The organism is Pseudomonas paraversuta (genome assembly GCF_904063065.1).
GTDB classification, from domain to species: Bacteria; Pseudomonadota; Gammaproteobacteria; order Pseudomonadales; family Pseudomonadaceae; genus Aquipseudomonas; species Aquipseudomonas paraversuta.
This window is the reverse complement of the sequence record NZ_CAJFCL010000001.1, coordinates 518,499-574,674: the sequence shown is the minus strand read 5'-3', so window position 1 is coordinate 574,674 and position 56,176 is coordinate 518,499. Positions and strand designations below refer to the sequence as shown.

53 protein-coding genes (2 of these 53 only partly in view) are annotated in these 56,176 nt (G+C 59.5%); 25 read left to right on the top strand and 28 right to left on the bottom strand.

The annotated features are described in order from the left end of the window. Positions 1–189, bottom strand: the 5' portion of a protein-coding gene (locus tag JQ845_RS02625; RefSeq protein ID WP_003439988.1) for a YebG family protein. 69 nt of this gene lie to the left of the window's left edge; 189 of the gene's 258 nt are visible here — the first part of the coding sequence; its start codon is at positions 187–189; its stop codon lies beyond the left edge, outside the window. Positions 190–444: 255 nt separating this feature from the next. On the opposite strand from JQ845_RS02625, the gene JQ845_RS02620 reads away from it, so the two are divergent. Next, positions 445–945, top strand: coding sequence for a phosphate-starvation-inducible protein PsiE (locus JQ845_RS02620; protein WP_003439989.1), 501 nt, complete (start codon positions 445–447; stop codon positions 943–945). 115 nt (positions 946–1,060) lie between these two features. Here the strand turns inward: JQ845_RS02620 and JQ845_RS02615 are convergent, their stop codons facing one another. Then, entirely contained in the window at positions 1,061–1,489 is a 429-nt protein-coding gene (locus tag JQ845_RS02615) for an HPF/RaiA family ribosome-associated protein (protein WP_003439990.1), read from the bottom strand. 438 nt (positions 1,490–1,927) lie between these two features. Here JQ845_RS02615 and JQ845_RS02610 point away from each other — a divergent pair, with 438 nt between their 5' ends. The 3 genes from JQ845_RS02610 to JQ845_RS02600 all read left to right on the top strand — a co-directional run bounded on the left by JQ845_RS02610 (position 1,928) and on the right by JQ845_RS02600 (position 6,054). After that, positions 1,928–2,482: an RNA polymerase sigma factor gene (locus JQ845_RS02610; RefSeq protein ID WP_203008114.1), complete on the top strand. Its 555-nt coding sequence runs from the start codon at positions 1,928–1,930 to the stop codon at positions 2,480–2,482. Further along, a complete protein-coding gene (locus JQ845_RS02605) occupies positions 2,479–3,471 on the top strand; it encodes a FecR family protein (RefSeq protein ID WP_003439992.1) in 993 nt (330 codons plus the stop codon). The genes JQ845_RS02610 and JQ845_RS02605 overlap by 4 nt, the downstream gene beginning before the upstream one ends. A 156-nt stretch (positions 3,472–3,627) precedes the next feature. Further along, entirely contained in the window at positions 3,628–6,054 is a 2,427-nt protein-coding gene (locus JQ845_RS02600) for a TonB-dependent siderophore receptor (protein ID WP_203008111.1), read from the top strand. A gap of 122 nt (positions 6,055–6,176) precedes the next feature. On the opposite strand, the gene JQ845_RS02595 is transcribed toward JQ845_RS02600, so the two are convergent. Next, positions 6,177–7,052: a helix-turn-helix domain-containing protein gene (locus JQ845_RS02595; protein ID WP_003440011.1), complete on the bottom strand. Its 876-nt coding sequence runs from the start codon at positions 7,050–7,052 to the stop codon at positions 6,177–6,179. Between the two features lie 134 nt (positions 7,053–7,186). Between JQ845_RS02595 and JQ845_RS02590 the strand changes: the two genes are divergently transcribed. Next, the gene (locus JQ845_RS02590; protein ID WP_160628378.1) at positions 7,187–8,083 is read left to right on the top strand and encodes a DMT family transporter; all 897 of its coding nucleotides are present in this window, start codon (positions 7,187–7,189) and stop codon (positions 8,081–8,083) included. Positions 8,084–8,215: 132 nt separating this feature from the next. Here the strand turns inward: JQ845_RS02590 and JQ845_RS02585 are convergent, their stop codons facing one another. Next, the gene (locus JQ845_RS02585; RefSeq protein WP_003440015.1) at positions 8,216–9,205 is read right to left on the bottom strand and encodes a 2-hydroxyacid dehydrogenase; all 990 of its coding nucleotides are present in this window, start codon (positions 9,203–9,205) and stop codon (positions 8,216–8,218) included. Positions 9,206–9,289: 84 nt separating this feature from the next. Continuing rightward, positions 9,290–10,222 carry a LysR family transcriptional regulator gene (locus tag JQ845_RS02580; RefSeq protein WP_003440018.1) on the bottom strand — a complete coding sequence of 311 codons (933 nt, stop codon included), beginning with the start codon at positions 10,220–10,222 and terminating at the stop codon, positions 9,290–9,292. A 213-nt stretch (positions 10,223–10,435) separates the two neighbouring features. Here JQ845_RS02580 and JQ845_RS02575 point away from each other — a divergent pair, with 213 nt between their 5' ends. From JQ845_RS02575 to JQ845_RS02560, 4 genes are read left to right on the top strand one after another with little or no spacing between them, the layout of a single operon-like run. Beyond that, the gene (locus JQ845_RS02575) at positions 10,436–11,947 is read left to right on the top strand and encodes an efflux transporter outer membrane subunit (RefSeq protein ID WP_003440021.1); all 1,512 of its coding nucleotides are present in this window, start codon (positions 10,436–10,438) and stop codon (positions 11,945–11,947) included. Positions 11,948–11,970: 23 nt separating this feature from the next. Continuing rightward, the gene (locus tag JQ845_RS02570) at positions 11,971–14,157 is read left to right on the top strand and encodes an FUSC family protein (RefSeq protein ID WP_202210999.1); all 2,187 of its coding nucleotides are present in this window, start codon (positions 11,971–11,973) and stop codon (positions 14,155–14,157) included. Continuing rightward, positions 14,147–14,347, top strand: coding sequence for a DUF1656 domain-containing protein (locus JQ845_RS02565; protein WP_003440024.1), 201 nt, complete (start codon positions 14,147–14,149; stop codon positions 14,345–14,347). Before JQ845_RS02570 ends, JQ845_RS02565 begins: the two co-directional genes overlap by 11 nt. A 10-nt stretch (positions 14,348–14,357) precedes the next feature. Further along, complete coding sequence (locus JQ845_RS02560) at positions 14,358–15,224, top strand: efflux RND transporter periplasmic adaptor subunit (RefSeq protein WP_003440026.1); 867 nt, start codon at positions 14,358–14,360, stop codon at positions 15,222–15,224. Positions 15,225–15,276: 52 nt separating this feature from the next. Here the strand turns inward: JQ845_RS02560 and JQ845_RS02555 are convergent, their stop codons facing one another. Further along, positions 15,277–15,672 (bottom strand): DUF4440 domain-containing protein, encoded by a 396-nt coding sequence (locus tag JQ845_RS02555; protein ID WP_160628376.1) that lies wholly within the window; start codon positions 15,670–15,672, stop codon positions 15,277–15,279. 14 nt (positions 15,673–15,686) lie between these two features. Next, positions 15,687–16,910, bottom strand: a complete 1,224-nt coding sequence (locus JQ845_RS02550; protein WP_203008109.1) for an MFS transporter — start codon at positions 16,908–16,910, stop codon at positions 15,687–15,689. Positions 16,911–17,019: 109 nt separating this feature from the next. Between JQ845_RS02550 and JQ845_RS02545 the strand changes: the two genes are divergently transcribed. Continuing rightward, positions 17,020–17,904 (top strand): LysR family transcriptional regulator, encoded by an 885-nt coding sequence (locus JQ845_RS02545; RefSeq protein ID WP_003440032.1) that lies wholly within the window; start codon positions 17,020–17,022, stop codon positions 17,902–17,904. A 50-nt stretch (positions 17,905–17,954) separates the two neighbouring features. On the opposite strand, the gene JQ845_RS02540 is transcribed toward JQ845_RS02545, so the two are convergent. The 15 genes from JQ845_RS02540 to yaaA all read right to left on the bottom strand — a co-directional run bounded on the left by JQ845_RS02540 (position 17,955) and on the right by yaaA (position 37,228). Next, the gene (locus tag JQ845_RS02540; protein ID WP_003440057.1) at positions 17,955–18,773 is read right to left on the bottom strand and encodes an SDR family oxidoreductase; all 819 of its coding nucleotides are present in this window, start codon (positions 18,771–18,773) and stop codon (positions 17,955–17,957) included. A 10-nt stretch (positions 18,774–18,783) separates the two neighbouring features. Beyond that, complete coding sequence (locus JQ845_RS02535; protein WP_003440059.1) at positions 18,784–19,248, bottom strand: hypothetical protein; 465 nt, start codon at positions 19,246–19,248, stop codon at positions 18,784–18,786. 153 nt (positions 19,249–19,401) lie between these two features. Further along, entirely contained in the window at positions 19,402–20,853 is a 1,452-nt protein-coding gene (locus JQ845_RS02530; RefSeq protein ID WP_203008106.1) for a mannose-1-phosphate guanylyltransferase/mannose-6-phosphate isomerase, read from the bottom strand. A gap of 124 nt (positions 20,854–20,977) precedes the next feature. Then, positions 20,978–21,634 carry an alginate O-acetyltransferase AlgF gene (locus JQ845_RS02525; RefSeq protein ID WP_037001371.1) on the bottom strand — a complete coding sequence of 219 codons (657 nt, stop codon included), beginning with the start codon at positions 21,632–21,634 and terminating at the stop codon, positions 20,978–20,980. Between the two features lie 31 nt (positions 21,635–21,665). Further along, entirely contained in the window at positions 21,666–22,844 is a 1,179-nt protein-coding gene (locus JQ845_RS02520; protein WP_203008103.1) for an alginate O-acetyltransferase, read from the bottom strand. A gap of 12 nt (positions 22,845–22,856) precedes the next feature. Continuing rightward, positions 22,857–24,407, bottom strand: coding sequence for an MBOAT family O-acyltransferase (locus tag JQ845_RS02515; RefSeq protein ID WP_003440066.1), 1,551 nt, complete (start codon positions 24,405–24,407; stop codon positions 22,857–22,859). A 199-nt stretch (positions 24,408–24,606) separates the two neighbouring features. Further along, positions 24,607–25,728, bottom strand: a complete 1,122-nt coding sequence (locus tag JQ845_RS02510; protein WP_202210995.1) for a mannuronate-specific alginate lyase — start codon at positions 25,726–25,728, stop codon at positions 24,607–24,609. A gap of 8 nt (positions 25,729–25,736) precedes the next feature. After that, a complete protein-coding gene (locus JQ845_RS02505) occupies positions 25,737–27,170 on the bottom strand; it encodes an alginate O-acetyltransferase (protein WP_160628366.1) in 1,434 nt (477 codons plus the stop codon). A gap of 11 nt (positions 27,171–27,181) precedes the next feature. Next, on the bottom strand, positions 27,182–28,753 hold the full coding sequence (gene algG / locus JQ845_RS02500; protein ID WP_202210994.1) for a mannuronan 5-epimerase AlgG: 1,572 nt from the start codon (positions 28,751–28,753) through the stop codon (positions 27,182–27,184). A gap of 26 nt (positions 28,754–28,779) precedes the next feature. Continuing rightward, the gene (locus JQ845_RS02495; RefSeq protein ID WP_010656006.1) at positions 28,780–30,255 is read right to left on the bottom strand and encodes an alginate export family protein; all 1,476 of its coding nucleotides are present in this window, start codon (positions 30,253–30,255) and stop codon (positions 28,780–28,782) included. Continuing rightward, positions 30,252–31,733, bottom strand: a complete 1,482-nt coding sequence (gene algK, locus JQ845_RS02490; protein ID WP_003440091.1) for an alginate biosynthesis TPR repeat lipoprotein AlgK — start codon at positions 31,731–31,733, stop codon at positions 30,252–30,254. Before algK ends, JQ845_RS02495 begins: the two co-directional genes overlap by 4 nt. 2 nt (positions 31,734–31,735) lie before the next feature. Beyond that, complete coding sequence (locus JQ845_RS02485) at positions 31,736–32,905, bottom strand: alginate biosynthesis protein Alg44 (protein ID WP_161717964.1); 1,170 nt, start codon at positions 32,903–32,905, stop codon at positions 31,736–31,738. A gap of 35 nt (positions 32,906–32,940) precedes the next feature. Then, positions 32,941–34,422: a mannuronan synthase gene (gene alg8, locus JQ845_RS02480; protein ID WP_413242954.1), complete on the bottom strand. Its 1,482-nt coding sequence runs from the start codon at positions 34,420–34,422 to the stop codon at positions 32,941–32,943. A gap of 75 nt (positions 34,423–34,497) precedes the next feature. Beyond that, complete coding sequence (locus tag JQ845_RS02475; RefSeq protein ID WP_010656001.1) at positions 34,498–35,814, bottom strand: nucleotide sugar dehydrogenase; 1,317 nt, start codon at positions 35,812–35,814, stop codon at positions 34,498–34,500. A 634-nt stretch (positions 35,815–36,448) separates the two neighbouring features. Beyond that, positions 36,449–37,228 (bottom strand): peroxide stress protein YaaA, encoded by a 780-nt coding sequence (gene yaaA / locus JQ845_RS02470; protein WP_003440096.1) that lies wholly within the window; start codon positions 37,226–37,228, stop codon positions 36,449–36,451. A gap of 210 nt (positions 37,229–37,438) precedes the next feature. Here yaaA and JQ845_RS02465 point away from each other — a divergent pair, with 210 nt between their 5' ends. From JQ845_RS02465 to JQ845_RS02455, 3 genes are all read left to right on the top strand, one after another. Further along, positions 37,439–38,560 carry a polysaccharide deacetylase family protein gene (locus JQ845_RS02465; protein WP_010656000.1) on the top strand — a complete coding sequence of 374 codons (1,122 nt, stop codon included), beginning with the start codon at positions 37,439–37,441 and terminating at the stop codon, positions 38,558–38,560. A gap of 329 nt (positions 38,561–38,889) precedes the next feature. Next, a complete protein-coding gene (locus JQ845_RS02460) occupies positions 38,890–40,284 on the top strand; it encodes a PhoH family protein (RefSeq protein WP_003440099.1) in 1,395 nt (464 codons plus the stop codon). A gap of 182 nt (positions 40,285–40,466) precedes the next feature. Continuing rightward, the gene (locus tag JQ845_RS02455; protein ID WP_203008100.1) at positions 40,467–41,366 is read left to right on the top strand and encodes a LysR family transcriptional regulator; all 900 of its coding nucleotides are present in this window, start codon (positions 40,467–40,469) and stop codon (positions 41,364–41,366) included. A 195-nt stretch (positions 41,367–41,561) separates the two neighbouring features. On the opposite strand, the gene JQ845_RS02450 is transcribed toward JQ845_RS02455, so the two are convergent. Then, positions 41,562–42,008, bottom strand: coding sequence for a DMT family transporter (locus JQ845_RS02450; RefSeq protein ID WP_003440103.1), 447 nt, complete (start codon positions 42,006–42,008; stop codon positions 41,562–41,564). 147 nt (positions 42,009–42,155) lie between these two features. Here JQ845_RS02450 and moaC point away from each other — a divergent pair, with 147 nt between their 5' ends. The 3 genes from moaC to moaE are packed head-to-tail and all read left to right on the top strand — an operon-like array spanning position 42,156 to position 43,326. Next, positions 42,156–42,629, top strand: coding sequence for a cyclic pyranopterin monophosphate synthase MoaC (gene moaC / locus JQ845_RS02445; protein ID WP_010655998.1), 474 nt, complete (start codon positions 42,156–42,158; stop codon positions 42,627–42,629). Beyond that, positions 42,626–42,871 (top strand): MoaD/ThiS family protein, encoded by a 246-nt coding sequence (locus JQ845_RS02440; RefSeq protein WP_003440108.1) that lies wholly within the window; start codon positions 42,626–42,628, stop codon positions 42,869–42,871. The genes moaC and JQ845_RS02440 overlap by 4 nt, the downstream gene beginning before the upstream one ends. A gap of 2 nt (positions 42,872–42,873) precedes the next feature. Beyond that, entirely contained in the window at positions 42,874–43,326 is a 453-nt protein-coding gene (gene moaE, locus JQ845_RS02435; protein ID WP_003440110.1) for a molybdopterin synthase catalytic subunit MoaE, read from the top strand. A 71-nt stretch (positions 43,327–43,397) separates the two neighbouring features. Here moaE and rhlB read toward each other — a convergent pair whose 3' ends face one another. After that, complete coding sequence (gene rhlB / locus JQ845_RS02430; protein WP_003440111.1) at positions 43,398–44,888, bottom strand: ATP-dependent RNA helicase RhlB; 1,491 nt, start codon at positions 44,886–44,888, stop codon at positions 43,398–43,400. 84 nt (positions 44,889–44,972) lie between these two features. Further along, a complete protein-coding gene (locus JQ845_RS02425) occupies positions 44,973–45,629 on the bottom strand; it encodes an alpha/beta hydrolase (protein ID WP_003440112.1) in 657 nt (218 codons plus the stop codon). A 419-nt stretch (positions 45,630–46,048) separates the two neighbouring features. Here JQ845_RS02425 and JQ845_RS02420 point away from each other — a divergent pair, with 419 nt between their 5' ends. The 8 genes from JQ845_RS02420 (at position 46,049) to JQ845_RS02385 (ending at position 53,683) form a co-directional block, all read left to right on the top strand. After that, positions 46,049–47,077 carry an amino acid ABC transporter substrate-binding protein gene (locus JQ845_RS02420; protein WP_003440115.1) on the top strand — a complete coding sequence of 343 codons (1,029 nt, stop codon included), beginning with the start codon at positions 46,049–46,051 and terminating at the stop codon, positions 47,075–47,077. A gap of 65 nt (positions 47,078–47,142) precedes the next feature. Beyond that, positions 47,143–48,324: an amino acid ABC transporter permease gene (locus JQ845_RS02415; RefSeq protein ID WP_203008097.1), complete on the top strand. Its 1,182-nt coding sequence runs from the start codon at positions 47,143–47,145 to the stop codon at positions 48,322–48,324. Between the two features lie 10 nt (positions 48,325–48,334). Then, the gene (locus tag JQ845_RS02410) at positions 48,335–49,432 is read left to right on the top strand and encodes an amino acid ABC transporter permease (protein WP_003440119.1); all 1,098 of its coding nucleotides are present in this window, start codon (positions 48,335–48,337) and stop codon (positions 49,430–49,432) included. A gap of 13 nt (positions 49,433–49,445) precedes the next feature. Then, positions 49,446–50,210 carry an amino acid ABC transporter ATP-binding protein gene (locus JQ845_RS02405; RefSeq protein WP_019412133.1) on the top strand — a complete coding sequence of 255 codons (765 nt, stop codon included), beginning with the start codon at positions 49,446–49,448 and terminating at the stop codon, positions 50,208–50,210. Between the two features lie 390 nt (positions 50,211–50,600). After that, positions 50,601–51,896 carry a CynX/NimT family MFS transporter gene (locus JQ845_RS02400; protein ID WP_003440124.1) on the top strand — a complete coding sequence of 432 codons (1,296 nt, stop codon included), beginning with the start codon at positions 50,601–50,603 and terminating at the stop codon, positions 51,894–51,896. Between the two features lie 65 nt (positions 51,897–51,961). Beyond that, entirely contained in the window at positions 51,962–52,432 is a 471-nt protein-coding gene (locus tag JQ845_RS02395; RefSeq protein WP_160628352.1) for a nuclear transport factor 2 family protein, read from the top strand. Then, positions 52,429–52,704: a GIY-YIG nuclease family protein gene (locus tag JQ845_RS02390; protein ID WP_029612406.1), complete on the top strand. Its 276-nt coding sequence runs from the start codon at positions 52,429–52,431 to the stop codon at positions 52,702–52,704. The genes JQ845_RS02395 and JQ845_RS02390 overlap by 4 nt, the downstream gene beginning before the upstream one ends. Before the next feature lie 43 nt (positions 52,705–52,747). Further along, positions 52,748–53,683, top strand: a complete 936-nt coding sequence (locus tag JQ845_RS02385) for a glutathione S-transferase family protein (protein ID WP_203008095.1) — start codon at positions 52,748–52,750, stop codon at positions 53,681–53,683. Between the two features lie 159 nt (positions 53,684–53,842). Here JQ845_RS02385 and JQ845_RS02380 read toward each other — a convergent pair whose 3' ends face one another. Next, positions 53,843–54,193 (bottom strand): glutaredoxin family protein, encoded by a 351-nt coding sequence (locus JQ845_RS02380; protein WP_203008093.1) that lies wholly within the window; start codon positions 54,191–54,193, stop codon positions 53,843–53,845. Further along, on the bottom strand, positions 54,193–55,197 hold the full coding sequence (yejK, locus tag JQ845_RS02375; RefSeq protein ID WP_003440136.1) for a nucleoid-associated protein YejK: 1,005 nt from the start codon (positions 55,195–55,197) through the stop codon (positions 54,193–54,195). The genes JQ845_RS02380 and yejK overlap by 1 nt, the downstream gene beginning before the upstream one ends. 386 nt (positions 55,198–55,583) lie before the next feature. On the opposite strand from yejK, the gene JQ845_RS02370 reads away from it, so the two are divergent. After that, positions 55,584–55,865, top strand: a complete 282-nt coding sequence (locus JQ845_RS02370) for an HU family DNA-binding protein (protein WP_003440137.1) — start codon at positions 55,584–55,586, stop codon at positions 55,863–55,865. A 166-nt stretch (positions 55,866–56,031) separates the two neighbouring features. On the opposite strand, the gene rlmF is transcribed toward JQ845_RS02370, so the two are convergent. Continuing rightward, positions 56,032–56,176, bottom strand: the 3' portion of a protein-coding gene (gene rlmF / locus JQ845_RS02365) for a 23S rRNA (adenine(1618)-N(6))-methyltransferase RlmF (protein ID WP_003440138.1). It continues 872 nt past the right edge of the window; the window shows 145 of its 1,017 coding nt (coding positions 873–1,017); the start codon falls outside the window, past its right edge — the gene reads right to left on this strand; its stop codon occupies positions 56,032–56,034.

The window sequence follows — 56,176 nt, the reverse complement described above, 5'->3', positions numbered from 1 at the left end:
GCGGTTTTTCGCCATGTAAATGCCGGCTTCTTCGACCTGCTGCTCGCTCAGCGACGGCACGGCTTTTTGCAATACTTCAGCCAGCAACTCTGCAAGTTCCAGCATTTTGTCATGACGGTCAGCTTCGGCTTTATCCATGAACAAACGCTCCAGATCTCGGCTGCTGCGGTATACCACTTCGACGGCCATTTACCACCTCATATGCCTTCACGTAAATTATCTAGCGATTACTGTATTTATATACAGCGAAAAGAATAAGCCAATCCCCGGGATTTGAATAGCGGCTTTTTTACTCTAGCCGCAATTGGTGTGCGCAGCGGGCATCCGAGGTGTCTAATAGCCGGCCGCCACCATCTCACTGGGGATGCCTGGCCTTATTTCTGCATGCAGAAAGGGCCATGTACATGCGGATGATCCGTTCGAGTCGATTCAAGGAGCTGCATCGTGAGAGTTAACAAAGCTGAAAAGCTACGTCGCCAGGTTCATGAACTGGCCGAATCGATGGGCAATCTGTTCGTCGAGACCTTCCACTATATGGCGTTGTTTGCCATTGGCGCAGTCACTGCCTGGGCGGCGGTGATGGAATTTTTGCAGATGGTGGAGAAGGGCAATATCTCCATCGATGACATTCTGCTGCTGTTCATCTACCTCGAACTGGGCGCCATGGTCGGAATTTATTTCAAGACCAACCACATGCCGGTACGTTTCCTGATTTACGTGGCGATTACGGCCTTGACCCGCTTGCTGATCTCCAACGTCTCCCATCACAACCCGCCGGACATGGGCGTGGTGTACCTGACCGGAGCGATCTTGTTGCTGGCGCTGGCGATTCTGGTGGTGCGCTATGCATCGTCGCAGTTCCCGTCGGTGAAAATAGAGAACCCCCGGCGCAAGACCGGCGCAGGTTCAGGTGAACACCCGGAAGTGGAGAAGGGCGAGTTGTAGACGCTGTGTAAATTTGTCTCCTGCAGATTTGCGTCTCGGCAGTTACTTCAAAGCATAAAAAAGGGCGGGCTTACCGAAGTAAGCCCGCCCTTTTTAGTACGCTCTGGGCGCTGAATCAGCTGATTTTATCGAGTTCTTTTTCTTTCTCCAAAAACTCTTCTTCAAGCAAATCATCAGCAGTCTGTTTTGGCTCTTTTTCTTCAAAGCCTTCAACGGCCAGTTTAGGGGTGTGTTTGCCACGTAGCTTGCCGAAAAGGTGCTCCAGCTTGTGCTCCAGTTTTGTCGCGGCACCTTCTACCGCTTCTGTCAGGGAATCAGCGTCGTGGGAAACGAGAAATGGCTGGTGTCCTTTAGGTCGTGCCTCCATTTTGCAACGTTTGTCTTTAGTACCTGACTTGCCACCGTTTTCATCGCTGACATGCACGATGACTCGAGTCAGGTCTTCCAAATGACGTTCGAGCGTAACTTCAACTGTCGCTGTTACCCAGTTCTGGGTACGTACGTCAACGGCGATGTTCTTATCGGAAAAGACTTCAGTTTGCATAATTCTTCCCTTATATAGCGTGCTCGTGTGAGGTCTGACGGCCTCGTGTATTCAAAGGTTCCTCGTCATCGCTCAGTTACAGTGTTTGGGCCGATGAACAAATATTTCAAGCACTATTTTCCGCAAGTCTCGCCAGCCATGACCGGCGTCAGTCTTTGATGAGACGGACAAGCCCGCGTGTGCAGGCTATGGTCGATTTATATCAAAATGCGACGACGGCTCGCCGGCTCAGATTATGTAGAACAGCATCAGGCTGCAGGAGCGAGCTTGCTCGCGAACGGTCTGCAATCATGGCTAAAAGCTCGCTCCTGCAGGGGCTGGCTCAGGTTCTGGGTTCAATCGGCACCTGAAGCTGCAGGCCGTCATCTATTTTTGCATCTGATAATGTTTATCATTAGTATCGCTTTCCTTTTCGACCTGTATACCGATCCCCCACCCATGACCTCTCCCGAACTCAATGAAGGCCCCGGCAGTGACACGCGTCATGGACGAGCGCATTTTCTGCAGGTGTTTTTATCTCAGCGGTTACAAATGGAAGCCCTGGTGAGCCGCCGTGTCGGATGCCGGGCTACGGCGGCCGATCTGGTTCAGGACTTGTTCCTGCGGTTCTGGCGCCGGCCCCTGGTGCAGGTCGAAGAACTCAGCACTTATTTACTGCGCAGCGCCGGAAATATCGCCATCGACCATCTGCGCAGCGAAGGGGCTCGCGGGCGGATCAATCAGCACTGGCAGCCCGAGTCGGACGCCCGCAGCTGCGAGCCCCAGGCAGCACTGGAGGCGGGCAATGACTTGCGCCAGGTCGAGGCCGCCTTGCGCAGCCTGCCCGAGCGCACCCGGCATATATTTTTGCTCAACCGGATTCACGGTCGTACCTATGCCGATATCGCCAGGGTCATGGGACTGTCTCAAAGTGCCGTCGAAAAACAAATGATGCGCGCCCTGGAGGCCTGCAAGGCCAGTTTGCGTGAGCCGCCAGCAGGGGCCGCGCCGTGATCAATCGTCCGGATATTGCGGTCACTGCCGAACAGGAGCGCACCGCGCTGGCGTGGCTCAGTGTGTTGCACGATCAGCCCGACAGCGGTGATCAGGCCACCTTCAGCCGTTGGCTGCTGGCCGATCCCGCCCACGCCGAGGCGTACTCCCGGGCGCAAGTGATATGGGAGCTGAGCGAAGTGGCGGGCAGTACTTTGGCGGCCGAAGAGGCGCAGGTGTTGCAAGGTTACTTGTCGGCGATCAAGGTTTCCCGGCGCAGCAGAATCAAGCACTGGTCCAGTGGGCTGGCGGTTGCTGCGTGCCTGTTGTTGACGGTCGGGGTGTTCGCGGGCTGGCAGCCCATACGCTGGCTCGATAATCTTGGCGCCGATTACGTCAGCGCGCCGGGGCAGGTACGCACCGTGACCCTGGCCGATCAGTCACGGGTCACCCTGGATGCCGACAGTGCCATTGCGGTGAATTTCAGCGCTGGTGAGCGGCATGTGGAGTTGCGGCGCGGGGTTGCGTTTTTCCACGTTACCCATACCGGCGAACCCTTTGTGGTGGATGCCAGTGGTGGCGAAGCGCGAGTACTGGGCACTGAGTTTGAAGTACGGCTGCAGCCTGCCGGGGTGCAAGTTACCGTGTTATCCGGCCGGGTCGGGGTCAAGGCGGGGGAGCACGCGCCACAGCAGATTCTTGCGGCTGACCAGCAAGTGGCCTATGCCGACGGTGCTGTGAGCGACGCGGTGCAACAGGTCGACAGTCAGGCCCGACTGGCGTGGCGCAGCGGCTCGCTGAGCTACTACAAGACGCCGCTGGCCGATGTGGTGGCCGATCTGAGGCGCTACTACCCCGGGCAAATCCTGTTGCTCAATAGCCAGTTGGGCACACGCCGCATCAGCGCCAGCTTCCCCACTCAGGACCCGCAAGCAGTGCTTGCCTCCCTGCAAGGTGTGCTCGGGTTTGAACAGCACACCTTGTTCGGTCGGGTGATTGTGCTGCGTTGAGTTTCATACATGTTGATTGATCGTGGGAGCTGGCTTGCCAGCTCCCACAGGATTTTTTTCAATCAAGGGGTGAGGTAAACCCCGGGGCCATCCGTGTAGTGCTTGAAAATGCGAAAAATTCGCATTCCGTATCAGGTTGGCACACAGGTCATGAGCATGAAGTCCACGTCAGCGGCAGGCGGTTCGGTTAAACAGTGGTTGAGCGTTTCGGCTTTGATGGCCGGTCTGGTGTTAACGCCTTTGTCTGTCGCCATGGCAGCCGGTGCCACTGTGCAGCAAACCGGTGCTCTGTTTGATTTCAATCTGCCGGCCGAGCCGTTGCCCCGGGCCCTCAGCGACTTCAGCCGGCTGACCGGCCTCAGCGTGGTCTACACCGACGAAGCACCCTTCGGCCTGCAAGCCCCGGCGGTCGAAGGGCGCATGGGTGCCGAGCAGGCCTTGCAGCAGTTGCTCGCGCAGTCGGGCTTGAATGCACGGCGCACCGATGCCAGCACCTTTGCCCTCGAACCCCGACCCGAGGCCGGCGCCCTGAACCTGGGGGCCACCAGCATCACCTCCCAGGCCGTCAGTGACACCAGCTATCAGCCTCCGGCCAGTACCTCGGTGATGCGTGGCACGGGCACGTCGATGGAGATTCCGCAGACCATCAACGTGGTCGCCGCCCAGGTCATTCGCGACCAGGTGCCGCGCAATCTGGATGACGCGCTGAACAATATCAGCGGCATCACCCAGGGCAACACGCTGGGCGGGACCCAGGACTCGGTAATGAAACGTGGCTTTGGCGACAACCGCGACGGCTCGATCATGCGCGATGGCATGCCGCTGGTGCAGGGCCGGGCGCTGAATGCCGCCACCGAGCGGGTCGAAGTGCTCAAGGGGCCGGCGTCCTTGCTCTACGGAATCCAGGACCCGGGCGGGGTGGTCAACGTGGTCAGCAAAAAGCCGCAACTGCAGCAGTACAACGCACTGACGGTAAAAGGCTCCAGCTATGGTGCCGGCAAAAACGGCAGTGGCGGGACACTGGACAGCACCGGCCCGCTGGGGGATTCCGGGCTGGCCTACCGGATGATCATCGATCATGAAGATGAAGATTACTGGCGCAACTTTGGCCTGCACCGCGAGACCCTGATCGCCCCGTCGCTGGCCTGGTATGGCGACAACACCCAGGTGCTGCTGGCCTACGAACATCGCGAGTTTCTGACCCCCTTTGACCGGGGCACGGCGATCAACCCGGCCACCAATCATCCGCTGGATATCCCGGCCACGCGCCGCCTCGACGAACCCTTCAACAACATGCAGGGGCGCTCGGACCTGTATCGCCTTGAAGTCGATCACGACCTCAATGACGACTGGAAAGCCCATTTCGGCTACAGCTGGAACCGCGAAACCTACGACGCCAGCCAGGTCCGGGTGACGGCCGTCGACCCGGCCAGCGGTACCCTGACCCGCAAAATGGATGGCACCCGGGGCGCCATCACCACCGACCGCTTCACCACTGCCAGCCTGCAAGGCAAGGTTCAGGTTGCGGGCATGCAGCATGATCTGGTGTTCGGGGTGGATGATGAGTACCGCAAAATCTATCGTGCGGATCTGATTCGGCAGAACAGCCAATACCCGTTCAGCTATCTCGACCCGGTATATGGTCGCGAAGTGGCGGGCACCACGGTCAGCGCCAGTGACAGCAACCAGACCGACTTGCTGCGCAGCGATTCATTGTTCGCCCAGGACTCCATCCACCTGACCGATAAATGGATTCTGGTGGCAGGCGGCCGTTTCCAGAAGTACGACCAGCTCGCGGGCAAGGGCATCCCGTTCAAGGCCAACACCGATACCAACGGCGTCAAATGGATACCGCGGGCGGGTCTGGTCTATCAATACAGCGATGAATTGTCGTTCTACGGCAGCTACACCGAATCGTTCAAGCCCAACTCCAGCATCGCACCCCTGACCGGCGGCGTGGTGCTGGATTCGGCCATCGCCCCGGAGCAGGCCAAGTCCTGGGAACTGGGGGCCAAACTGGATATTCCAGGGCGCATCACCGCCAGCGCGGCGCTGTTCGACATCAAAAAGCGCAACGTTCTGGTATCCACCACCGTGGGTGATGACACGTTGTACTCGACGGCAGGCCAGGTCAGCTCCCGCGGCCTGGAGCTGGATGTCAGCGGTCAGTTGAGCGAACAGTGGAGCCTGATCGGCAGCTATGCCTACACCGATGCCGAAGTCACCAAGGACGCCACCTACCAGGGCATGCGCTTGCAGAACGTGGCTAAAAACAGCGGCTCGCTATCGGCGGTCTATGACTTTGGCAACATTGTTGGCGGCGACAAATTGCGGGTCGGTGCCGGAGCGCGCTATGTGGGTGAGCGTGCAGGCGACGCCCTGAACGATTTCGACCTGCCGTCCTACACCGTGGCCGATGCCTTTGTCACCTACGACACCCAGCTCGAAGGGCAAAAGCTCAAAGTGCAGCTCAACGTCAAAAACCTCTTCGACCGGGTTTACTACACCTCGGCGGCGAGCCGGATGTTTGTCTCCATGGGCGATGCGCGGCAAGTGAGCGTATCCACCACCCTGGAGTTCTGACCCGCCCCCCGCCCCCTGCAGGAGCGAGCTTGCCTCGCGAGCTCTTCAGCAATCTCGCAGATAGCCCACAGCTCGCGAGGCAAGCTCGCTCCTACAGGTTAATTTGGTTGATGTTGTGGCTTTCAAGGCCTGAACGCCGCCCGATACTCCCCCGGCGTCCCCCCCAGGGTCTGTTTGAACCGGTTGGCGAAGTGGCTGGCGCTGGCAAAGCCGCAGGCCAGTGCAATGTCACCCAGCCCCATCGCGCTGTTGCGCAGCAAATCCCGGGCGCGAGCCAGGCGGCGCGCCAGCAGATACTGGTGAGGCGGCACGCCGAAACTCTGGCGAAACATGCGGGCAAAGTGGTAAGGCGACAATGCGCAGTGCGCGGCCAGTTGGCCAATGTTCAACGGCTCGGCCAGCTGCTGCTCAATCATGTCCACCAACTGGCGTCGTTGATACGCCGCCAGCCCGCCCTTGAGTTGCAGCCCGCTGCGCATCCCCACCTGACTGAGCAACGCATGATCGAGCAACTCGCTGGCCAGGCTGCTGGTGAGCAGGCGTTCGCCGGGTTCGCTCCAGTTCAGCTGGATCAACTGATGAAAGCGCCGGGTTTGTTGTTCGTCATCGAAAAAGGTGATTTCGCGCAGTTGCAGCTCGCGAGGTTCGCGGTCGAGCAATGTCACGCAACCCAGGGCGAATTGCTCCTGGCTGACATACACATGGGCCAGGCGAATGGCGCCATTGATCACCCAGGCCGACTGATGATCGGCAGGCAGCACGCAGAGTTTGCCCGGCGCACCCGTTGCCCCCGGCTGCTCCCGGCGAAAGGTCCCGGTGCCACCCGAGATGTAGCACGACAGGGTGTGATGAGTCGGCGCCTGATAGTCGCGGGCATCGTGATGGTTGGTCCACAAGGCTGCGGCCATACCGTCACCGAGCTCGGCACTGTGCTCCAGACGGGCATTGGGCGAGCGGCTCATGGATTGAAAAACTTGCAGGGTATCGAATGCAGACATGGTGATTACTCCAACCCTTCGCATCCTACTCCGTCGCATCAGCGCTGCCAGCCCCGGGGCCACAAAAGCGCAAGAATCTGCAAGTGCGCCCCGGCATTGCATCGCAGACTGCAAGCCATCTCCAGGAGCTTGCCATGAACCTATCCCTGTACTTGTTGACCGTGTTGATCTGGGGCACGACCTGGATCGCCCTCAAACTGCAATTGGGGGTGGTGGCCATACCGGTGTCCATCGTCTATCGCTTTGGCCTGGCGGCACTGGTGCTGTTCGCGGTGTTGTTGCTGACGCGTCGGCTGCAAACCATGAACCGGCGCGGGCATCTGATTTGCCTGGCGCAGGGCCTGTGTCTGTTCTGCGTCAACTTCATGTGCTTTTTGACCGCCAGTCAGTGGCTGACCACAGGCTTGATCGCCGTGGTGTTTTCCACCGCCACGCTGTGGAACGCGCTGAACGCGCGGATCTTCTTCAAGCAGAAAATCGCCCGCAACGTAATCGCCGGAGGTGCACTGGGGTTGTTCGGGTTGGGGCTGCTGTTCTGGCCGGAGTTGAGCGGGCATACCGCGACCCCGCAGATCCTGCTGGGGCTGGGGCTGGCATTGATCGGCACCCTGTGTTTTTCGGCGGGCAACATGCTGTCGAGCCTGCAGCAAAAAGCCGGGCTCAAACCGCTGACCACTAACGCCTGGGGCATGCTCTATGGCGCCGGCATGCTGGCGCTGTACTGCGCCTTCAGCGGCATTGCGTTCACCATGGAATGGAACGCCCGTTACATCGGCTCGTTGTTGTACCTGGTGATCCCGGGGTCGGTGATAGGTTTCACCGCCTACCTGACCCTGGTCGGGCGCATGGGCCCGGAGCGGGCAGCGTACTGCACGGTATTGTTTCCGCTGGTGGCACTCAATGTGTCGGCGTTTGCCGAGGGCTACCAGTGGACAGCCCCGGCACTGGCCGGTCTGGTACTGGTGATGCTGGGCAACGTGCTGGTGTTTCGCAAACCCCGGGTGGTACCTATGGCCGCAAAACTGGCCTGAACCTCGAACCTCGAACACCGCCCCCCTGTAGGAGCGAGCTTGCTCGCGAGCTGTTCCAAAAGCTCGCGAGCAAGCTCGCTCCTACAGGATCAGATCAGATCAGGATCAGATCAGGATCAGATCAATGCCGTATCAGCCTTTAAAGACCTGCGGGTTCACCAGATCCTGCGGGCGTTCGCCCAGCAGGGCACTGCGCAGGTTGTCCAGGGCACGATTGGCCATGGCTTCCCGGGTTTCATGGGTCGCCGAGCCGATGTGCGGCAAGGTCACGGCGTTTTTCAACGCAAACAACGGTGACTCTGCCAGCGGCTCTTTTTCATACACATCCAGTCCCGCGCCGCGAATCGTACCGTTTTGCAGGGCTTCGATCAGCGCCGGTTCATCCACCACCGGACCACGGGAGATATTCACCAGAATTGCACTTTTCTTCATCAGCCCCAGCTCGCGCCGGCTGATCAGGTGTCTGGTTTTTTCGCTCAGCGGTACCACCAGGCACACGAAATCGGCTTCGGCCAGCAACTGGTCCAGGCTGCGGAACTGCGCCCCCAGCTCTTGCTCGACGGCAGTCTTGCGGCTGTTGCCGCTGTAGAGGATGGGCATGTTGAACCCCAGGCGACCACGACGGGCGATGGCCGCGCCGATATTGCCCATGCCCACAATGCCCAGGGTCTTGCCATGTACGTCGCTGCCAAACAACGCAGGCGGCACGCTGGCCTGCCATTGCCCGGCCTTGGTCCATGCATCCAGTTCCGCCACCCGGCGGGCGCTGCTCATGATCAGGGTGAAACCCAGGTCAGCGGTGCTTTCGGTGAGCACGTCCGGGGTGTTGGTCAGCATGATCCCGCGTTCGTTGAAGTAGTCGACATCGTAGTTGTCGTAGCCCACCGATACGCTGGAGACCACTTCCAGTTGCCTGGCGTTCTCCAGTTGCTTGCGCCCCAGCTTGCGGCCCACGCCGATCAAACCGTGGGCGTGGGGCAGGGCTTCATCGAACTGGGCATTGAGATCGCCCAGCTTGGGATCGGGCACGATGACGTTGAAATCCTGTTGCAGGCGCTCGACCATCCGGGGGGTGACACGGCTGAAGGCAAGTACGGTTTTCTTGGTGCTGGAAAGGCTCATCTGAACAAGACTCATCGGCTGTCGGGAATGTAAGCACGCTAACATTCCCGCCGTTCATCCGCCAATACCTGAAGGTTTCGACTGTCAGCTATAGGTCGCCAGCTCAGTCTGATGGGCTGCCAGAATCTCCGGCAACGACCCGCGCATGTACTCCACCCAGGTTTTGATCTTCGCATCCAGGTACTGGCGCGAGGGGTAGATGGCGTACAGGTTCAGCTCCTGGGAACGGTACTTGGGCAGCATGCGCACCAGGGTGCCGTTGCGCAGACCTTCGATGGCCGCATACACCGGCAAAATGCCGACGCCCATGCCGCTGGTAATGGCGGTTTTCATCGCATCGGCCGAGTTGACCAGAAACGGCGAGGAGTTGATCAAGACCATCTCCTGACCTTCCGGCCCTTCGAATACCCATTTATCCAGCGCGATCACCGGGCTTACCAGGCGCAGGCAAGCGTGGTTGAGCAGGTCGCCGGGCTTGTCCGCGGTGCCATTGGTTTTCACGTAGCCGGGGGAGGCGCAGACGATGCTGTAGGTGATGCCCAGACGTTGCGAAACAAACCCGGAATCCGGCAGCTCGCTGGCGAGCACGATGGACACGTCGTAGCCCTCGTTGAGCAAGTCCGGCACGCGGTTGGCCAGGGTCAGGTCGAAGGTCACATCAGGATGGGTCTTGCGATAACGGGCGATGGCGTCGATCACATAGTGCTGACCGATGCCGGTCATGGTGTGCACCTTGAGCTGGCCGGCCGGGCGCGAGTGGGCGTCACTGGCCTCGGCTTCGGCTTCTTCGACATAGGCCAGGATCTGCTCGCAGCGCAACAAATAACGTTTGCCGGCTTCGGTCAGGGCGATGCGTCGGGTGGTGCGGTTGAGCAGGCGGGTTTGCAGGTGGGCCTCAAGGTTGGAGACCGCGCGCGAGACGTTGGCCGTGGTGGTATCCAGCATGGCAGCCGCGGCGGTGAAACTTCCGGCTTCGGCTACGCAACTGAAGGCGCGCATGTTTTGCAAAGTGTCCATGGAGTGCTCTCAAGTAGGGGCAACGACAACAAGCAGCGACAAATTGTGACACGAAGTTTCAGCGTTTACTGGCAGGTTTGCATAAGACCAACGGATTATCCCAAGAATGGTAATAAAGATTCACATTAATGCCAGCTTATCGCTGCACCTGCCAGAGCCTAGAATTGTGTTCTTCAGTTTTATCCCTCCTTTCTCCCTCAGGTATTTGCAGCAGTGCAACGTCGCATCAGCAGAGAGCTTAAAGCCCTCAGTGTTCTGGCTTTATCGTTGGCATTAAACGGCTGCATCAGCTTCGGTGGTATCGGTCCAAAAGACACGATGCTCGCCGCTAATACTCTGGTCACCGACGAGGCCATTGAAAACGCCGCGCAAGACGCCAACTGGCCCAAGGCTCAATGGTGGCACGCTTATGGCGACCCGCAACTGGATGCCTGGATCAGCCTTGCAGTGCAGGGTAGTCCAACCATGGCCATGGCTGCCGCCCGTGTGCGTCAGGCCCGGGCCATGGCCGGGATCGCCGAGTCGGCGCAGTCGCTGCAGATCAATGGCGACTCGACGCTCAAACGCCACAACTGGCCGTCTGACCAATTCTATGGCCCCGGTGAGCTGGACAATTCCACCACCTGGGACAACAACGCGGCATTGGGCTTCAGTTTTTCCCTCGACCTGTGGGGCCGCGACAGCAACACCACCGAACAGGCCGTGGACATGGCGCACATGAGCGTCGCCGAAGCGCGCCAGGCGCAACTTGAATTGCAGAACAACGTGATTCGCGCCTATATCCAGTTGTCCCTGCACTTTGCCCAGCTCGACATCATCGAGTCGACCCTGCATCAGCAAGAGCAGATCCTCGATCTGGCGCAAAAGCGTCTGGACGGCGGCATCGGCACGCACTTCGAAGTCAGCCAGGCGCAAGCCCCGCTGCCCGAAATCCATCGCCAGATCGACGCCCGGGAAGAAGAAATCGCCCTCACCCGCAACCAGCTGGCCGCCCTGGCGGGCAAAGGGCCGGGGGAGGGTGCTCGTCTCAAGCGGCCGGTGCTGGCGCTCAATACCGCACTCAAACTGCCTTCCAGGCTGCCGGCCGAACTGCTGGGCCAGCGTCCGGACGTGGTGGCCAGCCGCTGGGAAGTGGCGGCCCAGGCCCGTGGCATTGACGTGGCCCATGCCGACTTCTATCCCAACGTCGACCTGGTGGCCAGTCTTGGCTTCATGGCCACCGGTGGCGGCGCCCTGGAGTTTCTGAGCGCGAAAAAACTCAACTACAACGTCGGCCCGGCGATTTCGCTGCCGATCTTTGATGGCGGCCGCCTGCGCTCGCAACTGGGTGTGGCTGCCAGCGGTTATGACATGGCCACAGCCAAGTACAACCAGACCCTGGTCACTGCGCTCAAGGGCATTTCCGATCAGTTGATCAAGCGCGAGTCCATGGACAAGCAGCAGGTGTTCGCCGCCGAGTCGGTTGCGGCAGCACAGAAAACCTATGACATCGCCATGCTTGCCTATCAGCGCGGCCTTACCGACTACCTCAACGTTCTCAACGCGCAAACCCTGCTGTTCCGTCAGCAGCAAGTGCAGCAGCAGGTCCAGGCCGCACGCCTGGTTGCCCATGCCGAGTTGGTGACAGCGCTGGGTGGCGGCCTTGGTGCCGGCAGCGATGTGCCGAAACAAGATCGTTACGTCCCCGACAAACCGCCAGCTGTCATGGCGCCGTTTGTACATTGATGCTCAACCCCGAGAGCCTGTAAATGAACCACTTGCCCGCCCCGGTACGCTGGCTGTATTCCCTGGAATGGCGCCGTGGCTTCTATGACTGGGTGCGCAGCGATGGCGTGACCTGGGTGCACATTTTCAAAGTATTGGTCGCGGCCTTTTTGACCCTGTGGCTGGCCATGCGCCTTGAGCTGCCACAGCCACGCACCGCGATGATCACCGTATTTATCGTGATGCAACCGCAAAGTGGCCAGGTGTTCGCCAAAAGTTTTTACCGGTTTTTGGGCACCCTGACCGGCTCGGCGGTGATGGTCGCGCTGATCGCTTTGTTTGCTCAGAACACCGTGTTGTTCCTTGGCTCGCTGGCGATCTGGGTCGGCATCTGCTCGGCCGGTGCGGCCCGTTGCCGTAACTTCCGGGCCTATGGTTTTGTCCTGGCCGGTTACACCGCAGCGATGGTCGGCCTGCCCGCACTGGCCCATCCCGATGGCGCCTTTATGGCCGCGGTCTGGCGAGTGCTGGAAATCTCCCTGGGCATCCTCTGTTCTACGGTGGTCAGTGCTGCGATCTTGCCCAAGACCGCAGGCGCGGCCATGCATGACGCGCTGTACAAACGCTTTGGGGTCTTCGCCGGTTTTGTGGCTGAAGGCCTGCGCGGGCAGTCCTCGCAAGAGGAGTATGAAGCCAGCAACGTGCGTTTTATCGCCGAGAGTGTTGGCCTGGAAGGCATGCGCAGCGTAACGGTGTTTGAAGACCCGCACATGCGTCGTCGCAGTGGCCGTTTGAGTCGTTTGAACAGTGAGTTCATGGCCATCACCACCCGCTTCAATGCTCTGCACCAATTGCTTGCGCGTCTTCGTAGCCGCGGTGTGGTGCAGGTGGTATCGGCCATCGAACCGGAACTGGAATTGCTCGCGCAGTTGCTCGAGACCTACGCCGGGCGCTCGTTGACGGACAAGGACGCGGTGCTGCTGGCCGAGCAGCTGGAGACATTCAAGGCCGGCCTGCCGGGGCATGTGCGTGCACTGCGGGTGAGCTTCCTTGAAACCGATCCGGGCCCTTCGGATTTCCTGGACTTCAACACGGCCTATGAACTGTTGTTCCGCTTTGTTGACGACCTGCACAACTACGCACAGACCCACGCCTCGCTGGTTGATCACACCCACGAGCGGGAGCGTTGGGACCAACCCTTCATCTCGCAAACCAACTGGTGGTCGGCGGCCGCCTCGGGGATTCGGGCAGCGTTCATTCTGGTGGTGCTCGGCACCTACTGGGTGATGACGGCCTGGCCCAGCGGCGCCACCATGACCCTGATTGCCGCTGCTACCGTGGGGTTGTCCGCAGCCACCCCCAACCCCAAACGCATGGCGTTCCAGATGGCCTGCGGCACCTTTATCGGTGCGTTGGTGGGCTTTGTCGAAATGTTCTTCGTGCTGCCCCGTATCGACGGTTTCCCGCTGTTGTGCCTGGTACTGGCGCCGGTGATCATATTTGGCTCGTTCCTCACCTCGAGGGCCAAATACGCCGGGGTTGGCCTAGGCTTGCTGATCTTTTTCAGTACCGGCTCGGTTCCGGACAACCTGACCATCTACAACCCGTACCAGTTCATCAATGACTACATCGCGATGGTGCTGGGCATGCTGGTCTGCGCGGCAGCGGGGGCGATCATTCTGCCGCCCAACAGCCGCTGGTTATGGAGCCGTCTGGAGCAGGACCTGCGCGAGCAGGTGGTGTACGCCATCAGCGGCAAGTTGCGCGGTCTGGGTTCCAGCCTGGAAAGCCGTACCCGCGACCTGATGCACCAGGCCTATGGTCTGGCTGCCGGTCAGCCCAAGGTGCAGCGCCAATTGTTGCGCTGGATGTTTGTGGTGCTGGAAGTCGGCCACGCGATCATCGAGTTGCGCAAGGAGCAGGCAATTCTGCCTGTGCATCCGGCCTACGCCGAGTCTCAGCCATGGCGGCAGGCCATCCGGGTGATGGGCCGGGCGCTGGTGCGTCTGTTCATCGCGCCCAGTAACAGCAACCTTGAACGTGCACTGATTGCGGTTGATCACGCCATCGGCCGGGTTCAGGCCACCGATGAACCGTTCGCCCGTAACTTTGATACCTCGGCGCTGGTCCGGGTGCAGAGCTACCTGCATTTTATCCGTACCTCTCTGCTTGATCCGCAATCGCCGCTGGCGGCCTACGCCCGGCCGCAAGGAACTGAACATGCCTCGTGAAATCGCCTTCCACGGCGTCTACATGCCCAGTATGACCCTGATGTTTTTTATCGCGGCGGGGTTGGCATGGGGCTTTGACCGACTGATTTCCGGTTACGACCTGTACCGCTTCTTCTGGCACCCGGCGCTGCTGCGCCTGAGCCTGTTTGCTTGTCTTTTTGGCGCCATGGCGCTCACTGTTTACCGTTGAGACCGATCCGATGAAAAAGTTTTTCAGCCTGCTTGCCACCTTGCTGGTTCTGGCCCTTGCCATATGGATCGGCCGCACCCTCTGGGAGCATTACATGAATACCCCCTGGACCCGTGATGGTCGGGTGCGGGCCGACATTATCAACGTTGCTGCCGACGTTAACGGCTACGTGGTCGGGGTACCGGTCAAGGACAACCAGTTGGTGAAAAAGGGCGACGTTCTGCTGGAAATCGACCCCGAGCACTACCAGATCATGGTCAAGCAGGCGCAATCGCTGGTGGCGTCCCGCAAGGCCACCTGGGAGATGCGCAAGGTCAATGCCCATCGCCGGGCAGACATGGACAGCATGGTGATCTCCCGCGAGAACCGCGACGACGCCAGCAACATCGCCGACTCGGCCCTGGCCGATTACCAGCACGCCCTGGCCCAGCTGGACGCGGCGCAACTGGACCTCAAGCGGACCAAGGTACTGGCTACGGTGGACGGTTACGTGACCAACCTCAATGTGCATCGCGGTGACTATGCGCGGGTCGGCGATCCGAAAATGGCGGTGATCGACATGGACTCGTTCTGGGTTTATGGCTTCTTCGAAGAAACCAAACTGCCGCACATTCGCGTGGGCGACAAAGCCGACCTGCAGATGATGAGCGGCGAAGTATTGAAGGGCCATGTTGAAAGCATTTCCCGGGGCATCTACGACCGCGACAACCCCGAGAGCCGGGAGCTGGTGGCCGACGTTAACCCTACATTCAACTGGGTGCGCCTGGCGCAGCGGGTACCGGTGCGGATCCACATCGACGAAATCCCCGACGGCTTCCTGCTGGCAGCGGGCACCACCTGCACGGTGATCGTGCAGCAGGATGCAGCAGCGCAATAATGTTTTTTTGTGGGAGCTGGCTTGCCAGCTCCCACAGGGCCTGCCCGGGGTATCAATCCGCGCTGAAGGTCTCATGCAAATGGCGCCACAGCACCTTGGCACTGGCGTCCTTTTCAAACACCACGGTGGCGCGTCGATCGGTACGGTTGCCGTTGTGTTCCTCTTGCAACTCGCGGTAGCTGACCACCGCGCCGTCCCTATACAGGGCGATGCCCTTGAAGTCACTCAGGGTGATCTTCAGCCCCGGACGGGCACCGCGCAGCTGTTCAAACAGCGCCTCTACAGCGTTCGCGTCCAGCTCTTTGCCGCTGGGCGTGATCATCGAAAACTGCTCTGAAAAACGCCCGAGCAAGGTGGGCAGCACCCCTGGCTCAAGTCCGGAAAACCAGCCTTCAATCTCGACGTGGGTTTCGGTTACAAGGTCGAAGTAGCGCGAATAGTCAGTCATCAATTTCTCTTCGGTCAGGGTGCCAGCAACGCCAGCACGCGTGGGGTATTGAGGCGTAACACTGCAAACAGCGGCAACAGGGTCAACGCGGCGCCGATGGCAAAGCATAGGGCAAAGGCGCGGGGCGTCGAGGTGAGCGCGGTCAAAGCCGCGAACAGGCCCATCATCAACGCCGGGCCGAGCAGAAAACTCAACTGCCGGTTGATATTCCACAGCGCGCTGGCATGGCCCATGCGCTGGGCACTGACATCAATAAACGCGGTGTTTTGCGCGGTACTGCTGCACAGGCTGCCGCCAAAGCCCATGAGTCCGTACAGCGCCATCGTCTGCCATGTGCTTGATGCATCCACCTGGATCAACAGCGCAATACCCGCTGCCTGGGCCGTCATGCCCAGCAGGAGCAGGGGTTTTGGCCCGAGGTGATTGAATTGATAGCGGCTCAGGCTAATGCCCAGGGCCGAGGCCAGTGCCCACGGCAGCATCAGGGCCCCGGTCTGCGCGGGGCTTAAACCCGATTGGTGAAAATACAAAATACTCACCAGCTGGGTGCCGATAAAAATCCCGGGGATGAACAGATAAGTGAGCATCGCCACCCGCAACAACGGGCTTTTCAGCAAGCCCCCCATGCTCCGGGCTCCGGTTACCAGGCTGTGGTAATTCAGCGTCGGGCGTGGGGTCGGGGGCGACTCTGATTTGAGCCAGCAGCCGGCCAGCAACAGCGCCAGTAACGCCAGCGGCAAGTTGGCATAAAACACCCAGCGCCATGACCATGCCTCCACGATCCGCCCACCCAGGGTCGGCGACAGCGCGGGCACCAACAACGCCACCAGCAAAATCACCGAGGTCAGGCGAGCCCGTTCGCGTACGGGGAAATGCCGATAGACCATGGCCTGGCCGACCGGAATCAATAACCCGCCGCCCAGCCCCTGCAGCAGGCGCCAACCAATCAGCGCCTCAATCGAGCCTGCCTGCGCCACGCCCCATGACGCCAGGCTGAACAGCAAGAGCGAGGCCATGATCAGGCGCTTTTCGCCAAACACTGCCGCCAGCCACACGCCGGGGATGATGACCAGGGTCAGGCCGAGCATGTAGGCATTGCCGACCCAGCCCAGCTGGCTGACCGAAGCCTGCAGTTGTTGGCTGATGTCGGGGTAGGCAATGGCGGCGGCGAACATGTTCAGCAGATCCAGTGCGTAGCCCAGTAAATACACCAGGGCGATTTTGTTGCGATAGGCCATGACCGGCTCCTTGATTGCGCCGGGCACAGTAGGCTGCTTTTGCGATTGGAGGAACGGCGTCCGGGCTGCTAGATTGTCAAAATTATTTTGACAATGGGCGGTATTCAGCATGGTCAGTCTCGATCGATTCGACACCTTCAAAGCTGTGGTCGAAGCCGGCTCCCTGACCGCCGCCGCCGATTTGCTGGGCCAGACCCGCGCGGTGGTGAGCTTTAATATCAAGCGGCTGGAGGCCGAGCTGGGGGTGACCCTGCTGACGCGCAACACCCGGCGGCTGGCGCTGACCGAGGCCGGCGAGCGTTTTTATCTGCACTGCCTGAGCATGCTGGAAGCCGCGCAACTGGCGATAGACGAAGCCCGCAGCGAACACACCGAGCTCAAGGGCACATTACGCATTACCACCACTGTGGAATATGCACTGGCCAAGGTGGTGCCGGCGCTGGAGCTGTTTCGTGACCTGCACCGCGATCTCAAGGTGCAGTTGTCCACTTCATCGACCCACGCAGACTTGATCTCCGAGCGTTTTGACGTGGCCCTGCGGCTCGGCCGGGTGGTGGACTCCAGCCATCGGGCCGTGCAATTGAGTACTTTCGCTATTCTGCCCGTGGCCTCACCGGCATTTGTCGCCAGCGTGGCGCCCATCGACTCCGTGCATGCCCTTGAGCAGACCCCGTGGCTGGAGCACGGGCGGGTCGGGGAGTTGAGTATCAGCCATGTCGGCCATGCAGCGACTCAGGCCTATCAACCCAACCCCGCCAGGGCGCGGATCAAGGCCGACAATTCCTCGGTGTTACGCGCCTTTGCCCTGACCGGGCAGGGCGTGGCGATCCTGCCCGACTGGCTGATCGAAGACGACTTGCGCACCGGCCGCCTGATTCACCTGCTGCCTGAATGGCAACTGACCCGCCAGGGGGTGTACGCCCTGTATCCCGATACCCGCCATCTGCCGCTCAAAGTGCGGGTGTTTATCGATTTCATGAAACACCAGAGCTAAAAAACGGCAGGCGCGAGCCTCTAAAGCTCGCTCCTACAGGTGACAGTTCTTCAGTTCCCGGTATTTAACCCGAACCGCTTCATGAGGATTTTTTGCAGCAGGCAGCCCGGCAGCAACGCGGCCAGCAGCGGCAGGGCACGGCTGCCATTGCCGTAACGCAATAGCGCCGGCGGCCTGGTTTTTTGCGTGGCGTTGAACACCGCTTCGGCAAGCGCTGCCACCGGCGTCGGCTTGTCTTGTGAAGCCCTGGCGCGAGCGCGGATACCTTCACGCATCGGCCACCAGGGCGAATCCTGGGCAATCAGCACTTCAGCCTCGGCGCAGGCATTGCTGGCGAACGAGGTATCGATGGCGCCGGGCTGTACTTCCAGCACGCGAATGCCAAAGGGGGCCAGTTCCATGCGCAGGGCATCGCTCAGGGCGTGCACGGCGGCTTTCGAGGCGCAGTAGGCTCCGGCAAACGGAGTGACCAGCACCCCGGAAACGCTGCCTATGTTCACCACCAGTCCGTTGTTGCGGCGCAATGCCGGAAACAGGGCACGGGTGACGCCGACCACGGAAAAAACATTGGTTTCAAACTGGCGCTGCATGCCCTCGACGCCGGCATCGAGCACCGGACCCATGGCGCCATAACCGGCGTTGTTGATCAGCATGTCCAGACCGTCATCGGCCAGACGTTCGGCCAGGAGCGCCAGCGCTGGCGGATCATTCACATCCAGTTGCACCGCGTTAAACCCGGCCGTGGCCAGTCGGGCCACATCTTGCGGTTTGCGGGCACAGGCCCAGACCTCATGGCCGGCCTTGTGGAAGACATCGGCCAGCGCGCGGCCAATGCCACTGGAACAACCGGTGATCAAGACACGGGGCATCAAAAAATCCTTAGTTGGAAAAGCTGCCTTGCAGGCGCTCTGCGCGAAATTCCAGGGTCTGCGGGCGATAGCCGGCGCGCAAGGTCGGCATGGGCAAACAGTCATGCCAGCTCGCAGCGCCTTGCAGCTCGCCGGGTCCGCGATAGCGCGGGGCAGTGTAGAGGTTGTCGGCGAGGTTGACGGTATCGCCCGGAGCATAGGCCGCGATACGCCAGCTCAGCTCGATCAGCGGTACGTCATTGCCATTGCGCAGGGTAACAGAGAGGGGGCGGTCAGCCGGGCATTCGCCGGGGGCATAAGTAATACGCAGCTCAAGCCGTGCCAGTTGCCGGGCTTCGCGGTTGTCCAGCCACGCCACTGAGGCTGCCACCAGACCCAGGCCGATCACTGCCGCCAGCGACACCGGCAAGGCCTTGGACGGATAGCGCAGCAGCAGGATGAGCCAGGTGAAGATCAGTAAAACGCCGATAAGCATGACGCTCGCCTTGACTGAAGATGAGCTGTCAGCATGAGGGGTGAAGCGCGCGGCATCAAGCACGATGCCGCTCTGCGGCACTTGTAATCGCTGCCGCAGGCTGCGAGGTTTTTTGTTCGCCGCAGAGCCGAAAGCAATGGCCTGCGGCAGCGACTACTGGGCGATGGTCTTGATCGACACGCCACGGCCCACTGGCGTCGAGCGTCCGTATACATCTTCAAAGCGCTCGATGTCGTCTTCGCCCAGATAGCTGCCGGACTGCACTTCGATAATTTCCAGGGCGATTTTCCCCGGGTTGCGCAGGCGGTGGACCGAGGCAATCGGGATATAGGTCGACTGGTTTTCGGTGAGCAGGAACACGTTCTCGTCGCAGGTCACCTCTGCCGTGCCCGAAACCACGATCCAGTGCTCGGCGCGGTGGTGGTGCATTTGCAGCGACAGGCAGGCGCCGGGCTTGACCGAAATATGTTTGACCTGGAACCGCCCGCCCATGTCCACCGAGTCATATGAGCCCCACGGACGATAGACCTCGCAATGGTTCTGGGTTTCGCTGCGGCCTTGTTTGTTCAGGGTGTTGACCATCTGTTTGACCCCCTGAACCTTGTCCTTGTGGGCGATCATCATTGCGTCCTTGGTTTCCACCACCACAATGCTGTCCAGACCGATCACCGATACCAGTTTGCCGTTGCCGTGGATCATGCAGTTGGTACTGTCCTGAATGACCACATCGCCCTTGCAGACGTTGCCGTTGACGTCTTTTTCATTGACGTCCCACAGCGATGACCAGCAGCCCACGTCACTCCAGCCTGCGGTCAGCGGGACAACACAGGCGCGCAGGGTTTTTTCCATCACGGCATAGTCGATGGAGTTGTCCGGGCAGCAGGCGAAGGTGGCGTCGTCGATGTCGATGGTGTCGACATCCTGCAGGCTGCGCTCCAGGGTCAGCACACAGGTGTCATAGATATCCGGCTCATGCTGTTTGAGCTCTTCGAGAAAGCGGCTGGCGCGGAACAGAAACATGCCGCTGTTCCAGAAATAGCCGCCGCTTTTGACAAACTCGGCAGCGCGTTTGGCATCAGGTTTTTCGACGAAGGATGCGACCCGGCTGACGCCTTCGGGCAGTAAGCCGTCGGCTGCGGACTTGATATAGCCATAGCCGGTTTCGGGCTTGAGGGCCGGCACGCCGAACAACACCATTTCGCCGCGCTCGGCGGCCACGGTGGCCAGGGCCAGCGCCCGTTGCAGGGCTTTCTGGTCTTCCAGTACGTGGTCGGCGGGCAGTACCAGCATCAACTCGTCGCGGCCTTCATTGATCAGCATCATCGCCGTCAACGCCACGGCAGGCGCGGTGTTGCGCCCGAAAGGTTCCATGAGGATGCGCTGGGTCTCGAGCCTGCGGTTGGCCAATTGCTCATTGACGATAAAACGGTGGTCTTTGTTGCACACCACGATCGGCGCCTGCATGCCTTCGAATACCAGGCGTTCGAGGGTTTGCTGGAACAGGGTCTGCTCGCCGGTCAGGGCCAGAAACTGCTTGGGAAACTGCTTGCGCGACAAAGGCCACAGACGCGAACCGCTACCACCAGAAAGAATTACCGGAATCATGTTGTCTCTCCAAATCTGAAATAGGTTTTCCCCGTAGGAGCGAGCTTGCCTCGCGATTTTTTGATTGTTGAAACAACATCAAAAGATCGCGAACAAGCTCACTCCTACAGACAAGGGCAGGCTTTTAGCGGGTCGAAACCGGGCGCTTTACCCAGGTCGGCGAGACGCTGGCGCCGCTGCCGATGACGTACAGCACGGCGGCTTCACCGCGTTCCAGGGCTACAGGCTTGAGATCGGTGATTTTTTGCTCGCCATCGAACAGCGCAAAGCTGACCTTGACCGGGTTGATCTCGCGCTCGCCCCGGCCCTTGGCGGCCACGGCCTTGACCACCTCGGTCTTGCCGTCTGCGGTTTTCAGGGTCAGGGTTTTATCGGTGAGGTTCTGCACCCGCACCAGGGACTTCTGTTTGTTCTTGAACGGTGGTTCTTCAATCAATTGCGGCTGGCCGCTGGCGCTGTTGACCAGGGTGTAATAGTGATCGGCGGCCAGTTGCACCGACAGGTTCTGACTGCCGACTTTGGCGCTGTAATCACCCTGGGGCATAAAGCTGAACTCGCTGCTGCCCTGGGCGGGCACGTCGTCGAGGGCGGTGTTGCCCACGGTGGCACTGACTTGCTGGGGGCTGGCGTTGAAAATACGCACAAAGCTCGAGCCCTTCGGCGCAACCGGGCCGTAGAGGGCGGCATCACCGCCGGCCAAGGCTTGCATTGAGAGCAGGCTCATGCCCGCAACCAGCGCGAGGGATTTGGCGAGACGACGTGGAGCAGGTGTAAACGGCATGGCTTTGAATGACATCAGTAGTACCTCTCTTTCAGTTTTGCGCCCGGTCGGGCGTCTCGGATTCAGCAGTGTTCTGTGCGACTTGCGGTTGGCGGTCGGTGGCCTGTTTCAGACTCGCGACCCACTGCGGGTCGGCGTCGCCAATCTCGTTGTCCACCGGCAGGTAACGCTCGGGGAATTCCCAGATCAGCACCTGGGGCGGGCTGTTTTTGAACCCATCGCTCTGCAGGTAAGCGAGCATCGGCAGGATCGGCCCGTGGCCGTCTGTGGAGTCATTGATCACATCACTGCGCAGCGCCTGTTTCAGGGCGCCGACAAAGTTCCAGTTGGGGTTGGCGCTGTAGCTGGTACCCACCAGCGTCACCGGCACTTCGCTGTCGGTGAACAATGAATCTTCGCTGTCAGCAGCCGATTCGGCGGGGCGGGTGCTGCGTTTTTCCAGGGGTTCGGACGGCGGCAGCAGGTTGCTGAACAACGGGTCCAGTGGCAGGAACCGCTCCAGGTCGCCGTTGTGTTGCACAACTTTTTGCGCCTGGGTCACAAACTGTTGCGGGCTGCCGCTGAGGGGGAATTGCTCGGCAATCGAAGCCCCCAGTTGTTGGGCCGCAATCAGTGCGCCGTCCGGCGTCCAGTGCGTGTCGGTACGCAAGAACACCTGGGCCCCGGCCTGTTTGGCCTGTTGCAGCGGGCCCAGCAGGTCTGGCGCCAGCACCTTGCTGGCGGCCAGGCGGGCATGGAAGTCGCGGTACAGATCGGCATAAATGGCGGCCGGGCGCTGCTCACCCATATGTTCGGGATACAGGCGCACCTTGGTCGGCACCACGGCCATTACCAGTTTGATCCCGCGTTCCTCGAGGGTCCGGCGCACGCCCTCAACCAGGGCATAGTTGTCTGCCACGTGCTGCTCGGCATCGGGCCACGGCTTGAACTCCTCGTCGCTGTACAGCCATTGATCGCGGCCCAGCACCACGCCGGGGCGACCTTCGTTGAACAGGGTGAAATCCAGTGCTGCCCAGAGGTTGGTGCCCAGACGCTTGATCGGGAATTCATCGTCGTAACGGGTTTCGACGGCTTTGCTCCAGCGACCGTTGAGTACGGTGTCTTTGTCGGTGGTGTTGAAACCGATGAAGCTGCGGGTGGCCAGCAGCCCCAGGCCCACCAGCAGGCCGCAGAAGAAGGTGACGTAGAGGATGCGTAAAGTCCGGTTCATGGTCGGCTCCCCTTAGAACTGGAAGTAGAGGAACGGCGAAAAGCTTTGCGCCGAAAGTTTGAGAATCGAGGCGATGAACAGCAGCACGATCAGGCTGCGCATGGCGTAGCGCGGCCAGTCAGCGACCCAGTACGGCGGTTGCACAGTGGCCTCGGTGCCCTGGGTGTAACCGGGCAGGTGCAGGCTGCCCGGCACATCGCCGGGGACGGCCTTGATCAGGCCCGGTTGCGCGGTGGCAGGGCCGTCGGCGTCTGTTTTACCGGCTGTTTTTGGCGTGTTGTACAGGTCGCGCAGGCCGAAAAAGGCCAGGGTCAGGTAGGCAACGATCAGGGTGGCAACCTGCAGGCCGGTGAGGTTGGCGCTGTTGAGTTCCGACAGTGACCACTGGCCGAAGCTGAACATGGCGCCATACATGCGAGCGGCGACGTGCAGGTTTTCGGAGCGGAAAATCACCCAGCCCAGCACCACGATGAAGAAGGTCAGTACCCAGCGGATCGGGTTCAGGGCCCGGGGATTGGTGTTCAGGCCCAGGGCTTTTTCCAGCGCCAGCCACAGCCCGTGCCAGGCCCCCCACAGGATGTAGGTGATGTTGGCGCCGTGCCACAAACCGCCGAGCAGCATGGTCAGGAACAGGTTGCGGTAGGTGGTCAGCGTGCCTTTGCGATTGCCGCCCAGGGTGATGTACAGGTAATCACGCAGCCAGGTGGACAGGCTGATGTGCCAGCGGCGCCAGAACTCGGTGATCGACTGGCTGATGTAGGGCTGCTTGAAGTTTTCCATAAAACGGAAACCCATCATCAAGCCCAGGCCGATCGCCATGTCGCTGTAACCGGAGAAGTCGAAGTACAGTTGCGCGGTGTACGCCAGCGCGCCGAGCCAGGCATCACCGGTGGTCGGGTCCTGCAGGGCAAAACAGTGATCGGCGACCACTGCCAGGGTGTCGGCGATGAACACCTTCTTGATAAAGCCCTGCATGAACCGCGTGGCGCCCTCGCTGAATTTATCCAGGGTGTGGGTACGGTTGTTGAACTGGTCGGCCAGGTCGCGAAAGCGCAGCACGGGACCGGCAATCAGGTGCGGGAAGATCGCCACAAAGGCGGCAAAGTCGATGAGGTTGCGGGTAGCGGGGGTGTCACCGCGGTACACGTCGATGATGTAGCTGATGGACTCGAAGATGTAGAACGAGATCCCTATGGGCAGCAGTACGTTGGTCAGGATAAACGGATCGAGGCCGACCGAACTCATCATGGCGTTGATGCTGTCGACGCCAAAGTTGGCGTACTTGAAGTAGCCCAGAATCGCCAGGTCGACCACTACCCCGAGCAACAGCCAGCGCTGGGCAGGTTTGGTGCGCACCCCGGCGGCGCCGACTTTGAGGCCGATCCAGTAGTTCCAGAGGGTGACGGCGATAAACAGTGCCAGGAAATCCACCCGCCACCAGGCGTAGAACCCATAGCTGGCGAGCAGCAGCAACAGATTGCGATAGCGTTGCCCGCTCAAGTAATACAGCGCCAGAAATACTGGCAAGAACATAAACAGGAACACATTGGATGAAAAAACCATCCTGACTTCTCCGTGTTGACCAACAGTAAAGGGCCAGGCCCCCCCAAACCCCCCATGAAAAACTCGGGGGGGTAAATCGATGCAATCCCTTCTTCGCGTTTTCCCTTTTCCCCTCTGTAGGAGCGAGCTTGCTCGCGATCTTTTGATCTCGAAGAGCTCGCGAGCAAGCTCGCTCCTACAGAAGGGTCAGGGTGGTGGGCTATTTGCCTTTTTCGTGGGCCGGGTCGTAGACCCTGGTCAAGTCACCACCCAGGCGAAAGGTCTTGAACGGTTGCATGCCGCGTTTCATTTCAATCACCTGCGGGGTGCAGGTGTAGAGGGTGCAGAACGGTTCGAGCCAGGCGAATTTGGCGTCGACTTTCAAGTCGGTCATGTCCTGCTTCTTGCCGTTCTTTTGTTCGAACTCATCCGGGTTCTTGACCCCGCTGAGCACGCGCTCGCCCAAGCGTTTCAGGGCCCCGTTGTTTTCGTTGCGCAGGTCCACGCCATTGACCAGGGCAAAGCTGGCGATCATCGACAGGGGCGGCAGGGCGTAGTTGTGATAGGCCAGGGCGCGTTGCTGGCGCTTGAGTTCGTTGGGCAAAAAGCCCTGGGCGTCGACTTGACTCGCGCCGACCCTGAACTCTTTCACCGACCAGTCGAACAGGTCGCGACGGTTGGTGGCGATGGCGGTGGCCATCACTGACCAGGCCGACCAGTACGAGTGGTTATTGGTTTTTTCCAGCGGCAGGTTGTCCCAGTCGCTGACCACCTGATCCGCCATTTTGCTGAACCAGGCCTCGATCACCTGCGCCTGCTGTGGATGCCGGGCCAGGGGCTGCGAACTGGAGAATTTCAGGCGGATATAAGACGAGGCCATGCTGCCCAGCGCCCATTTGCGCATCGACTTGCCGGTGTGATTGAAGTCTTTGCTCATCAGCGCATCGGCCTCGGCCCAGGCAGTGAGCCAGTTCAGCGTGCATTCAAGCTGTTGCGGGCGACCGTCACGCATGAACTGCATCACCTTTTTACTGGTACTGCGTTCCAGGGTGGTGATGCCGGAGGTGGCGTCGCGGAAGGCTTTTTCCGAGTCGACATTAAGTGTCGAGCGGGCCTTGTCCGAGCCTTCGTATTTGCTGCGAAATTCCAGCTTGCCGGTATACGGCTGCGGCATGGTCCCGCAGTCGTTTTTGAAATCGCCGGTTTTAAAGGCTTCCACCGGGGCGTAATAACCCTGGGGCGGGCGCAGTGCTCCGGCGGCGTTGGCGGTGCTGGCAAACATCGCCAGCCCGAGAAGGGCGGGGGTCAGTAATGAACGTAGTGTGATCGGTGCAGTTGGCATCAGATACCTCATCGTCCGGCCTGCGCGTCGGGATGCGCAGGGGAGGGGAATACGTTGCGTTTGCAGAGTCGGGCTTCGACTTTCTGCGGCTCGGCCCCGGCTTGCGGGCCCTCGATTTCAATGGCCAGCAAGTTCTGGCTGGCCCAGTCTTCGTCAGTGCGCAGCTCGAAGGCGAAACGCCCGTCGGTGTCGGAAGTGGTCGGCTTGTCGATTTTCAGATTCTCGTGGCGTCCGTTCATGTACCAGAGGGTGGCTTGCAAGGTTTTCACCGACGGATCGGCGAAGCGGATGTCGATTTGGTGATTGGCGTTGCGTAGGTCCAGGTTGCGGCTATTGACCAGCATCTGGTTCGCGCCGGGCTTGAGCGTGGTGCTGTTGCTCAGGAGCGCGGGCTTGCCTTGGCAACCGTTGTCGAGCAGGGCCAGCATTTGCCGGTAGGTGACCTCCTGATCGAGGCGATACAGCGGCGAGAACTCCCAGATCAGCACCTTGGGCGGGGTTTTCTGGAATTCTTCGCTGCCCAGGTACTGCAGCATCGAGCCTTCAAGGCCGCCACCGGGGAAGGCGACGTTGAGCACGTCGGCACCGATGTACTGCTCCAGAAAGCCCGAGAAGTTGTAGTTCTTACCGCTGTGGCTGGTACCCACCAGGGTGATCTGCGGGTTGCCCGAATCACCGAACAGGTCGCCGTCAGCGGCTTCGCCCCTGGGCTCGGTGCTGAACTGGTCCATGTACTGCACGGCATAGCTGGTGCCGCATAACTGGCCGGCCATGTTGTGCAGGGTGCCGGTCTTGCCCATGCGCCCGGAGATTCTGGTTTCGAATTCGCGCCGGGGAATATCGGCGAAAGCGGGGATTTTTTTCACCGTGTCGGCAACGATTCTGGCGGTGCGTTCGGCGCCGTAGGGTGTCCAGTGCTGGTCGCCGCGGAAGTAGAAATCGTGGGCCTGTTTTTCGTTGGTCAAAGGCGACAGGTCAGGCACGTGGTAGCCCATTTTGGCGAAGCGCCCGAGCATGGCCTGGTAGTTTTTCAGGGCCTTGTCGTAGTCGTAGCGGTCACGCTCGGCAGGCATCAGTTTGTTGCGGTTGACCAGCCCGCGGGTCGGTTGATACACCACCACCAGTTCCACACCTTTGCTTTTGAACGCATCGTGCAGTTGCTGCATGCGTCGGTAGCCGGCAGGGGTTGTATCGAATTCGGTGCGCAGGTCTTCCTGGGTGCGGAACAGCCAGTCGCCTTCAGCCTGCACCAGGGTGGTGAAGTTTTGCTGGTAGCGGGTGGTGTAGTTTTTCGCATCGTGGGCTTGGGGGCACAGGTTGCAGCAGGGTTCTGCGTTGAACGCCGGGGCTTGAATCTCATCTGCCTGCACGCCGGCACTGACAGCGAGGATGGCGGCGGTCAGGCCCGACAAGCTTAGAAATTTGATCATTTTGGGGGGCATAACAGTCATCCTCAGTCGCGCATTTCGGTCTGGCGTTCAACGGGGTCGATCAGCACGGCTTTTTGCTGGCGCACCAGCAGGTCGAGAATCTCGCTCTGACGCTCACCCAGAATGCCGTTGAAGCTGATGCCGCTGGATTTGCTCGGGGCCAGCATCGATACCCGATACAGCTCGATGCTCAGGGGCGAGTCGATACTCAGCGGGCCGCTGCCGTTACCGGCCAGTTCGCCGCCCACCAGGATCAGTGACACCTGGGTGTCGAACGGGTCGAGGTCGATATCGCGATCGGTATCGGTCAAATCCTTGATGTGGCCGTAGATGCCGGTCAGGCCGTTGGCCAGGGCGATGTTTTCGTACAGCCGGATATTCACGCTGTTGCGCACCCGGATTCCGTGGCGACGGTTGTTGATCACCTTGTTGCCCCACAGCAGGTTGTCGCCGCTCTCGTACAGGGTGATGCCGTCGGTGTGGTTCTGGAAAATCTGGTTGTCGGCAATCAGGTTGTTGGAACTGTTGCGGTCGATCACCAGGCCCGACAACTTGTTGTCATGGCTGCGGTTGTTGAAGATGAAGCTGTCGTTCACCTCGCGGGAAATGATGATCCCGTGCTTGCGCTGGGTCCCGAATACATCGTTGTCGGCGATGATCAGCCCGCGGGAACGGTCATGGGGGTCGATGCCGTAGACGATGTTGTCGCGGTAGGTGTTGCCCTTGACTACAAAGTCGCGGGTTTCATAGCAGTAGAAGCCGTACCACATGTCCGAGAATTCGGAGCCCAGGATCCAGCCGGTGGGCTCATCGCGCTTGACCACCTTGGCCATGTTGGGTGTGTACTGGGAAATACTCACCCCGTACGACTTGCTGTTGGCGTAGCCGAAGCTGGCCATTGTGCTGTTGACGATATAAGTCTCGGTGCCACCCCAGGCCAGCAGGAACGGGCGAAACTCTTTGGCATCACGGAAGGTCGCCGGGCCGTTGGCCTTTTCGCGCCAGCCGGTAACCTTGGTGTCGCGTACGAACAGCTGGCCGTCGTTGACCATGAACGCACCGGCTTCTTCGGACAGGCGCAGCTCCCTGGTGCTGCTGTCGATGTCCAGAATGCCCTTGTGCCCGACCACGATCGGCAAGCGTGCCAGGTACACCCCCGGTGCGGTTTCGCTGAAGTATTTTTTCGGCAGGCGGCGGGCCAGATCCTTGAGGTTTACATAGCCGTCGTCGATGAAAATTGCCTGGGGGATACCGCCCTGGCGCACCACCCATTCGGCCATCTTGTTGTCGCCGCCGATGAAATCCTTGAGGGCGTTTTCCTGCATCATGCGGCGCACGCTGACCTTGCCGGCGGTGCTGCGCACGATCTTGGCCGCAACTGCTTCGGCGGTGTAGCCGCTGGTGTCGGGCAGTGCCGGTTTGGCTATTTCCAGCGGCGCACTGGGGGCAGTACGCACGGTATAGGTCCTGGCCTGTTGCAGCTCTTTGGCCAGGCCCGGGCGCAGTGGCTCGACATTGCCAAAGGCGACTGAACTTGCCAGCAGCAGGGCGCCGGCCAGCAGGCTGATTGCGCCTTTATTGGCAGGATGGTTCATCTCTCGCACTCCCGTTGGCGTGGTCATCAGAAGCGCCAGATCACGTCGACAAACGCGCGGTGCATGTATGAGTCGACGCTTTTGCCGTAGGCATCGCCGGGCTTGAATACACCGCCGCGAAAGCGCACCAGCGCCGAAGGTTCATCGATGGACTGGCTGAGGGCGGCCGGCAGCAGGCCTTGTTTGAAGTACTTGGTGACCACCAGATCCATTTCCTGACCGAGGTCGTTTTTGCCGTCGACCAGCGGCAGCGAGGTGCTGGAGAGCAGGCCGCTGGTGGGGTCTTCGCTGTTTTCTACGGCATTGATACCGTTGCTGCCCACCGGTTTGCTGGCGTCGACGCGCCAGAACTTGTGATAGACCAGGCTGGCGTCGTAGTCCTCGCGCAACTGCCACGAGGTGAACAGGCTGGCGCTCTGGATGTTCTGCATCTCGCCACGGAAGGCTTCGCCGAAACGGTGGACCCGCGAGCGGGTGCCGGTGAAGCTGGAGCGGTTGCTCTCAAGCCCGGTCTGCTGGTAGTCGGCGCTGGCCCGGGAGTAGGCAGCGCCCACTTGCCAGTTCGGATCAAGGCGCAAACGTACCCCCAGGTCGGTGGCCCAGCCGTCGACGTCGTCACTGGTTTTGGCGCCGGCGAGGGTGCGCCCGTCGACCGTCGAGGTGGCCAGGGTGTCGCGCTTGCCGGTCATGCCGGTGACGCTGGCCCAGTAATTGACGGTGTTGCTGTTGCGGTAGTTGTAGGCGTCGCTGTTGGCCTCGATACCGAGCCAGGTCAGGTCGCCGTTACGGGTTTTATCCAGGGCGTCGACTTCTGCGCCTTCGTGTTTGAGCTTGCCGTCGTCGTGGCTGTGGTGGGCGCGGACGCCGACCCATTGGCCGGGCTGCCATTGCGCCGAAATGTCGCCGTACAGGTGCAACCGGTCCTGATCGTCCGGGGCCAGTTCGCTGAGGTCGGTGCGGTACTCGCTGAAGCGCTGCGCAGCACCGAGGTTGGCCTTGAGCAGGGTGGTGTCGAAGGTCCAGTTCAGGGCTTCGATATTGGTATCGCGCCACATGCCGTCATCGTTGTGCAGGCGCTGGCGTCCGAGTTTGAGCTGCTCGCCGGGGTAAGCGGTGAAGCCTTTGTAGCCGATCCAGAATTCGCGCAAAGCCAGATAGCTTTTGTCCGGTTGGCGCGCGTCATTGCCGCTGCTCGATTGCTCTTGATCGGACTGCTGCAGGGTATCGGTTTCAATAATGTCGCTGGAGGTCACGGCCTGGCCCATGGCGTAGGCGCTCCAGTTACCGCGCTCGCCATATACCCAGGGGCGCAGGTCCAGACCCACGCCGTTGACGTCGCCTCCCTCGCGGGTGCCCAGGTCGCGGTCGTCTTCGGACTGGGCGGTGACTTTCAGGTCCAGCCCGAAATTCTGCTCGTCGGTCAGGGCGGCCAGGGTCGGACACGACCACAGCAGGGCGAAAGACAGACCAATGCCGGCTTTCACAAAGGGATTCAGGGTCATAGGGCTTCCTCGCCGTTTTCTTGTTCCAGCGACTGCACGGCCAGGGCGTTCTGGCTCAGGCTGGCACGCAGCGCTTGTTCTTTTTGCAGCAGGCGCCGGGCTTGTGCGCGCTGCTCTACGGGTAACTGCTCGTCGAGTTGCGCGGCCAGCTCGTTGCCCTGCGGGGTGTCCTGGACTTTGGCCAACTGGCTGAATACATAGGCATTGAGCAGGTTGGGGCGGGTGCCCTTGCCCTGGGAGAACAGCTGGGCGATGGCGAAGTCGGCGCTGTTCTGGCCGTTGCGGGCGGCCTTGAGCAAATGATCGAGGGCTTTTTGCGGGTAGACCTGGCCCAGGTAGCCCCGGCGGTAGATCTGCCCCAGGTAGTAATCGGCGGCCACTTCTTTATCCACTGCCTGCAGGAAATGCGCCTCGGCTTTTGCAGCGTCCGGGGTCAGCCACTTGCCGTCGTAGTACAGCTTGCCCAGCAACAGTTCGGCTCGCGGCTGGTCTGCGGCCCGGCCGTTGTCCAGGTACTCCTGCAATTGCGCGACATCGCCTTGTTCCGGGAAGTCATAGAGCAGTTGCGCGAGGCTGACCCAGGACGCCGGGTAAACCGGTGCGATGTTCTCCAGCAACGACTTGGCCGTGTCCGGGTCGGGAGTGCCGAAGGCGGTCAGCACCCGGGCGACCCCGTCGACCCGCTGGGCTGATGCCGTGCCACGGCTGTAAGCGTTTTGCAGTTGCTTGAGCAGGTGTGCCTGTTGCTCGGTTTTGCCTTGTTTCTGATAAACCGTGGCCAGCTCGACGTAGCAGCTGTCATTGCTGGCCAGCGCCTGTTTGCAGATGGATTCGACTTGATCCAGATGCTGGTCGTAGGTGTCCTGGATGCGATAGAGGGCAATTTGTGCCAGGCCCGCCTGGGGATAGCCGGCCGCGAGCCACTGGCTGATTTGTTGCTGCGGGTTGACCTCGGGGAAGCTCTGCGGATGCTGCAAATACAGCATGGCCAAAGGCGTGAGGCTGCTGGCGTCGCCGCTGGCAAAGGCTTGCTTGAGCAAGGTTTGCGCTTCGTGCAGTTCGGCTTCGCTGGCGCCTGGCTTGGCTGCCAGCAAGCGACCCAGGCGCGCCTTGGCCCGGGGCGAAGTTTTCGCCGCTGCCCGGTAGGTGGCTTCGGCTTTTTTCAATTGCCCGGCGTCGCGGCTTTGCATCCAGATATCGGCCAGGCCTACCTGGGCCTCGGTGTAGCCCAGGTCTGCCAGCACTTGGTAGTTCTGTTGCGCGGTGGCGATATCGCCGCGCTTGAGCGCTTCATTGGCCAGGCGTTGATCGGGCAGGCCGGAACAGCCGGCCAGGGCGATGGCCAGCAGACATAGCGCGGTAATCTTGTGGGAGCTGGCTTGCCAGCGATACGGTCCATGGGGTTGGCCTGCAACACCGGGGGGATGCAATCGCTGGCAAGCCAGCTCCCACAGCTGATTGGGGGTAGGGTTTGTCATGGTTAAAGACCCGCGGCCATGGCTTTGTCGATCAGCCAGTTCAGCGACGGCCCCCGGTCGCTGCTGACCTCAACCGGGCGGCCGGTGAGGGCGCTGTCGAGCGGGGCGTCCGGCTTGATTTGCACGCGGATGTCCGAGGACAGGTTGTCGCTGTCCAGGCTGGTGCTGCTGATGATCTTGCCGCTGCGCACGGCGTCTTCACCGGCCACCTGGAAGTTGACCCGGGTGCCGGGCAGTACGTTGCCAAACTGGCGATAGCTGAAGCGTGCTGCCACGTCGGCTTCACTGTTGCGCGGTACCAGTTTGAAAATCACGTCGCCCTTGCTGGCGTACTGGCCGTTGGCGACCAGTTGCTCGGCAACCACGCAGTCACAAGGCGAGGTCAGGGTGCCGGTCATTTGCTTGCCGAACAGGGTTTCGATGTTTTCGGGTTGCAGCTGGTTTTCGTCCAGATGGCCCTTGAGCACATCGAGCATGCTGGTGCTGAAGGTGGCCAGGGGCGCGCCGTTGGCCGCCAGCTGGTCATCCTTGATCAGGCTTTGCACGGTGCCGTCGCGGGGCATGGTGATGTTCAGGCCCTGCACGCTGACCAGTGCCGACTGGGCGTGGGTCACGAAGTACAGGCCGTAGACCGATTTGGCCACGAAGCCGAAGGCCAGCAGGCCGACGACAAAAATCCCGGCGCTGAAGGTGACGGCTTTGAACCGCCCGAATGGGCTCATGCCGCTGCCACCGTCCTTGACCTTGCGCGCCTTGGTGAAGTTGTCGCGCTGCAGGGTGGCCAGGACTTCGCCCATGGTCACGATGTCGCCGCTCAGGTGCGAGGTGATGAGGTGGCGCAAGGTGGCAATGTCTTGCAGGTCGAGGTTCTGGAACTGGCAGCCGACGCGACCGGTCTGGCGGTCTGCGTTGCGCACCAGCAGGTCGACGTCCATCGTCAGGCCCAGGTTGTCGATCACAAACTGTAAGCGCCCCTTGATCAGGTCGCCGGCCTTGAAAGTCTGGTTGGCGGCGTTGAAGCTCAGGCCCCCGGCCGAGAGGTCAATCAGCTTGACCTCCATCGGCGTACGATCGGCGCCGGAAAAGTGCAGCCTGGCCGGGATTTTGACCCGCGCATGCTGACGCTGGGCTTCAGATTCGTGGACAACGTTGGCGTTTACTTGAGTGTTCATAAGGTCTTGTTCCTGGTTAATTCGATCGAAGCGGTTCAGACCATCAGCAACAGCACGGCGACGAAGATGCTGCCGGCGGAGAAGGTCATGGTCCGGGACGACCAGGTGTTGAACCAACGTTGAAAGCTGGCCAGATCACGGGTCAATTTGGTGTCCTGACGGGTCCAGGATTGCTGGTCGAGGCGGAAGAACACGTAGATCTTCACCAGGGCGCCAACGATCTGGTTGTAATAAAGAATCAGCGGGTAGGCCGGGCCGATCCGGTGCCCGGAGCAGGCGAGTAGCAGGGTCAGAATCAGGCGGGTGAAACCGATCCACAGCAGGTAGGCGATGAGGAAACTGATGCCGTATCGGGCCGTGGCGATCAGCGCGGCGGTCAGGCCCAGCAAAGAGGTCCACATCGATACCCGCTGGTCGAACAGCACCAGGCTGGTGAACAGGCCCAGGCGTTTGACCCCCAGGCCCAGGGCCCGGGCGTTCTGGCGCAGGTTGTTGCCGTACCAGCGAAACATCAGTTTGCGGCTGGCCTTGATAAAGCTTTTTTCCGGCGGGTGTTCCACGGTGTAGATGGCGGCGTCCGGCACGTAGAAGGTGTCGTAACCCAGGCGCATCAGGCTGAACCAGCTGGACTTGTCATCGCCGGTCAAAAACTTGAAGCGGCCCAGGCGCCAGTGCTGCAGCGAGTCGCTTTCCACATCGGCGATAAAGGCCGGGTCGGTGACTACATTGGCGCGGAATACCGACATGCGCCCGGTCATGGTCAGTACGCGTTTGGACAGGGCCATGGAGCACATGTTGATATGGCGCTGGGCGAAGCGCAGCTTGTGCCATTCGCTCATGATGTAGCCGCCGCGCACTTCACAGAATTCGTTGGTGGTGAGGCCGCCGACATTGCCGAACAGCTGAAACCAGGGCACGGTTTTGCGTACTACGCCGGGGGCGAGCACGGTGTCGCCGTCAATCACTGCAACCACTGCGCGGTCATCCGGCAGATGGCGGGAGATGGCGCGAAAACCAAAGGCCAGGCCATCGCGCTTGCCGGTGCCGGCGATGCGTACGAAGTCCAGTTTGACCCGGGCTGGCGGGTTGAGGCGTTGCCACATGCTTTTGACCAGCAACTCATCGGACATCTCGACCAGCGAGCAGACGATGGTGGTGGGCAGGCCGCAGTCGATCGCTTCACGAATCACCGAGCTGTACACCTGGGCGGTGGTCAGGGCGTCGATGCGAAAACTGGTGACCATCAGGAACACGTGGGAGGGGTCGGCAGACGTGCCCAGCTTGCGCACTTTGCGCCGCAGGTGCGGGTACACCACATATAAAAACAGCATGCCGCGCAGGAAGTGCGTGGCACCCATTGAGTAGCGCCAGATACCCACGGCGCCAATCAGGAAAATAAAGTTTTTCGATTCGGCGTCGAAGATCGATGTCGGCAGCGCCAGGGCGAGACCCATCAACAGTGTCAGGTAAAACAGCCAACCGGCGGCCTGGAGAAGGCCGTTTTTAAGCCTGGGCATGATCAGTATCCGTTTGGGTTCTGCGCGGCCCCGCAGGAGCGAGCAAGCTCGCTCCTGCGGGGGGATATCGGTTTGTTACCAGCAGATGCCTTCAGTGCGGCCGGTTACGCTGGTGGCCCTGGACATGAAGCCCACCAGGTCGATCACTTGTTTGCCGTGGGGGGCGTTTTGCGCCAGGGCGCGGAATTTTTCGTCGCGGTTACCCAGGATGATCAGGTCGCTGTTGTTGATCACTGCGTCAAAGTCCGAGTTGAGCAGGGACGAGACGTGGGGGATTTTCGATTCGATGTAGTCTTTGTTCGAACCATGAACACGGGCGTATTCGACGTTGGTGTCGTAGATGCTCAACTCGAACCCTTTGCCGATCAGCATTTCGGCCAGTTCAACCAGCGGGCTTTCACGCAGGTCATCGGTACCGGCCTTGAAGCTCAGACCGAGCAGGGCGACTTTGCGTTTGTCGTGGCTGGCGACGATGTCGAAGGCGTTCTGTACTTGTGATTCGTTGCTGCGCATCAGTGAGTTGAGCAACGGTGCTGCAACGTCCAGGGAGCCGGCACGGAAGGTCAGTGCACGGACATCCTTGGGCAGGCACGAGCCGCCGAAGGCAAAGCCGGGGCGCATGTAGTACTGCGAGAGGTTGAGGGTTTTGTCCTGGCACACCACGTCCATCACTTCGCGGCCATCCACGCCGACTGCTTTGGCGATGTTGCCGATTTCGTTGGCGAAGGTCACTTTGGTGGCGTGCCACACGTTGCAGGTGTACTTGATCATCTCGGCCACTTCGATGTCCTTGCGGATAATCGGGGCGTCGAGTTCTTCGTACAGTGCCTGCAGCACATCCCCGGAGGCGGTGTCGAGTTCGCCGATCACGGTCATTGGTGGCTGGTCGTAGTCGGCGATGGCGGTGCTTTCACGCAGGAACTCAGGGTTTACTGCGACCCCGAAGTCGATACCGGCTTTTTTGCCCGAGCATTGCTCAAGGATCGGGATCACGACATTTTTCACGGTGCCCGGCAATACGGTGCTGCGTACCACGATGGTATGGCGCGAGGTTTTGTCACGCAGCACCGCGCCGATTTCACGGCACACCGCTTCGATGTAGTTGAGTTCCAGGTCGCCGTTTTTCTTGCTCGGTGTGCCGACGCAAATCATCGACAGATCGCTTTCACGAATCGCCGAGGCAAAATGGGTAGTACCGCGCAGGCGGCCGGTCTGGATGCCCCGGGCCAGCAGTTCGCCCAGGCCGGGTTCAACGATGGGCGACTTGCCGAGGTTGATCAGGTCGATTTTATCCTGGGAAATATCCACTCCGATAACTTCGTGGCCACGTGCAGAGAGGCAACCGGCGCACACGGCACCGACGTAACCCAAACCAAATATGCTAATGCGCATCGCGTATACCTCTGTCATCTAAAGTGTGGGCGAGCCAGGAATTACGGCGAATAAAGTCCGCAACGCCAGGAATCGGCATTGTTAATGTTCAAACTTTTTTAAGTTGTGCGAATGGCAGTCAACTGATGATTTACTGCAAGGCGTGCCGGGTGAAGGGGGGCAGCCGTGTATTGTCGATGATCGTCTGTAAATCATTGGTTTTTAAACGATTTAATGCCGCTCGTGATGAGGGTTGACGCTCATCTTTATCATGCTTACTTCAGTCGTATATACCTTCGAAGTTGGAGCCTTGGTTGTAAGTCATATCCTACAATCCTTGTAATAAATGTTACGGGTTCTCTGAGCGGCGCTTATGGACATAGTTCCAATCCGTTGATCGCGTTTTCTCGGAATATGAACATTTATGAAAAAGATGGCACTGGTCTCATATTGATGGCACTTGAGGTTTGGCCCTTTAATTACGGGTAGTTAGTTGTGGCTAATAGTTAAGTGCCATTACCGGACAAAAAATAGGGTGCCATTACGAAAAAAATTCACCGTTGTCGAGTGAATTTAAGTTCATGGAGCACAGAGGCAGGATTTTTACAGCGCGACGCATGCTCTGTGGGGCAGAGCTGCGTCATAAGGGCGGGGGTTACTCGGGGGCGTGATCACGCAAGAAGACCAGAAGGTCAGGTTTTGACTGCTCGGCACTGTAGCGATAGCCCTGCTCATCGAACTGCTTGAGCAGTTCCGGGTTATTGATCCGCTCCTTGATCACAAAGCGGCTCATCATGCCCCGGGCTTTTTTCGCATAGAAGCTGATGATTTTGTGCTGACCGTTTTTCAGGTCCTTGAATTCGGTGTTGATGATGCGCGCGTTCAGGGCCGGTTTTTTGACCGCCGAGAAGTACTCGTTGGACGCCAGGTTGAGCAGCACGTCATCGCCCTGTTCGGCCAGAGCCTCGTTCAGCCATTCACTGATGCGCGTGCCCCAGAACGCGTAAAGATCCTTGCCCCGGGCATTGGCCAGCTTGGTGCCCATTTCCAGGCGGTACGGCATCATCAGGTCCAGTGGGCGCAGCAGGCCGTACAGGCCCGAGAGCATGCGCAGATGAGTCTGGGCGTAGTCAAAGTCGGCTTCACTGAAGTCCACGGCGTTGAGGCCGGTGTACACGTCGCCCTTGAAGGCCAGCAGCGCCTGCTTGGCGTTTTCCGGGGTGAAGGCCGGTGTCCAGCTACCGAAACGGGCGGCGTTGAGGCCCGACAGCTTGTCGGATAGATGCATCAGTTCGCCAATCTGTTGCGGGCTCAGCTCGCGCAATTGCTCGATCAACTCCTGGGAGTGGTCCAGGTATTGCGGCAGAGTGAACCGCGCAGTAGCCGGCGGCGTCTGGTAATCGAGGGTTTTGGCGGGTGAAATCACCATCAGCATGGGGTCGTCTCCTTTTAGCGTCGGGCGATTCTAGGCGCTGGCGGGTTTTGACTCCACCTATGGTGGTGATAGAAAGCCCTCGTCGCTGACAAGGTACAAGGTTGCAACAAGGGTCGAAGCAGCCTCAGCAAATCCTTTCGCAACCTCGTGCCTCGTCAGGGACTACGGTGCGGTTATAGTGCTGGCAGTTATTTAAAGGGGAACTGATCCGTGCGCATTGCTCTTTTTTTCTGCGCCTGGCTGCTGGGTTCGGGGGCTGTCGCCGCAACCAATGAACCCGCCACGCTGGACCGCAGCACCTGGCCCGAACAATTGCTCAGCCCGGCCTTGTTCGATGTGGCCTCGCGTGCCGAAATCCTGACCTTCGCCCGTGAATTGCTGACCAGCGAGGCACTTGATGACGACGCCCTGAAGCAGCGCCTGAATCTGAAAATCATCAACATCGACGAGATTGATGGCGTTCGGCGCAGGATGTGGCTGCGGCTGCTGGCCAATTATGATTTTGCCCAGCAAAGCTGCGACCAGGACGCATCGTTTTGTTATTACGTCGACGACATGGCCAGTTTGCGTGAGCAGGCCGGCAAGTTCGAAGTCGCCGATGATTCGTTTTATGCCGCCTGGGCCGGGCCGAGTCGCGAGTTTCACCGGCGCTATCTGGATGAGCAATTGCGCCTGGCGGCACTGTTCCCGCAAATCAGTAGCGAAATCGGTCTGTTTGGCGATCAGGAATTCAACGGCGACGAGATGAATGACCGGCTGTTCATGCTGACCTTTGACAGCGGTCCGACACAGTTGCCGGGCAACACGGACTGGTTGACCGACTATCTGCGCAAGCAGTCCATCAGTGCCACTTTCTTTGTCTTGGGCAACGGTCTGCAAGGGCGACTCGATAAAAGCTCGGAAGCGGCAGTGCAAGCGCTGTACAAGGGGCAATGCGTGGGCGTGCAGGGCTGGGAGTATCGTTCCCATAGCCATTGGCAAGACTGGCAGGGTTCGATCTTGCGCAGTGTGGCGTTGGTCAGGCAAGTGCTGCCGCAGAACTACGTTCCCCTGTTTCGTCCGCCTTATGGGCAGCGTCGGGCGGACAGCGCCGGGTTCTTTGGGGCACAAGGCTTGAAAGTGGCGCTATGGGACATTGATTCCCGGGACCTGGCTGCCAGCCTGACCGCCGAACAGTCGGCGCAACGGGTGTTGAGCCTGATGCTGCTGTGGCGCCATGGGGTTATTGTCTTTCACGATACCCAGGACAAGGTGCGCAGTGCAGTGCCCTGGCTATTGAAGGCGACGGCGCAGAGCGGGCTTGGCTGGGAGGATTGCGCGAAGGCTATGTAGGAGCGAGCTTTTCAAACAGCTCGTTCCTGCGGGGCTGGGGTAACAAAAGATTACATATAGACCTCTGACTCTAGCTGCGCTTCGGGAATGCGCCAAGGCTATTCGTCAGTCTGAAAAATAAATTCCTTATTCGTTAAAAATCCTTTTTTTTGTCACACGTTTAGGAGTATTACGAAGACAGACCGCCGAAACCTGCACCACAGGTGGCGTCTTCCAGGACCCATCGGGAAGGGTATTCATCTGAACGCATCAGATGAGTTCGGCAGTCACTTCGAGGCGCAGCACTGTTGAGGTATTGCGTCGAATGGCTCCCACAAAGGTGACCGAGTATGGATGATCACGGACGCACTCCTTCTTCCAACCAGCCAATCCTTTATGTGCTCGATACCAATGTTCTGATTCACGATCCAAACGCATTGCTTAACTTCGAGGAACACCACGTCACCATCCCGATGACGGTGCTCGAAGAGCTCGACAAACTCAAAACCGGCAAATTACTGGTGGCTGCGGAGTGTCGCCAGGCGATACGTCTGATTGATCAGACACTGGGCGCGTCTTCTCCCGAAGACGTCGAGTTGGGCGTACCTATTCTGCGGGGCAAAAGCGGTCCCAAAGGCTTTTTATCGATTCTGATGAACAAGCGCCGGGAGCCCAACGCGCTGCTGCCTGAAAACCTCAACGACAACATCATCATCAACCAGCTGATCGATCTGCATACCCGTGACCCTGCGCGGCGTGTGGTGCTGGTGACCAAAGACATCAACATGCGCCTCAAGGCCCGGGCGTGCGGGATCGCCTCCGAGGACTACAGCACTGACCAGCTGGTTGACGACGTGGCGCTGCTGCCCCGTGGCTATCACACCATGACGGGCTCGTTCTGGGACCGGGTCAGCAAAGTCGAAACCCGTCAGGGCCATGGCCGTACCTGGCATCAGGTGCAGTTGATCGACAACCTGCCGGCCGTGCATATCAACGAGTTCATCATTGATGAACAGGGTTTTGTCGGCTGGATCAAAGAGATCCGCAAGGACCACCTGCTGATTCTCGACCTGCATCAGGAGCCGCTGCTGCATCAGGAAGCGTGGGGGCTCAAACCGCGGGATATCTATCAGGCGCTGGCGCTGTTTGCCTTGCTTGATCCGGACATTCATCTGGTCAACCTGTCGGGTGCGGCGGGTTCGGGGAAAACCATTCTGGCGCTGGCCGCCGCCATCGAACAAACCATGGTCAGCAAGCGCTACCGGCGCATTATCTGTACCCGCAGCGTGCAAGGGCTGGATCAGGAAATCGGCTTCTTGCCGGGCACCGAAGCCGAGAAAATGGAACCCTGGCTGGGGGCCATCACCGATAACCTTGAAGCCTTGCATATGGAGGACGAAAACACCCATGGCAGCGTTGATTACATCCTGAGCAAGGTGCCGTTGCAGTTCAAATCCCTGAACTACATCCGTGGCCGCAGCTTCCAGCAAAGCCTGATCCTGATTGACGAGTGCCAGAACCTGACACCGCACCAGATGAAAACCATCATCACCCGTGCGGGCGCAGGTTCGAAAGTGGTGTGCCTGGGCAACCTGGCACAGATCGATACGCCTTACCTGTCGGCCACCAGTTCGGGGCTGACCTACCTGACGGAGCGTTTCAAGGACTTCCCCAACGGTGTGCACATCGCCCTGCAAGGGGTACCGCGTTCGATTCTGGCCGAGTACGCCGAATCTCACCTCTGAGTTAACCCGGCAATAAACCTGTAGGAGCGAGTTTGCTCGCGAGCTTTTGAACAGCTCGCGAGCAAGCTCGCTCCTGCTTCAGTAGCCTGAGGTAAGCTTGCTCGGCTTACGCGCTGTTGCCGTGTGTTGTTCGGGTTCAGGCATGCAGCGCTCCCAGGAGTTGGCCAAGACAGGAGAGTCGGGTGTTATTGCGTAATATCGATTTGAATTTGTTGGTGGTGCTCGATGCGCTGCTGACTGAAAAACACGTGACCCGTACCGGAGTCCGTTTGCATTTGAGTCAGCCCGCCATCAGCCACTCGCTGAATAAACTCAGGGTGTTGCTCGATGATCCGTTGCTGATTCGCCAGGGCAACGAGGTGGTGCTCAGTGCGTTGGCGCAAAACCTTCAGGCGCCACTCAAGGAGATCCTGGGGCAGATTGAAACCTTGCTCGGCCAGTCCATCGACTTTGTGCCGGCAGACTCGCAACGTACCTTGCGCATAGCCATGTCCGATTACGGGGCCGCGATCGTGCTGCCAAAATTGCTGGTGCAGCTCAGGGCGCAGGCGCCGGGCACCTCGCTGGTGGTAATCCAGGACAGCCGCCTTGGCATGCTTGAGCAAGTGGGGCAGGGCAGGATCGACCTGGCCATCGGTGTGTTTCCCGCTCCGGGGGCGGATATCTGCACTGAGGTGCTGTTTGAAGAAACCTTTACCTGCCTGCTCGACCGCCGTTCTCTGCCTGAAAATGGTGTGCTTGATCTGGACAGCTACCTGGCGCGCCCGCACCTGCTGGTGTCGATGGACGGCAACACCCGGGGAGAGGTCGATAACGTCCTGCGGGCCCGGGGTTTAAAACGTCGGGTGGCGATCAACGTGCCTCATTGGGGCACGGCCCCCGGGATGATTGCCGATACCGACCTGATCCTCACCGTGGCCACCCGCACCCTGACCAACGTGCCGTTTGGCGACACCCTGGTGGCAATGGCGCCGCCGCTGACGGTTGCCCCGTTCAACTATGTGCAGGCCTGGCATAACCGTTTTAACCAGGACCCGGCCCATCGCTGGTTGCGCGAACTGGTCAGGCAGGTGAGTGCCTGATCCTCTGATCTCCGATCTCCTGATCTTTCGATCTTTCGATCTTTCGATCTTTCGATCTTTCGATCTGTAGGAGCGAGCTTTTGATCTTGAAGAGCTCGCGAGCAAGCTCGCTCCTACAGTTTTGGCAGTTTTGGCAGTGTTGGCATTTGGAGCAGTTTTGGTGGTTGAGGCAGTTGAGACAGTTGAATCATTCCGTCAGCCCCGTGAGGCGATGACAAACCCCGCCAGCACTACGCTCACCCCGAGGATTTTCTGCAGGCCCGGAGTGTTCTTTGGCAGTCCGAGCAAGCCGAAGTAATCAATCACCAGGGAAATAATCAACTGGCCCAGCACCACTGCCATGATGAAATTGAGTGCACCCAGGCGCGGTACGCTGATCAGCGCGACGGTGATGTAGAACACGCCGGCCAGGCCGCCGAGCCAGATCCACCAGGGGCCGTTCAGCAAGGCGCCAAGGTGGGGGCGCGGGACTTTGACGATAAGCATCACCAGCGCAATGGCGACACTGCTGACCAGCAATGAAATGACGGTGGCCCAGAATGGATGTCCCAGCGTCACCCCCAGCCGGGCGTTGCTGGCGGCCTGCAAGGGCACCGCAACGCCGGCCAGCAGGCTCAGGGCAATGGCAATAAATAGTGGCATGAGTACGGTCTCCAAAGTTTCAACCGTTGTACGGCCAAGACGCGCAGGTGGCCAATTCGATGTTCTGATGCGCGGTATTCGCGGGGTCGATGGCCTTGAGCCGGGCCCCGGGTTTACAATCGCGGCTCCCCTCTGGAGTACTCCCCTGTGCTGACTCATCTGGATTCCCAAGGCCGCGCGAACATGGTCGATGTCACCGATAAAGCCGTGACATCCCGTGAAGCGACGGCACAAGCGGTGGTGCGCATGCGCCCTGAAACCCTGGCAATGATCGTCAGCGGCGGTCACCCCAAGGGCGATGTTTTTGCCGTGGCGCGGATCGCCGGAATCCAGGCCGCGAAAAAAACCTCGGATTTGATCCCGTTGTGCCATCCGCTGATGCTCACCAGCGTCAAGGTTGAACTCAGTGCCCAGGGCAGCGATGCAGTACTGATCGTGGCGCGCTGCAAACTGTCGGGGCAGACCGGCGTCGAGATGGAGGCCCTGACCGCCGCCAGCGTCGCGGCCCTGACTATTTATGACATGTGCAAGGCTGTCGACCGCGGCATGAGCATCGAAAGCGTACGCGTGCTTGAAAAGCTCGGTGGCAAGAGCGGGCACTTTCAGGCTGATGCCTCATGAAACTAAAGGTGATGTTCTTTGCCCGTTACCGCGAAGCCCTGGGGCTGGATGGCGAAGCTGTCGAAGGCCCGTTCACCTCCATTGAGCAGTTACGCGGGCACCTGGTGCAGCGGGGCGGAGCCTGGCAAGTATTGGCCGAGCCCAACCTGATGTGCGCGCGCAATGAAGAGCTGTGCAAGCCTGACGAGCCCTTGGCGGACGGCGACGAAGTGGCGTTTTTCCCGCCCGTGACAGGAGGCTGAAGATGACCGTTAGGGTGCAAGCGGCAGCCTTTGATCCGGGGGCGCAGGTCAATGCGCTGCACGCGGCCAACCTGGGGGTGGGCGCGGTGGTGAGTTTTGTCGGCTATGTGCGCGACTTCAACGACGGGCGCGATGTGGCGGGGATGTTTCTGGAGCACTATCCGGGTATGACCGAAAAAGCCCTGGACAAGATCGTCCTGGAGGCCGAACAACGCTGGCCGCTACTCAGGCTTGAAGTGCTGCACCGGGTTGGCGCGCTTGAACCGGGGGAGCCGATAGTCTTTGTCGGTGTTGCCAGCGCCCATCGTCAGGCCGCATTCGATGCCTGCGCCTTTGTCATGGACTACCTGAAAACCCGGGCACCGTTCTGGAAGAAAGAACAGACCGGCGATGGACCGCGTTGGGTCGAAGGTCGCGTGAGCGATGAGGAAGCAGCGGACCGCTGGAAGAAATAATACCCCTTGGGAGCGAGCTTGCTCACGAGCCGTTAAAAGCTCGCGAGCCAGCTCGCCCCAGAGGGAGATGATCAGGCCGTTACAGTCGGATCATGGGGCTTGCGCACGGCCCGTACTACAGGTCGCAGCAATTCAGTCGGCGGTGTTTCGCAGCTGATTTTTTTGCCCAGCAAGGCTTCGATCGACGGCAACTGATAGGAGTCGTCTTCACCGGCAAAACTGATCGAGACGCCGCTGGCGCCCGCCCGGCCAGTACGGCCAATGCGGTGCACGTAGTCGTCCGGCACTTCGGGCAGGGTGAAGTTGATTACGTGACTGATACCGTCGATGTGAATCCCGCGTCCTGCCACATCGGTGGCCACCAGTACGCGGATCTTGCCTTCGCGGAAACCTTCGAGGGTCTTGATGCGTTTGTGCTGCGGCACGTCACCCGACAGTTGCGCGGCGTTGATGCCGTCACGCACCAGGCGTTCTTCGATGCGGCGCACTTCATCCTTGCGGTTGGCGAAGACGATGACCCGCTCCCAACCGTTGTCGTTCACCAGGTTGAACAGCAACTTGTACTTGTCTGCCCCGGCAACCGCGTAAACGTGTTGCTCCACCATATCGCTGGCGACGTTGAGCGCTTCGATTTCGACAATGGCCGGGTCGGTGGTCCATTGCTTGGCCAGGTTCATCACGTCCTCGGTAAAGGTCGCAGAGAACAGCAGCGTCTGGCGCTCGGCTTTCGGTGGGGTCTGGCGAATGATCTGGCGTACTTGCGGGATAAAACCCATATCAAGCATGCGGTCGGCTTCGTCGAGCACCATGACTTCGACCATGTCCAGATGCACTTCGCCGCGCTGGTTGAAGTCCAGCAGACGGCCCGGGGTGGCTACCAGAATGTCGCAATGGCGGGCTTCGAGCTGTTTCAGCTGCTTGTCGAAGTCCATGCCGCCGACGAATGTCATGACATTGAGGTCGGTGTACTTGGTCAGGTCGGCTGCGTCTTTGGCGATTTGCACCACCAGCTCGCGGGTCGGCGCAATGATCAGTGCGCGCGGCTCGCCCATGTAACGTTCTTTGGGCGGCGGGGTCTGGGTCAGCTGGCTGATGATCGAAATCAGGAACGCGGCAGTTTTGCCGGTGCCGGTCTGGGCGCGACCGATGGCGTCACGGCCGCTGAGGGTATAGCCCAGTACGCCAGCCTGAATCGGGGTGCAGTACGGAAAACCCAGGTCTTGAATGGCGTGCATCAGCTCCGGGGCGAGCTTGAAGTCGTGAAAACGGACTTTGCCTTCTTGTGGCTCGACCACGAAGTCTTCGAGTTTCCAGGGAGTGACCGGCGGCTTGGGGGCCGCTTCACGCCGTGGTTTTGCAACTTTGGGTTGTTCGATCTGAACCGGTTCAGGAGCGGGCTGTACGTCGGGAGTGTCCACCGAGGCTTGAGCAGGGGCAGAGCGGCCAGGCTGTTGCGCGTCGGTGCGCGGGCTGGTGGTGCTCGAAGGTGTCACTGAAGCTGATGCGAGTGGCTCAGCCTCGCTTTTACCGAATATTTTTTTGAGTGCTTTGAGCACGGTCATCTCATCAGTTGGTTAAGGAGTGTACGCCGGGCAGTGTAATGCAAGTCGCGTGCTCGGCGTAGTGAACGACAGGATGTTTCGGTTTTAGCCCAGATGTTTGGCCAGCCAGGCACCGATGTCGCTGATCTCTTTGGGTAACACTTCATGACCCATTGGGTATTCCTGCCATGTTACGGCCACACCCGCAGCCTTCAATCGCTCATAGGCCGTGCGGCCCATGGCGTTTTGCACCACTTCGTCGTACTGGCCATGCAGGCACAGGGCCGGGATCCGTTGCTGACTGGCGGATAACGGCAGCACGTCAGTGAAGGTCGGGGCATAGGTGGAGAGGGCAAGTACGCCACCCAGTGCACCTTCATATCTCACATAGGCGGTGTGATAGACCACGGCGCCGCCCTGGGAAAATCCGGCGAGGAAAATCCGGCTGGCGTCTATTCCGGCCCTTTTCTGATCTTCGATCAAGCTGAGGACGGTTGCCGCGGACTCTTCCAGCTCTTCTTCGCTGATGGAACGCGCCGGGCTCATGGCCTTGATGTCGTACCAGCTGGGCATGGCATAACCGCCATTGATCGTCACCGCGCGGGTGGGGGCCTGGGGCAAAACAAAGCGGGTGGTCAATAACTTCTCTTGCAGCATCTCGGCCACCGGCATGAAGTCATAACGGTCGGCGCCCAGGCCGTGGAGCCAGATAACACAGGCATCTGCAGGCTTTTGGGGCTGGATAAACAGGGGTTCGGTCATGGCTGCTCCATCGTTGTGCGTGCGCGCGGCTTGGGTGCGCGGCAAAGGTGCGTGTTCGTCAGGAAATTACAGAAGATGTCGCCTGCTTGAACGTTTTATCAGCAAATGCGACCTGAAATGTTCAAGGCTTCAGAGTGGTACGCGCTTTGCTATGTGGACAGGGACGTTAATGCGTTCACCTTCGGCGGTAACACTAACAGGCTACTGCCGATGGAGGGACAGCAAAAGCCCGAGGTTGAAGTTAGACATGGAATTCAACAGCTCAAGGGAGCGCTTCGGTTCGAAGGCTGGTGCGATATACCCATCGCTCAAGGCTTATGCCGCGTGACCCAATAAAAAGCCGACACGGGTCAACATCGCCTCACAAGGGGGCGGCGGGTCTTGTTCAAACACAACAAAAGCAGTACTTGGAGGTTTGAATGAAGCAGTTGAAATCCACCCTGGCTTTGGCCACCGCAGCCATCGTGTTGAGCGTTAGCGGTTTTGCTCACGCAGGCGCGACGCTCGATGGCGTTAAAAAGAAGGGTTTTGTGCAGTGTGGCGTCAGCGATGGTTTGCCGGGTTTTTCGGTGCCTGACAAAGACGGCAAGATTCTGGGGATCGATGCCGACATCTGCCGTGCAGTGGCCGCCGCCGTGTTTGGCGATGCAACCAAGGTCAAGTTCAGCCAGTTGAACGCCAAGGAGCGTTTCACCGCGCTGCAATCGGGCGAAGTCGATGTGCTGTCGCGCAACACCACCTGGACCAGCTCCCGTGACGCGGGCATGGGCATGGTGTTTGCCGGGGTTACCTATTACGACGGCGTCGGCTTTCTGGTCAATAACAAGCTGGGGGTAAAAAGTGCCAAGGAACTGGACGGTGCAACCATTTGCATCCAGGCCGGTACTACCACTGAGCTCAACGTGTCGGATTACTTCCGGGCCAATAACCTGAAATACACTCCGATCACCTTCGACACCTCCGACGAAAGCGCCAAGTCGCTGGAAAGCGGGCGTTGCGACGTGCTGACCTCCGACAAATCGCAGCTATATGCACAGCGCAGCAAGCTGGCGAACCCGAATGACTACGTGGTGTTGCCGGAAACCATCTCCAAGGAGCCCCTGGGCCCTGTGGTTCGCAAGGGTGACGAGGACTGGTTCAGCATCGTCAAGTGGACCCTGTTCGCCATGCTCAACGCTGAAGAAGCCGGCATCACCTCGAAAAACGTCCTGGCTGAAGCCAAATCCACCAAGAACCCCGATGTTGCCCGCTTGCTGGGTGCTGACGGCGAATATGGCAAAGACTTGAAACTGCCAAAAGACTGGGTGGTGCAGATCGTCAGCCAGGTCGGCAACTACGGCGAAGTGTTTGAGAAAAACCTCGGCAAAAGCACTCCTCTGGCCATCGACCGCGGGCTGAACGCCTTGTGGAACAACGGCGGCATCCAATACGCACCACCTGTGCGCTGATGGACCTGTCACCCGGTGGGCCAACCACCGGGTGACGTTCTGATCCATTTTTTCAGGGGCACTTCATGCAGACTAAAGTCGGCGCACCCAAGCCGAGGCTCAGCCTCAGCGATCCACGTGTGCGTGCGTGGTTATTTCAGATCATCACCGTCGCGTTGGTGGTCTTCATGGGCTGGTATCTGTTCAACAATACCCAGACCAACTTGCAACACCGGGGTATCACTTCGGGTTTTGACTTTCTTGAGCGCAGTGCCGGGTTTGGTATTGCGCAGCATCTGATTGATTACACCGAGTCGGACAGTTATGCCCGGGTGTTCGTGATCGGCCTGCTGAACACGCTGCTGGTGTCGGTAATAGGTGTGATCCTGGCGACCATCCTCGGCTTTATCATCGGTATTGCCAGGTTGTCCCCCAACTGGATGATCAACAAGCTGGCGACGGTTTACGTCGAGGTGTTCCGCAATATCCCGCCTTTGCTGCAAATCCTGTTCTGGTACTTCGCGGTCTTCCTGACCATGCCGGGGCCACGTAACAGCCATAACTTTGCTGACACTTTCTATATGAGCAGCCGTGGCCTGAACATGCCTGCGGCCATTGGCACCGACGGGTTCTGGCCGTTTGTGGTCAGCGTGCTGCTGGCGATTGTGGCAGTGGTGCTGATGGCACGCTGGGCCAACAAGCGGTTTGAAGCGACCGGTGTGCCGTTCCACAAGTTCTGGTCCGGGCTGGGCCTGCTGCTGGTGATTCCGGGGCTGTGCATGCTGATCTTTGGCTCGCCGGTGCACTGGGAAATGCCGCAGCTCAAGGGCTTCAACTTTGTCGGTGGCTGGGTGCTGATTCCGGAGTTGCTGGCGCTGACCATCGCGTTGACTGTTTACACGGCGGCGTTCATTGCCGAAATCGTGCGCTCGGGGATCAAGTCGGTCAGCCATGGCCAGACCGAAGCGGCGCGCTCGCTGGGCCTGCGCCCCGGGCCGACGCTGCGTAAGGTGATCATTCCCCAGGCGCTGCGGGTAATCATCCCGCCGCTCACCAGCCAATACCTCAACCTGGTGAAAAACTCGTCGCTGGCGGCAGGTATCGGTTATCCGGAAATGGTTTCACTGTTTGCCGGTACGGTGCTTAACCAGACCGGGCAAGCGATTGAAGTCATCGCCATCACCATGAGCGTTTACCTGGCCATCAGCATCAGTATTTCGCTGCTGATGAATTGGTACAACACGCGCATTGCGCTGATCGAGCGATGAGGACGGGACTATGACAACTCATGTTTTCAAACCCGACATGCCGCCGCCGGGTAACCGCATCGGCATCGTCGCCTGGGCCCGGGCCAATCTGTTTTCCAGTTGGCTCAACACCTTGCTTACGCTGTTTGCCTTTTACCTGATCTGGTTGATCGTGCCGCCGCTCCTGAGCTGGGCGATCTTTGACGCCAATTGGGTGGGCACGACCCGGGCCGACTGCACCAAGGACGGCGCCTGCTGGGTCTTCATTCAGCAGCGCTTCGGCCAGTTCATGTACGGCTATTACCCCCGCGACCTGCGCTGGAGGGTCGATCTGACGGTGTGGTTGGCCGTGATCGGTGTGGCGCCGTTGTTTATCTCGCGCTTCAAGCACAAGGCGATCTACGGTCTGGGCTTTTTGGTGCTGTACCCGGTGCTGGCTTACAGCCTGCTGCATGGCGGTTACTGGGGGCTGAGCAACGTGGCCACCAGCCAGTGGGGCGGCCTGATGCTGACCCTGGTAATTGCCACGGTCGGCATCGCGGGTGCTTTGCCGCTGGGGATTTTGCTGGCGCTGGGAAGGCGTTCGGACATGCCGGCCATTCGCGTGGTGTGCGTGACGTTCATCGAGTTCTGGCGCGGCGTGCCATTGATCACCGTGCTGTTCATGTCTTCAGTGATGTTGCCGCTGTTTCTGCCCGAAGGCATGAACTTCGACAAACTGCTGCGGGCCTTGATTGGCGTGATCCTGTTCCAGTCGGCCTATGTCGCGGAAGTGGTGCGTGGTGGTTTGCAGGCCATTCCCAAGGGGCAATACGAAGCCGCCGCCGCGATGGGGCTGGGTTACTGGCGCAGCATGGGGCTGGTCATTCTGCCCCAGGCCTTGAAGCTGGTGATCCCCGGTATCGTCAACACCTTTATCGCCCTGTTCAAGGACACCAGCCTGGTGATCATCATCGGTCTGTTCGACCTGCTCAACAGCGTCAAACAGGCTGCCGCCGACCCGACCTGGCTGGGTATGGCCACCGAAGGCTATGTGTTTGCGGCGTTGGTGTTCTGGATTTTCTGTTTTGGTATGTCCCGCTACTCCATGCATCTGGAGCGCAAGCTGGACACTGGCCACAAGCGTTAGGTAGGAGTGCGACATGAGTGAAGCAATCAAGAAACCTGCGAGCCCTGAAGGCATTATTCAAATGCAGGGCGTCAATAAATGGTACGGCCAGTTCCACGTGCTCAAGGACATCAACCTTAACGTGCAACCCGGGGAGCGGATTGTATTGTGCGGGCCTTCCGGTTCCGGCAAATCGACCACTATCCGTTGCCTGAACCGCCTCGAAGAGCACCAGCAGGGGCGTATCGTGGTTGATGGGGTTGAGCTGACCAACGACATCAAGCAGATCGAAACGGTGCGCCGTGAGGTTGGCATGGTGTTTCAGCACTTCAACTTGTTCCCGCACCTGACCATCCTGCAGAACTGCACGCTGGCGCCGATGTGGGTGCGCAAGATGCCCAAGCGCCAGGCCGAAGAGATCGCCATGCATTATCTGGAGCGGGTACGGATTCCGGAGCAGGCGCACAAGTTTCCGGGGCAGTTGTCCGGTGGTCAGCAACAGCGGGTAGCGATTGCCCGGGCGTTGTGCATGAAGCCTAAAATCATGTTGTTCGATGAGCCGACTTCAGCCCTCGATCCGGAGATGGTCAAGGAGGTGCTGGATACCATGATCGGCCTGGCCGAAGACGGCATGACCATGCTCTGCGTGACCCATGAAATGGGCTTTGCCCGTACCGTGGCTAACCGCGTGATCTTTATGGACAAGGGTGAAATCGTCGAGCAGGCAGCTCCGAACGACTTCTTCGACAACCCGCAAAATGACCGGACCAAATTGTTCCTGAATCAGATTCTGCATTAACAGCCCCCCCTGTAGGAGCGAGCTTGCTCGCGAGCTCTTCCGCGCCCCGGTAAACAGCTCGCGAGCAAGCTCGCTCCTACAGTTTTGTTGCGTCAGGCATCCCCCGTCTCCCGCACAAAATGACCGGACCAAACTGCTCCTGAATCAGATTCTGCATTAACCGCACACCTCCCCGTAGGAGCGAGCTTGCTCGCGAGCTCTTCCGCTCCCCGCCAAGGCTTTTGCAGACCTTTTAGCCCGTGGTCGATTGCCCTTGCGCAGGGGGCTGACTACCATGTTGGGCAACTCATCAGAGGTCTGTGCTGACAGGCGTACCGCATGTCAGACACTTCCCGCTATCAAGTCATGGCGCTCTGCCGGACTTCTTGACTGCCCAACACCGGAGATCCCATGCCGCGCAATGCCTCGCCATCGATAAACAATACCGAACCGGTGCGTCATCTGGATGATCTGGAGGAGTTGCTGATCGATGCCGAAGCCGACGACGAGCAAGTACAGCTAGCACCAGTGGCGGTGTTACGTCCCTGGCTGCTGCTGTTGGGTCTGGTGCTGGTGGCGTTGAACCTGCGTCCGGCGTTGTCGAGCATGGCGCCTTTGCTCTCGCAAGTGTCTACCAGCCTGGGCCTGTCTGCTGCCCAGGCGGGATTGTTGACCACCTTGCCTGTGCTTTGTCTGGGTGTGTTTGCGCCTCTGGCGCCGATTCTGGCCCGGCGCTTCGGTACTGAGCGGGTGGTGCTGGGTATTTTGCTGACGCTGGGCGGCGGCATTGTCCTGCGCAGCTACCTGGGGGAAGTCGGCCTGTTTGCCGGGAGTATTCTGGCGGGCGCCAGTATCGGTGTGATCGGTGTGTTGTTGCCCGGCATCATCAAGCGCGATTTTGCCGGACATGCCGGGACGATAATGGGGGTCTACACCATGGCCTTGTGCCTGGGTGCTGCCCTGGCGGCGGGTGCAACCGTGCCGTTGAGCAATTATCTTAACGACAGCTGGGCGCTGGGGCTGGGATTTTGGGCGTTACCTGCGCTGGTGGCGGCCATTTTCTGGCTGCCCCAGGCCGGCAAGCGCCAGGGGGCGCACAAGGTGGCCTATCGGGTGAGTGGCCTGATACGTGACCCGCTGGCCTGGCAAGTGACGCTGTACATGGGTTTGCAGTCTTCTCTGTCCTACATCGTTTTTGGCTGGCTGCCTTCGATTCTGATGGGCCGTGGCCTGACCCCGACCCAGGCCGGGCTGGTGATGTCGGGTTCAGTCATTGTGCAACTGATCACGGCGCTGAGCGCTCCCTGGCTGGCGACGCGGGGCAAGGATCAGCGCCTGGCAATCGTATTGATGATGAGCATGACCCTGGCTGGCCTGTTCGGCTGTCTGTATGCACCGCTGGATGGCTTGTGGGGCTGGGCGATTGTGCTGGGTCTGGGGCAGGGCGGTGCATTCAGCCTGGCGTTGACCTTGATCGTGCTGCGCTCGCGCGATGCCCATGTGGCGGCCAATCTGTCGGGCATGGCCCAGGGGATCGGCTATACGGTGGCATCCATGGGGCCGTTGGCGGTGGGTGTGGTGCATGAAATGACCGGTGGCTGGAGTGCCGTGGGCTGGATTTTCGGGGTGATCGGCATCATCGCCATCGCCGCCGGGCTCGGGGCAGGGCGGGCGCTGTATGTGAATGCGCTGAGTGAAAAGATTTGAAGCCATAGTGTTTCGGCTCCTTGCAGATTATCTTTTGTAGAACCCTGAACCCCGCGGATCCTGCCATGAGCCAAGACCACCAAGCGTTGATTACTCGCTTCTATCAAGCTTTCCAGCGGCTGGATGCTGAGGCAATGAGTGCCTGTTACACCGAAGATGTATTGTTCAGCGACCCGGTATTTGGTGAATTGCGCGGTCGCCGTGCCAGCGATATGTGGCGCATGCTGACCTCGCGGGCCAAGGATTTCAGCCTGACCTTCGATCAGGTGCAGGCAGATGCCCAACGTGGCAGTGCGCATTGGGTAGCCACTTATAGGTTTATCCCGACCGGGTTTACCGTTATCAACGATATTCAGGCGCGCTTTGTGTTTCGCGACGGAAAAATCTGCGAGCACCACGATCAGTTCGACCTGTGGCGCTGGTCGCGTCAGGCGCTGGGTACCAAGGGTTTGTTGCTGGGCTGGACGCCACTGGTGAAAAATGCCATTCGGGCTCAGGCGCGCAAAGGGCTCGAAGCCTTTGAGGCCAGTCGTTGAAGGTGAGTTCCAGACCCTGGTTTGTGTACCTGGTGCGGGCTGCTAACGGCTCGCTGTATTGCGGGATCAGTGATGATCCGGTGCGTCGTTTTGCCAAACATCAAAGTGGCAAGGGCGCGCGTTTTTTTGCTTCAAGCCCTGCCGTTGCCCTGGTCTATACCGAGTCCTGGCCCGATAAAGGTGAAGCGCTGCGTCAGGAACGACTGATCAAAAAGCTCAAAAAGAGTGCCAAGGAATGCCTGGTGCAAAGCCAGGCAGGGCAGTTTGATTAAGTGCGTTATGCTGCTGGCTTACTCTTTTGCGGCGGATAACTGAATGTCAGATTTGATTCTTCATCACTACGCGGCTTCCCCTTTCGCACAAAAGGCCCGCCTTCTACTGGGCTTCAAAGGGCTGTCCTGGCATTCGGTACATGTCCCGCCCATGATGCCAAAACCCGATCTGACGGCGCTGAGCGGTGGCTATCGCAAGACTCCGGTATTGCAGGTGGGGGCGGATGTCTACTGCGACACGGCTTTGATTGCGCGCCGGCTGGAGCAGGAGAAATCGATCCCCGCCTTGTTTCCTCTCGGTCAGGAAATGGTGGTCAGTGTCTTTGCTGCGTGGGCTGACTCGGTGGTGTTTCAACATGCGGTGAGCCTGGTGTTCCAGCCGGAGTCTGCCGCGGTACGGTTTGCCAAAATGCCCCCGGACATGCTCAAGGCGTTCGTGGCCGATCGCGCGGCATTGTTCAGCGGTGGCAGCGCCACCCGCATTCCCGCCGAACAGGCGGTATTGCAATGGCCGGTGATCATGGGCCGGCTCGAGCAGCAGTTGCAACACGAGCAGGGCGACTACCTGTTCGGTGAGCCCTCGATTGCCGACTTCGCGCTGGCGCACTCGCTGTGGTTCCTAAAAGCCACGCCGGTGACTGCACCTCTGGTTGATGCTTATCCGGCCGTTGCGGCCTGGTTGCAGCGAGTTCTGGACTTCGGCCAGGGCACACCGATTGAAATCACCGCCGAGCAGGCGCTGGCGATTGCCAAAGGCGTTGAGCCGGTTGCCTTGCCTGAGTTCGATTCGGCTTTTGGCTTCAGCAAGGGCCAGCGGGTTACGGTTGCGGCAACCGACTACGGGGTTGACCCGGTAGCGGGCGAGCTGGTCCATATCGGCGCAGAAGAGCTGGTAGTGCGTCGCGAAGACCCACGAACCGGGGTGGTGCATGTGCACTTTCCGCGGATCGGGTTTCGGATTGAGGCGGTGGGTCAATAAGCACGGGGCGCTTGCATCGCTGGCAAGCCAGCTCCCACAAAAGCAGCAGTGGTAATCGGTTTGCCTGAATTGCATCGCTGGCCAGCTCCCACACACATTGTGGGAGCTGGCTTGCCAGCGATTAGATTCGGGAAATTACGGTTTTGCTGAGCCGCAGGGTTATTTCAACGCGGCCATTATCGCATCCGGGTTGAAGTCCCTGAGCAGTGTGCCGTTCACGTCCAGAATCGGAATTCCACGTCCGCCCAGTGCCTCATAGGCCTGGCGGGCGGCGGTATCCTTGTCTATATCAAACTCTTGATACGGGATGCCTTTCTGATCCAGAAAGCGCCGGGTGGCCTTGCAGTAGCCACACCACTCGGTGGAGTACAGCACCACCCGGGCACTGGCCCGGGTTTGCTCGGGCACCGCCGCCGAGGGGTGAAGCACTCGCTCGATCTTGCCCCAGTTCTGAAAGATGACCACCACCACCAGAACAAACAGGACTTTCTTCAAGATGCCGTTGAGCATTACTTGTTGCGCTTGAGCTGGTCGAGCAACTGGGTGGGCAGGCCTTTGATGACCAGGGTTCCGGCTTCTTCGTCGAATTCGATCTTGGAGCCCAGCAGATGGGCCTCAAAGCTGATGGACAGGCCCTCGGCACGTCCGGTGAAGCGCCGGAACTGGTTCAGGGTGCGTTTATCTGCCGGGATCTCCGGGGACAGACCGTAGTCCTTGTTGCGGATATGGTCGTAGAAGGCTTTCGGGCGCTCTTCGTCGATCAGTTCGGACAACTCGACCAGGCCCATGGGTTCACCGATCTTGGCCTGGCTGCTGGCGTAATCCACCAGAGTCTTGGTTTTTTCCCGGGCCGACTCTTCAGGCAGGTCTTCGCTTTCGACGAAGTCGCTGAACGCCTTGAGCAGGGTGCGGGTTTCGCCGGGGCCGTCGACGCCTTCCTGACAGCCGATAAAGTCGCGGAAATACTCCGAGACTTTCTTGCCGTTCTTGCCCTTGATAAACGATATGTACTGCTTGGACTGCTTGTTGTTCTGCCACTCGGAAATATTGATCCGTGCGGCCAGATGCAACTGGCCCAGATCCAGGTGCCGCGAAGGGGTGACGTCCAGTTCCGAGTTCACCGCCACGCCGTCGCTGTGGTGCAGCAGGGCGATAGCCAGGTAGTCAGTCATGCCTTGCTGGTAGTGGGCGAACAGCACGTGGCCACCCACCGACAGGTTGGATTCTTCCATCAGCTTTTGCAGGTGCTCCACAGCCACGCGGCTGAAGGCGGTGAAGTCCGTGCCGCCTTCCAGGTATTCCTTGAGCCAGCCACTGAACGGGTGGGCTCCGGACTCGGCGTGGAAAAAGCCCCAGGCTTTGCCTTGCTTGGCGTTATAGCTCTCGTTGAGGTCCGCGAGCATGTTCTCGATGGCTTGGGACTCGGCCAGTTCAGAGTCGCGAGCGTGGAGAACAGCGGGCGTACCGTCGGGTTTTTTCTCAATTAAATGGACGATGCAATGACGGATCGGCATGGGTTTCTCGGCGAGTAATGAGAGGACAGGGTGCGCACCCCGCAAAGGCGTCAAGTGTACCCCACCTGAGCGCCGGGTCGGGGTTTGGGGCGCTTGAGACGGGTGTTGACGGTTTTTTTACGGTTTTAAGCCTATAAAGCTGACCAAATGGCTAGGTAGAGGCGGATATTTCGCTGTCTCTGTGCTAGTTTTGCCCGGTCTTGCGCTCGGAAACGGCGCAATGCATGCATTCAGCATGTGTCAGGTCGAACCAAACCCCGTTTTAGCTATCTACATCCGCGATTCGTCGTGAAAGCTGGCGGGTGTGCCAGACCCTTGAGATCTGGCTCGATGGCTGACATTGCACTCTGCAAACCAAATGAATTTGATAGGGAAGGAACATCTCAATGGCTATTACTAAAGACCAACTGATTGCCGATATCGCTGAAGCTATCGACGCGCCAAAAACTACCGCGCGTAACGCTCTGGACCAACTGGCCCAGATCGTTGCTGATCAATTGGAAAATGGCGGCGAAATCACTCTGCCAGGTATTGGCAAACTGAAAGTGACCGAGCGTCCTGCCCGCACTGGCCGTAACCCTTCGACTGGCGCTGCCATCGAAATCGCCGCCAAAAAAGTTATCAAGCTCGTTGTGGCCAAAGGCCTGACTGACGCTGTTAACAAGTAAGACTGTTTTAAAAAAGCCGCGCTTCGAATCACTTCGAAGCGCGGCTTTTTTTTGGGCGAAAATCCTGAAAACACCGTCTTCCTTTGCAGGAGCGAGCTTGTCTCGCGATCTTTTGATTTTGTAAAAGATCGCGAGACAAGCTCGCTCCTGCGGGGTTACAGGGTGCTTACTTCCAGTTCTTTTCGCGCCACATTTGCTGCTGGTCCTTGTCATGGAACGTCCAGGCTACAAAGCGGCTCTGCTTGTTACCCTGGGACATGTCGACGACCTGGCTTTCACGGGCACCGGCTTTTTTCAGCGCGGTCTGGATT

Bases quoted from the DNA above. Each gene is read 5' to 3' on its own strand.
- JQ845_RS02415 (WP_203008097.1), top strand. From the start codon at position 47,143: ATGCAGACTAAAGTCGGCGCACCCAAGCCGAGGCTCAGCCTCAGCGAT.
- yaaA (WP_003440096.1), bottom strand. From the start codon at position 37,228: ATGCTGATGGTGATTTCACCCGCCAAAACCCTCGATTACCAGACGCCG.
- JQ845_RS02545 (WP_003440032.1), top strand. From the start codon at position 17,020: ATGGTCAGTCTCGATCGATTCGACACCTTCAAAGCTGTGGTCGAAGCC.
- JQ845_RS02585 (WP_003440015.1), bottom strand. From the start codon at position 9,205: ATGAGCCTTTCCAGCACCAAGAAAACCGTACTTGCCTTCAGCCGTGTC.
- JQ845_RS02560 (WP_003440026.1), top strand. From the start codon at position 14,358: ATGAAAAAGTTTTTCAGCCTGCTTGCCACCTTGCTGGTTCTGGCCCTT.
- JQ845_RS02450 (WP_003440103.1), bottom strand. From the start codon at position 42,008: ATGCCACTATTTATTGCCATTGCCCTGAGCCTGCTGGCCGGCGTTGCG.
- JQ845_RS02570 (WP_202210999.1), top strand. From the start codon at position 11,971: ATGAACCACTTGCCCGCCCCGGTACGCTGGCTGTATTCCCTGGAATGG.
- JQ845_RS02555 (WP_160628376.1), bottom strand. From the start codon at position 15,672: ATGACTGACTATTCGCGCTACTTCGACCTTGTAACCGAAACCCACGTC.
- JQ845_RS02590 (WP_160628378.1), top strand. From the start codon at position 7,187: ATGAACCTATCCCTGTACTTGTTGACCGTGTTGATCTGGGGCACGACC.
- JQ845_RS02600 (WP_203008111.1), top strand. From the start codon at position 3,628: ATGAAGTCCACGTCAGCGGCAGGCGGTTCGGTTAAACAGTGGTTGAGC.
- algK (WP_003440091.1), bottom strand. From the start codon at position 31,733: ATGACAAACCCTACCCCCAATCAGCTGTGGGAGCTGGCTTGCCAGCGA.
- moaE (WP_003440110.1), top strand. From the start codon at position 42,874: ATGACCGTTAGGGTGCAAGCGGCAGCCTTTGATCCGGGGGCGCAGGTC.
- JQ845_RS02525 (WP_037001371.1), bottom strand. From the start codon at position 21,634: ATGCCGTTTACACCTGCTCCACGTCGTCTCGCCAAATCCCTCGCGCTG.
- JQ845_RS02400 (WP_003440124.1), top strand. From the start codon at position 50,601: ATGCCGCGCAATGCCTCGCCATCGATAAACAATACCGAACCGGTGCGT.
- JQ845_RS02405 (WP_019412133.1), top strand. From the start codon at position 49,446: ATGAGTGAAGCAATCAAGAAACCTGCGAGCCCTGAAGGCATTATTCAA.
- JQ845_RS02515 (WP_003440066.1), bottom strand. From the start codon at position 24,407: ATGGTTTTTTCATCCAATGTGTTCCTGTTTATGTTCTTGCCAGTATTT.
- algG (WP_202210994.1), bottom strand. From the start codon at position 28,753: ATGAACCATCCTGCCAATAAAGGCGCAATCAGCCTGCTGGCCGGCGCC.
- JQ845_RS02520 (WP_203008103.1), bottom strand. From the start codon at position 22,844: ATGAACCGGACTTTACGCATCCTCTACGTCACCTTCTTCTGCGGCCTG.
- JQ845_RS02440 (WP_003440108.1), top strand. From the start codon at position 42,626: ATGAAACTAAAGGTGATGTTCTTTGCCCGTTACCGCGAAGCCCTGGGG.
- JQ845_RS02535 (WP_003440059.1), bottom strand. From the start codon at position 19,248: ATGCTTATCGGCGTTTTACTGATCTTCACCTGGCTCATCCTGCTGCTG.
- JQ845_RS02495 (WP_010656006.1), bottom strand. From the start codon at position 30,255: ATGACCCTGAATCCCTTTGTGAAAGCCGGCATTGGTCTGTCTTTCGCC.
- JQ845_RS02565 (WP_003440024.1), top strand. From the start codon at position 14,147: ATGCCTCGTGAAATCGCCTTCCACGGCGTCTACATGCCCAGTATGACC.
- JQ845_RS02610 (WP_203008114.1), top strand. From the start codon at position 1,928: ATGACCTCTCCCGAACTCAATGAAGGCCCCGGCAGTGACACGCGTCAT.
- rhlB (WP_003440111.1), bottom strand. From the start codon at position 44,888: ATGACCGTGCTCAAAGCACTCAAAAAAATATTCGGTAAAAGCGAGGCT.
- JQ845_RS02505 (WP_160628366.1), bottom strand. From the start codon at position 27,170: ATGCCCCCCAAAATGATCAAATTTCTAAGCTTGTCGGGCCTGACCGCC.
- JQ845_RS02385 (WP_203008095.1), top strand. From the start codon at position 52,748: ATGTCAGATTTGATTCTTCATCACTACGCGGCTTCCCCTTTCGCACAA.
- yejK (WP_003440136.1), bottom strand. From the start codon at position 55,197: ATGCCGATCCGTCATTGCATCGTCCATTTAATTGAGAAAAAACCCGAC.
- JQ845_RS02395 (WP_160628352.1), top strand. From the start codon at position 51,962: ATGAGCCAAGACCACCAAGCGTTGATTACTCGCTTCTATCAAGCTTTC.
- JQ845_RS02380 (WP_203008093.1), bottom strand. From the start codon at position 54,193: ATGCTCAACGGCATCTTGAAGAAAGTCCTGTTTGTTCTGGTGGTGGTG.
- JQ845_RS02410 (WP_003440119.1), top strand. From the start codon at position 48,335: ATGACAACTCATGTTTTCAAACCCGACATGCCGCCGCCGGGTAACCGC.
- JQ845_RS02425 (WP_003440112.1), bottom strand. From the start codon at position 45,629: ATGACCGAACCCCTGTTTATCCAGCCCCAAAAGCCTGCAGATGCCTGT.
- JQ845_RS02550 (WP_203008109.1), bottom strand. From the start codon at position 16,910: ATGGCCTATCGCAACAAAATCGCCCTGGTGTATTTACTGGGCTACGCA.
- JQ845_RS02460 (WP_003440099.1), top strand. From the start codon at position 38,890: ATGGATGATCACGGACGCACTCCTTCTTCCAACCAGCCAATCCTTTAT.
- JQ845_RS02485 (WP_161717964.1), bottom strand. From the start codon at position 32,905: ATGAACACTCAAGTAAACGCCAACGTTGTCCACGAATCTGAAGCCCAG.
- JQ845_RS02530 (WP_203008106.1), bottom strand. From the start codon at position 20,853: ATGATTCCGGTAATTCTTTCTGGTGGTAGCGGTTCGCGTCTGTGGCCT.
- JQ845_RS02420 (WP_003440115.1), top strand. From the start codon at position 46,049: ATGAAGCAGTTGAAATCCACCCTGGCTTTGGCCACCGCAGCCATCGTG.
- JQ845_RS02370 (WP_003440137.1), top strand. From the start codon at position 55,584: ATGGCTATTACTAAAGACCAACTGATTGCCGATATCGCTGAAGCTATC.
- JQ845_RS02595 (WP_003440011.1), bottom strand. From the start codon at position 7,052: ATGTCTGCATTCGATACCCTGCAAGTTTTTCAATCCATGAGCCGCTCG.
- alg8 (WP_413242954.1), bottom strand. From the start codon at position 34,422: ATGCCCAGGCTTAAAAACGGCCTTCTCCAGGCCGCCGGTTGGCTGTTT.
- JQ845_RS02580 (WP_003440018.1), bottom strand. From the start codon at position 10,222: ATGGACACTTTGCAAAACATGCGCGCCTTCAGTTGCGTAGCCGAAGCC.
- JQ845_RS02510 (WP_202210995.1), bottom strand. From the start codon at position 25,728: ATGCCAACTGCACCGATCACACTACGTTCATTACTGACCCCCGCCCTT.
- JQ845_RS02475 (WP_010656001.1), bottom strand. From the start codon at position 35,814: ATGCGCATTAGCATATTTGGTTTGGGTTACGTCGGTGCCGTGTGCGCC.
- JQ845_RS02615 (WP_003439990.1), bottom strand. From the start codon at position 1,489: ATGCAAACTGAAGTCTTTTCCGATAAGAACATCGCCGTTGACGTACGT.
- JQ845_RS02540 (WP_003440057.1), bottom strand. From the start codon at position 18,773: ATGCCCCGTGTCTTGATCACCGGTTGTTCCAGTGGCATTGGCCGCGCG.